This is a genomic window from Oceaniglobus trochenteri, assembly GCF_020529025.1.
Lineage (GTDB): Bacteria > Pseudomonadota > Alphaproteobacteria > Rhodobacterales > Rhodobacteraceae > Oceaniglobus > Oceaniglobus trochenteri.
Genome location: NZ_JACNMM010000002.1, coordinates 558,992 through 614,221 on the forward strand (window position 1 = coordinate 558,992; position 55,230 = coordinate 614,221).

General features: G+C 65.6%; 58 protein-coding genes (2 of these 58 only partly in view). 18 read left to right on the plus strand and 40 right to left on the minus strand.

The window, feature by feature from the left end:
* The 5 genes from H7828_RS02935 to scpA form a co-directional block, all read right to left on the minus strand.
* Positions 1–975 carry the 5' portion of an endonuclease/exonuclease/phosphatase family protein gene (locus H7828_RS02935; protein WP_226779442.1) on the minus strand. The gene continues 30 nt to the left of window position 1, outside the view, so only the first 975 of its 1,005 coding nucleotides appear in the window; its start codon is at positions 973–975; the stop codon falls past the left edge of the window.
* Complete coding sequence (locus H7828_RS02940; protein WP_226779443.1) at positions 972–1,658, minus strand: molecular chaperone DjiA; 687 nt, start codon at positions 1,656–1,658, stop codon at positions 972–974. Before H7828_RS02940 ends, H7828_RS02935 begins: the two co-directional genes overlap by 4 nt.
* A gap of 71 nt (positions 1,659–1,729) precedes the next feature.
* Complete coding sequence (locus H7828_RS02945; protein ID WP_226779444.1) at positions 1,730–2,335, minus strand: VOC family protein; 606 nt, start codon at positions 2,333–2,335, stop codon at positions 1,730–1,732.
* Between the two features lie 9 nt (positions 2,336–2,344).
* The gene (locus H7828_RS02950) at positions 2,345–2,857 is read right to left on the minus strand and encodes an MAPEG family protein (RefSeq protein ID WP_226779445.1); all 513 of its coding nucleotides are present in this window, start codon (positions 2,855–2,857) and stop codon (positions 2,345–2,347) included.
* Positions 2,858–2,933: 76 nt separating this feature from the next.
* On the minus strand, positions 2,934–5,054 hold the full coding sequence (gene scpA, locus H7828_RS02955) for a methylmalonyl-CoA mutase (RefSeq protein WP_226779446.1): 2,121 nt from the start codon (positions 5,052–5,054) through the stop codon (positions 2,934–2,936).
* A 93-nt stretch (positions 5,055–5,147) separates the two neighbouring features.
* Here scpA and H7828_RS02960 point away from each other — a divergent pair, with 93 nt between their 5' ends.
* Positions 5,148–5,624: a DUF4174 domain-containing protein gene (locus tag H7828_RS02960; RefSeq protein ID WP_226779447.1), complete on the plus strand. Its 477-nt coding sequence runs from the start codon at positions 5,148–5,150 to the stop codon at positions 5,622–5,624.
* A gap of 51 nt (positions 5,625–5,675) precedes the next feature.
* On the opposite strand, the gene H7828_RS02965 is transcribed toward H7828_RS02960, so the two are convergent.
* The 7 genes from H7828_RS02965 to H7828_RS02995 all read right to left on the minus strand — a co-directional run bounded on the left by H7828_RS02965 (position 5,676) and on the right by H7828_RS02995 (position 11,405).
* Entirely contained in the window at positions 5,676–7,676 is a 2,001-nt protein-coding gene (locus H7828_RS02965) for an acetyl-CoA carboxylase biotin carboxylase subunit (protein ID WP_226779448.1), read from the minus strand.
* Between the two features lie 132 nt (positions 7,677–7,808).
* Positions 7,809–8,018 carry a hypothetical protein gene (locus tag H7828_RS02970; protein WP_226779449.1) on the minus strand — a complete coding sequence of 70 codons (210 nt, stop codon included), beginning with the start codon at positions 8,016–8,018 and terminating at the stop codon, positions 7,809–7,811.
* Positions 8,019–8,313: 295 nt separating this feature from the next.
* Complete coding sequence (locus H7828_RS02975; protein ID WP_425354931.1) at positions 8,314–8,661, minus strand: hypothetical protein; 348 nt, start codon at positions 8,659–8,661, stop codon at positions 8,314–8,316.
* Positions 8,662–8,745: 84 nt separating this feature from the next.
* Complete coding sequence (locus H7828_RS02980) at positions 8,746–8,886, minus strand: hypothetical protein (RefSeq protein ID WP_226779451.1); 141 nt, start codon at positions 8,884–8,886, stop codon at positions 8,746–8,748.
* Between the two features lie 211 nt (positions 8,887–9,097).
* The gene (locus H7828_RS02985) at positions 9,098–9,430 is read right to left on the minus strand and encodes a DUF6497 family protein (protein WP_425354924.1); all 333 of its coding nucleotides are present in this window, start codon (positions 9,428–9,430) and stop codon (positions 9,098–9,100) included.
* A gap of 47 nt (positions 9,431–9,477) precedes the next feature.
* A complete protein-coding gene (locus H7828_RS02990; RefSeq protein WP_226779750.1) occupies positions 9,478–9,741 on the minus strand; it encodes a DUF7218 family protein in 264 nt (87 codons plus the stop codon).
* A gap of 131 nt (positions 9,742–9,872) precedes the next feature.
* On the minus strand, positions 9,873–11,405 hold the full coding sequence (locus H7828_RS02995) for an acyl-CoA carboxylase subunit beta (protein WP_226779453.1): 1,533 nt from the start codon (positions 11,403–11,405) through the stop codon (positions 9,873–9,875).
* A gap of 177 nt (positions 11,406–11,582) precedes the next feature.
* On the opposite strand from H7828_RS02995, the gene H7828_RS03000 reads away from it, so the two are divergent.
* The 3 genes from H7828_RS03000 (at position 11,583) to H7828_RS03010 (ending at position 14,770) form a co-directional block, all read left to right on the plus strand.
* Positions 11,583–12,800 carry a multidrug effflux MFS transporter gene (locus H7828_RS03000; protein WP_226779454.1) on the plus strand — a complete coding sequence of 406 codons (1,218 nt, stop codon included), beginning with the start codon at positions 11,583–11,585 and terminating at the stop codon, positions 12,798–12,800.
* A gap of 63 nt (positions 12,801–12,863) precedes the next feature.
* Positions 12,864–14,255 carry a helix-turn-helix domain-containing protein gene (locus tag H7828_RS03005; RefSeq protein WP_226779455.1) on the plus strand — a complete coding sequence of 464 codons (1,392 nt, stop codon included), beginning with the start codon at positions 12,864–12,866 and terminating at the stop codon, positions 14,253–14,255.
* 62 nt (positions 14,256–14,317) lie between these two features.
* A complete protein-coding gene (locus tag H7828_RS03010) occupies positions 14,318–14,770 on the plus strand; it encodes an SRPBCC family protein (RefSeq protein WP_226779456.1) in 453 nt (150 codons plus the stop codon).
* Positions 14,771–14,847: 77 nt separating this feature from the next.
* On the opposite strand, the gene betA is transcribed toward H7828_RS03010, so the two are convergent.
* From betA to betI, 4 genes are all read right to left on the minus strand, one after another.
* Positions 14,848–16,506, minus strand: a complete 1,659-nt coding sequence (betA, locus tag H7828_RS03015; protein ID WP_226779457.1) for a choline dehydrogenase — start codon at positions 16,504–16,506, stop codon at positions 14,848–14,850.
* Positions 16,507–16,573: 67 nt separating this feature from the next.
* Positions 16,574–18,031, minus strand: a complete 1,458-nt coding sequence (gene betB / locus H7828_RS03020) for a betaine-aldehyde dehydrogenase (protein WP_226779458.1) — start codon at positions 18,029–18,031, stop codon at positions 16,574–16,576.
* A 32-nt stretch (positions 18,032–18,063) separates the two neighbouring features.
* Positions 18,064–19,581 (minus strand): choline-sulfatase, encoded by a 1,518-nt coding sequence (gene betC / locus H7828_RS03025; RefSeq protein ID WP_226779459.1) that lies wholly within the window; start codon positions 19,579–19,581, stop codon positions 18,064–18,066.
* The gene (betI, locus tag H7828_RS03030; RefSeq protein ID WP_226779460.1) at positions 19,578–20,156 is read right to left on the minus strand and encodes a choline-binding transcriptional repressor BetI; all 579 of its coding nucleotides are present in this window, start codon (positions 20,154–20,156) and stop codon (positions 19,578–19,580) included. Before betI ends, betC begins: the two co-directional genes overlap by 4 nt.
* A 78-nt stretch (positions 20,157–20,234) precedes the next feature.
* Between betI and H7828_RS03035 the strand changes: the two genes are divergently transcribed.
* Positions 20,235–21,161 (plus strand): choline ABC transporter substrate-binding protein, encoded by a 927-nt coding sequence (locus tag H7828_RS03035; RefSeq protein ID WP_226779461.1) that lies wholly within the window; start codon positions 20,235–20,237, stop codon positions 21,159–21,161.
* Between the two features lie 4 nt (positions 21,162–21,165).
* Positions 21,166–21,495 (plus strand): TfoX/Sxy family protein, encoded by a 330-nt coding sequence (locus H7828_RS03040; protein ID WP_226779462.1) that lies wholly within the window; start codon positions 21,166–21,168, stop codon positions 21,493–21,495.
* Positions 21,496–21,532: 37 nt separating this feature from the next.
* On the opposite strand, the gene H7828_RS03045 is transcribed toward H7828_RS03040, so the two are convergent.
* Positions 21,533–22,105, minus strand: coding sequence for a cytochrome P460 family protein (locus tag H7828_RS03045; protein ID WP_226779463.1), 573 nt, complete (start codon positions 22,103–22,105; stop codon positions 21,533–21,535).
* 137 nt (positions 22,106–22,242) lie between these two features.
* On the opposite strand from H7828_RS03045, the gene choW reads away from it, so the two are divergent.
* Positions 22,243–23,076: a choline ABC transporter permease subunit gene (gene choW, locus H7828_RS03050; RefSeq protein ID WP_226779464.1), complete on the plus strand. Its 834-nt coding sequence runs from the start codon at positions 22,243–22,245 to the stop codon at positions 23,074–23,076.
* Positions 23,073–24,089 carry a choline ABC transporter ATP-binding protein gene (choV, locus tag H7828_RS03055; protein ID WP_226779465.1) on the plus strand — a complete coding sequence of 339 codons (1,017 nt, stop codon included), beginning with the start codon at positions 23,073–23,075 and terminating at the stop codon, positions 24,087–24,089. Before choW ends, choV begins: the two co-directional genes overlap by 4 nt.
* Before the next feature lie 3 nt (positions 24,090–24,092).
* Here choV and H7828_RS03060 read toward each other — a convergent pair whose 3' ends face one another.
* From H7828_RS03060 to ruvC, 5 genes are all read right to left on the minus strand, one after another.
* Positions 24,093–25,013 (minus strand): DMT family transporter, encoded by a 921-nt coding sequence (locus tag H7828_RS03060; RefSeq protein WP_226779751.1) that lies wholly within the window; start codon positions 25,011–25,013, stop codon positions 24,093–24,095.
* A gap of 35 nt (positions 25,014–25,048) precedes the next feature.
* Positions 25,049–25,645: a LysE/ArgO family amino acid transporter gene (locus tag H7828_RS03065; RefSeq protein WP_226779466.1), complete on the minus strand. Its 597-nt coding sequence runs from the start codon at positions 25,643–25,645 to the stop codon at positions 25,049–25,051.
* A 156-nt stretch (positions 25,646–25,801) separates the two neighbouring features.
* Positions 25,802–26,830 carry a Holliday junction branch migration DNA helicase RuvB gene (gene ruvB / locus H7828_RS03070; protein WP_226779467.1) on the minus strand — a complete coding sequence of 343 codons (1,029 nt, stop codon included), beginning with the start codon at positions 26,828–26,830 and terminating at the stop codon, positions 25,802–25,804.
* Positions 26,831–26,833: 3 nt separating this feature from the next.
* Entirely contained in the window at positions 26,834–27,508 is a 675-nt protein-coding gene (gene ruvA, locus H7828_RS03075) for a Holliday junction branch migration protein RuvA (protein WP_226779468.1), read from the minus strand.
* Positions 27,505–28,014, minus strand: coding sequence for a crossover junction endodeoxyribonuclease RuvC (gene ruvC / locus H7828_RS03080; RefSeq protein WP_226779469.1), 510 nt, complete (start codon positions 28,012–28,014; stop codon positions 27,505–27,507). Before ruvC ends, ruvA begins: the two co-directional genes overlap by 4 nt.
* 306 nt (positions 28,015–28,320) lie before the next feature.
* On the opposite strand from ruvC, the gene H7828_RS03085 reads away from it, so the two are divergent.
* On the plus strand, positions 28,321–28,503 hold the full coding sequence (locus H7828_RS03085) for a DUF1127 domain-containing protein (protein ID WP_226779470.1): 183 nt from the start codon (positions 28,321–28,323) through the stop codon (positions 28,501–28,503).
* Positions 28,504–28,579: 76 nt separating this feature from the next.
* Here H7828_RS03085 and H7828_RS03090 read toward each other — a convergent pair whose 3' ends face one another.
* From H7828_RS03090 to H7828_RS03100, 3 genes are all read right to left on the minus strand, one after another.
* A complete protein-coding gene (locus H7828_RS03090; RefSeq protein ID WP_226779471.1) occupies positions 28,580–28,930 on the minus strand; it encodes a hypothetical protein in 351 nt (116 codons plus the stop codon).
* Positions 28,931–29,210: 280 nt separating this feature from the next.
* The gene (locus tag H7828_RS03095; protein ID WP_226779472.1) at positions 29,211–29,492 is read right to left on the minus strand and encodes a hypothetical protein; all 282 of its coding nucleotides are present in this window, start codon (positions 29,490–29,492) and stop codon (positions 29,211–29,213) included.
* Positions 29,493–29,614: 122 nt separating this feature from the next.
* Positions 29,615–30,484, minus strand: a complete 870-nt coding sequence (locus tag H7828_RS03100; protein WP_226779473.1) for a 50S ribosomal protein L11 methyltransferase — start codon at positions 30,482–30,484, stop codon at positions 29,615–29,617.
* 235 nt (positions 30,485–30,719) lie between these two features.
* Between H7828_RS03100 and rimO the strand changes: the two genes are divergently transcribed.
* Positions 30,720–32,096, plus strand: a complete 1,377-nt coding sequence (rimO, locus tag H7828_RS03105; protein ID WP_226779474.1) for a 30S ribosomal protein S12 methylthiotransferase RimO — start codon at positions 30,720–30,722, stop codon at positions 32,094–32,096.
* Between the two features lie 48 nt (positions 32,097–32,144).
* Here rimO and H7828_RS03110 read toward each other — a convergent pair whose 3' ends face one another.
* Positions 32,145–32,864 carry a M48 family metallopeptidase gene (locus tag H7828_RS03110; protein ID WP_226779475.1) on the minus strand — a complete coding sequence of 240 codons (720 nt, stop codon included), beginning with the start codon at positions 32,862–32,864 and terminating at the stop codon, positions 32,145–32,147.
* A 176-nt stretch (positions 32,865–33,040) separates the two neighbouring features.
* Between H7828_RS03110 and H7828_RS03115 the strand changes: the two genes are divergently transcribed.
* Entirely contained in the window at positions 33,041–33,274 is a 234-nt protein-coding gene (locus H7828_RS03115) for a hypothetical protein (RefSeq protein ID WP_226779476.1), read from the plus strand.
* Here H7828_RS03115 and H7828_RS03120 read toward each other — a convergent pair.
* Positions 33,265–33,528: a DUF167 domain-containing protein gene (locus tag H7828_RS03120; RefSeq protein WP_226779477.1), complete on the minus strand. Its 264-nt coding sequence runs from the start codon at positions 33,526–33,528 to the stop codon at positions 33,265–33,267. The two genes, H7828_RS03115 and H7828_RS03120, sit on opposite strands and share 10 nt — an antisense overlap.
* Positions 33,529–33,607: 79 nt before the next feature.
* Between H7828_RS03120 and H7828_RS03125 the strand changes: the two genes are divergently transcribed.
* Together H7828_RS03125 and H7828_RS03130 are read left to right on the plus strand one after the other, a co-directional pair.
* On the plus strand, positions 33,608–34,183 hold the full coding sequence (locus tag H7828_RS03125) for a nitroreductase family protein (protein ID WP_226779478.1): 576 nt from the start codon (positions 33,608–33,610) through the stop codon (positions 34,181–34,183).
* Positions 34,180–34,905 (plus strand): EI24 domain-containing protein, encoded by a 726-nt coding sequence (locus tag H7828_RS03130; RefSeq protein WP_226779479.1) that lies wholly within the window; start codon positions 34,180–34,182, stop codon positions 34,903–34,905. Before H7828_RS03125 ends, H7828_RS03130 begins: the two co-directional genes overlap by 4 nt.
* Here H7828_RS03130 and H7828_RS03135 read toward each other — a convergent pair.
* Positions 34,835–35,131 carry a DUF1467 family protein gene (locus tag H7828_RS03135; protein WP_226779480.1) on the minus strand — a complete coding sequence of 99 codons (297 nt, stop codon included), beginning with the start codon at positions 35,129–35,131 and terminating at the stop codon, positions 34,835–34,837. The genes H7828_RS03130 and H7828_RS03135 overlap by 71 nt on opposite strands.
* A gap of 61 nt (positions 35,132–35,192) precedes the next feature.
* Positions 35,193–35,597 (minus strand): methylmalonyl-CoA epimerase, encoded by a 405-nt coding sequence (gene mce, locus H7828_RS03140; protein ID WP_226779481.1) that lies wholly within the window; start codon positions 35,595–35,597, stop codon positions 35,193–35,195.
* Between the two features lie 145 nt (positions 35,598–35,742).
* Here mce and H7828_RS03145 point away from each other — a divergent pair, with 145 nt between their 5' ends.
* On the plus strand, positions 35,743–36,465 hold the full coding sequence (locus H7828_RS03145) for a response regulator (RefSeq protein WP_226779482.1): 723 nt from the start codon (positions 35,743–35,745) through the stop codon (positions 36,463–36,465).
* Here the strand turns inward: H7828_RS03145 and H7828_RS03150 are convergent, their stop codons facing one another.
* Complete coding sequence (locus tag H7828_RS03150) at positions 36,466–37,185, minus strand: GNAT family N-acetyltransferase (protein WP_226779483.1); 720 nt, start codon at positions 37,183–37,185, stop codon at positions 36,466–36,468.
* Between the two features lie 129 nt (positions 37,186–37,314).
* On the opposite strand from H7828_RS03150, the gene H7828_RS03155 reads away from it, so the two are divergent.
* Positions 37,315–37,491: a hypothetical protein gene (locus tag H7828_RS03155; protein WP_226779484.1), complete on the plus strand. Its 177-nt coding sequence runs from the start codon at positions 37,315–37,317 to the stop codon at positions 37,489–37,491.
* A 4-nt stretch (positions 37,492–37,495) separates the two neighbouring features.
* Here the strand turns inward: H7828_RS03155 and H7828_RS03160 are convergent, their stop codons facing one another.
* The 3 genes from H7828_RS03160 to aspS all read right to left on the minus strand — a co-directional run bounded on the left by H7828_RS03160 (position 37,496) and on the right by aspS (position 41,962).
* Positions 37,496–38,692 (minus strand): DUF1501 domain-containing protein, encoded by a 1,197-nt coding sequence (locus H7828_RS03160; RefSeq protein WP_226779485.1) that lies wholly within the window; start codon positions 38,690–38,692, stop codon positions 37,496–37,498.
* A 14-nt stretch (positions 38,693–38,706) separates the two neighbouring features.
* Positions 38,707–40,065 (minus strand): DUF1800 domain-containing protein, encoded by a 1,359-nt coding sequence (locus H7828_RS03165; RefSeq protein ID WP_226779486.1) that lies wholly within the window; start codon positions 40,063–40,065, stop codon positions 38,707–38,709.
* Positions 40,066–40,183: 118 nt separating this feature from the next.
* Positions 40,184–41,962 carry an aspartate--tRNA ligase gene (gene aspS, locus H7828_RS03170; RefSeq protein ID WP_226779487.1) on the minus strand — a complete coding sequence of 593 codons (1,779 nt, stop codon included), beginning with the start codon at positions 41,960–41,962 and terminating at the stop codon, positions 40,184–40,186.
* 171 nt (positions 41,963–42,133) lie between these two features.
* Here aspS and H7828_RS03175 point away from each other — a divergent pair, with 171 nt between their 5' ends.
* From H7828_RS03175 to H7828_RS03185, 3 genes are all read left to right on the plus strand, one after another.
* On the plus strand, positions 42,134–43,330 hold the full coding sequence (locus H7828_RS03175) for an SAM-dependent methyltransferase (protein WP_226779488.1): 1,197 nt from the start codon (positions 42,134–42,136) through the stop codon (positions 43,328–43,330).
* A 272-nt stretch (positions 43,331–43,602) separates the two neighbouring features.
* Positions 43,603–46,932, plus strand: a complete 3,330-nt coding sequence (gene carB, locus H7828_RS03180) for a carbamoyl-phosphate synthase large subunit (RefSeq protein WP_226779489.1) — start codon at positions 43,603–43,605, stop codon at positions 46,930–46,932.
* Positions 46,933–47,033: 101 nt separating this feature from the next.
* Entirely contained in the window at positions 47,034–47,618 is a 585-nt protein-coding gene (locus H7828_RS03185) for a thymidine kinase (protein ID WP_226779490.1), read from the plus strand.
* A gap of 4 nt (positions 47,619–47,622) precedes the next feature.
* Here the strand turns inward: H7828_RS03185 and H7828_RS03190 are convergent, their stop codons facing one another.
* The 7 genes from H7828_RS03190 to H7828_RS03220 all read right to left on the minus strand — a co-directional run.
* Complete coding sequence (locus H7828_RS03190) at positions 47,623–48,573, minus strand: 2-hydroxyacid dehydrogenase (protein WP_226779491.1); 951 nt, start codon at positions 48,571–48,573, stop codon at positions 47,623–47,625.
* Positions 48,573–48,905 carry a tRNA-binding protein gene (locus tag H7828_RS03195; protein ID WP_226779492.1) on the minus strand — a complete coding sequence of 111 codons (333 nt, stop codon included), beginning with the start codon at positions 48,903–48,905 and terminating at the stop codon, positions 48,573–48,575. The genes H7828_RS03190 and H7828_RS03195 overlap by 1 nt, the downstream gene beginning before the upstream one ends.
* On the minus strand, positions 48,902–49,714 hold the full coding sequence (proC, locus tag H7828_RS03200) for a pyrroline-5-carboxylate reductase (RefSeq protein WP_226779493.1): 813 nt from the start codon (positions 49,712–49,714) through the stop codon (positions 48,902–48,904). The genes H7828_RS03195 and proC overlap by 4 nt, the downstream gene beginning before the upstream one ends.
* 68 nt (positions 49,715–49,782) lie before the next feature.
* The gene (locus tag H7828_RS03205) at positions 49,783–50,172 is read right to left on the minus strand and encodes a hypothetical protein (RefSeq protein ID WP_226779494.1); all 390 of its coding nucleotides are present in this window, start codon (positions 50,170–50,172) and stop codon (positions 49,783–49,785) included.
* Positions 50,173–50,229: 57 nt separating this feature from the next.
* Complete coding sequence (locus H7828_RS03210; protein ID WP_226779495.1) at positions 50,230–50,733, minus strand: type III secretion system chaperone family protein; 504 nt, start codon at positions 50,731–50,733, stop codon at positions 50,230–50,232.
* Positions 50,734–51,046: 313 nt separating this feature from the next.
* Complete coding sequence (locus tag H7828_RS03215) at positions 51,047–51,814, minus strand: hypothetical protein (protein WP_226779497.1); 768 nt, start codon at positions 51,812–51,814, stop codon at positions 51,047–51,049.
* Positions 51,811–55,230 carry the 3' portion of a sialate O-acetylesterase gene (locus tag H7828_RS03220; RefSeq protein WP_226779498.1) on the minus strand. Its footprint extends 420 nt past the window's final position, so 3,420 of the gene's 3,840 nt are visible here — the last part of the coding sequence; its start codon lies off the right edge, out of view; its stop codon occupies positions 51,811–51,813. The genes H7828_RS03215 and H7828_RS03220 overlap by 4 nt, the downstream gene beginning before the upstream one ends.

A 55,230-nucleotide genomic window follows, 5' to 3' on the forward strand; every position in this document is an offset into this window, starting at 1 on the left:
ATGGTCCGACGCATCGTTCAGCGCCGCGGCCAGCACCGGATCGCTGGCCAGCGCCGGGTCGTTCAGGGGGTGCCAGATCCGCCACTGCGGGGCGCGGGCCGCCAGGTCGGGCGATACCATGATGAAATCCAGCAGCGCCTCAAGCCAGCGCTCTTCGTGCTGCTGCCAGAACCGTGCGGTGCTGACACCCGGACGGGTGATATGCGGATCGTGAAGCTGCGCCGCCGTGCCTTCGCCGCGCACGATCTCTACCCCCGATCGCCCGAACAACCGTTCATAGACATCAAGCCCCGGGCCATCGTTGAAATCCCCCATGACCATGACGGAATCGCCCGCGTCCAGGTGGGTCTGCACCCGCTGGCGCAGCCAGATGCATTGCGCCAACTGCTTGCGCCTGTTCTCGATCGCGATGCGCATGGCGTCGGCCTCGGAACTGGCCCCATGCGGTGCCTTCGATTTCGCGTGTACCCCGATCAGCCGCAGATCGTTTCCCGCGCGGGTGCGCAGCGCCACCTCAAGCGGCGGTTTCGACCAGCGCACCGTTTCGGGGGCGGCATCGACATCGAGATCGATATGGAAGGCCTCGTCAAAGCGGGGGTTCTGCCGTGCGCCGGGCTGCCCCAGGGCCAGGCCGCCGGGCGCATGGCGGGCGGTCATGCTGTCGGGGTCATACAGCAGCGCGATCTCCTGCTGGGTGTCGTTGGCAAATCCGATCAGCGCCCGCCTTGCCCGCAGGCCGAAGCGTGCCGCGAAGGTCTCAAGCGCGCGGGTGCCGTCGCGCCCCCGGCTGGTGTCCGGCGCCTCGATCACCATGACCGCATCGGCGTCAAGCGCGCGGAACACCGCCCCCAGCGCGGCCGTCTGTGTGGCGCGGGTGACATTCCAGCGGGCCGACCAGCCGTCATCGTCGATCAGGGCGCCTGCATCGTCGAACAGGCTGTTGAACCATTCAACGTTGTAGCTGGCGAACCTCACGCGCGGCCTGCGCTGATCTCTTCATAGGCGCGGTTGATGGCGATCAGCCGGGTCTCTGCCATGCGCACCGCCTCTTCCGGCACACCGCGGGCGATCATGCGGTCGGGGTGGCCCTCGCGCACCAGGCGGCGCCAGGCGGCGCGCACCGCGTCGGGCGGGGTTCCGGGTTCGACCCCCAGGACCTCCCAGGGGTCGGGGCGGGCGTCGGGCACGAACCGGGCCCGCATGGCGCGGAACTCCCGCGCGCCCAGCCCGAAAATCTCGGCCACACGGCGCAGGAAATCGTCTTCCTTCTCGTGGTAGGCGCCATCGGCCACGGCGATGTGGAACAGGCCTTCGAACAGGTCGCGCAGGGTCATCCGGTCGGAATCGCGGTTGAACATGGCGCGGATGCGGCGGGCGTATTCCTCGTATCCGGCCACGTCCTGGCGGGCCATGTTGAAGACCCGCGCGGCGTTGGCCTCTTCCTCGGGCGGAATGTGGAACACCTGGCGAAAGGCCGTCACCTCGTCGCGGGTGACCTGGCCATCGGCCTTGGCGATCTTGGCCCCCAGGGCGATCACGGCGATGGTGAAGGCCACGCTGCGTTCGGGGGGGGCGCGCAGACGGTCGAACAACGCCGAGAGGCCCTCGCCACTGGCAAGGGCCGAAATCGCGGCAGCAATGCGTGACCAGATCGACATGCCCCGATCCTAACCCGCCCGCCGGATGGTGTCAGCGGCCTTCTTGCACCTGCGGCATTCCACCCCGGGGGCTATCCAAGGGTGACGCGACCGCGCGGCGTGTCGAAGACGGCGGTCAATCCCGACGGATCGACCGAGCTGATGGCCACCGGCCCGTCAAGATCGCCCAAAGCGGCGCGCAGCCCCCCCGCATCGGGAAGCGCAACGGTAAGGGCGCGCAGGCGGCACCCCGCATCGGGCAGGCGCGCGGCGGGATGGGCCGTGCCGTGCCAGCGGATCAGCCCCGGCGCCAGGCCAGCGAAGGGTGTCACGCCATCGTCGGGCACCGCCATCTGCCACGACAGATCACCCCGGCTCAGCTCCATGACGCTGCCCTCCATGGGCAGGTCGGCCAGGGCCTCGTCCATGTCGTCACAGCGCACGACCCAGTTGGTCAGGCGGGGCGGCCCCGAAAGCCTGTCCATGTCGAACCACCGCGCCCGCCCGGGGGCCCTTGCCGCCGGGTCGATCGCGATCACCTCAAGGTATAGCCCCGGCCCCAGCGACAGCAGCCGGTTATGCGTTCCCATGGCCGCATGGGCGCCACCCGGGGCCATGCGTACGCCGAAGCGGTCTTCGACGAAGGCCACACCATCGTCCAGCCTCTCGGCGACGATCACCAGATGATCGAGTTCCACTTTCGCCTCCTATGACACCAGATATCGCAGCCCGGCCCAAAGCAGGGCCGCAACCGTCGCCGAGAAGGTGGCCGCAAAGCCGAAGGCGCGCAAGGGCGGCGCGGCACGATAGCCGATCCAGAATGCCACCCGCGCCAGGGCAAAGGCCACCCCCAGCGCCACCAGAACCCCCGGCCCATCCCCCAGCAACAGGTATCCGCAGGCCGGCCAGACGCACAGCGCCAGCACCAATTGTTCAACGGTATTGGTCAGAACCCGCTGATCGACCCATGGTGCCGATCCCGGCGCAAAGGCCTGCCCGTCGATCAGCCCGTCATCGAAGAACCGCACCGCCGCCAGCCGCGCGATCATCACCAGCAAAACGACCCCCGGCGGAAGGAAGGCAAAGGCCAGCGCGGGCAGCAGGGAAAAGACCGGCAGGTTCACCTGTGTCACCCCCACCCAGACGGTCGCGATTCCCCAGGCCACCGCCGCCGCCATGCCCAGAAGGATCATCCGCCGCTTGCCCATCGCCGCCTCCATCTTTGGTCCTGCAAATATCCTCGGGGGGAGGTCGGCAAGGCCGACCGTGGGGGGCAGACAGCCCCCCTGCCCGCCCTCATCCCCGCGCCGCGCGGATCAGTTTCAGGATATCGCGTGCCGCCTCGGGGATGTTGGTGCCGGGGCCGAAGATCGCCTTCACCCCCGCGTCACGCAGGAAGGCGTAATCCTGCTGCGGAATCACCCCGCCGCAGATCACCAGGATCTCACCCGCGCCCGCCGCCTCCAGCGCCGCGATCAGCTTGGGCGCCAGGGTCTTGTGCCCCGCCGCCTGGCTGGAAATCCCGATGACGTGCACGTCGTTGTCGACCGCGTCCTGCGCCGCCTCTTCGGGGGTCTGGAACAGCGGGCCCACGTCCACGTCGAACCCGATGTCGGCAAAGGCGGTGGCGATCACCTTGGCGCCCCGGTCGTGGCCGTCCTGGCCCATCTTGACCACCAGCATCCGGGGGCGGCGGCCTTCCTCCTCGGCGAAGGCTTCCACGTCCTTCTGGATCGCGGCAAAGCCTTCGTCGCCCTCGTAGGCCGCGCCATAGACCCCGGCCAGCGTCTTCACCTCGGCACGGTGCCGCCCGAATGCCTTTTCCATCGCCATGCTGATCTCTCCCACGGTTGCGCGGGCGCGGGCGGCCTCGACCGCCAGCGCCAGAAGGTTGCCGGTGCCGTCGCGCGCCCCCTGCTCCAGCGCGGCCAGCGCGCCGTCGCAGGCACCCTGGTCGCGGCCGGCGCGGATCTTCTCAAGCCGGGCGATCTGCGATGTGCGCACGCCGGCGTTGTCGATGCTGCGAATATCGAGGTCGTCTTCCTTTTCCAGGCGGAACCGGTTGACCCCGACGATCACCTCGTCGCCCCGGTCGATGGCGGCCTGCCTTTTCGCGGCCGCTTCCTCGATGCGCAGCTTGGGCATGCCGCTGGCGACAGCCTTGGTCATGCCGCCCATCTCGTCCACCTCGGCGATCAGGGCGCGCGCCTGGTCGATCAGATCACCGGTCAGCTTCTCCACGTAATAGGACCCCGCCAGCGGATCGACCACCTTCGTCACCCCGGTTTCATTCTGCAAAATCAACTGGGTGTTGCGCGCGATCCGGGCCGAGAAATCGGTGGGCAGGGCGATGGCTTCGTCAAAGCTGTTGGTGTGCAGCGACTGGGTGCCGCCCAAAACCGCGCTCATCGCCTCGTAAGCCGTGCGCACGATGTTGTTGTAGGGGTCCTGCTCGGCCAGGCTGACACCGCTGGTCTGGCAATGGGTGCGCAGCACGGAACTGCCGGGCTTCTTCGGTGAAAACTCCTGCATGATCTCGTGCCACAGGAACCGCGCGGCGCGCAGCTTGGCGGCCTCCATGAAGAAATTCATCCCGATGGCAAAGAAGAACGAAAGCCGCCCGGCGAAGGCATCCACGTCCATCCCCCGCGCCACGGCGGTTTTCACGTATTCCTTGCCATCCGCCAGGGTAAAGGCAAGCTCCTGCACCAGGTTCGCCCCCGCCTCCTGCATGTGATAGCCGCTGATGGAGATCGAGTTGAAGCGCGGCATCTCGCGGGCGGTGTAATCTATGATGTCGGCGACGATCCGCATGCTGGGTTCGGGCGGATAGATATAGGTGTTGCGCACCATGAACTCTTTCAGGATGTCGTTCTGGATGGTCCCTGAAAGCTGCGCCCGCTCCACGCCCTGTTCCTCACCCGCCACAATGAAGCTGGCCAGCACGGGGATCACCGCGCCGTTCATCGTCATGGAAACGCTGATCTGGTCCAGCGGGATGCCGTCGAACAGGATCTTCATGTCCTCGACCGAATCGATGGCGACGCCGGCCTTGCCCACATCGCCCTCGACGCGTTCATGGTCACTGTCATACCCGCGATGGGTGGCCAGGTCGAAGGCCACCGAAACCCCCTGCTGCCCCGCCGCAAGGCCCCGGCGGTAAAAGGCGTTGCTTTCCTCGGCGGTGGAGAACCCGGCGTATTGGCGGATGGTCCAGGGCCGCCCGGCATACATCGTCGCCTTCGGCCCCCGGGTATAGGGCGGCAGGCCGGGCATCCCGCCCAGGTGCGGCAGGCCCTGCGCATCCCCCGCGTCATGCACCGGTTTCACCGCGATTCCCTCGGCGGTGTGCCAGGTCAGATCCTCCAGCGGACGGCCCCGCAATTCCCGCTCGGCGGTCTTTTTCCAGTCGCTCATCGCACATCCCCCTTGCCGGAGCACACGCCGTGGCGATTGCCCCCTGTGAATTCTGCCGCGCGCGCCCTACATTTGACAGGAACAGGAGAACCCATGCGCACGCTTCTTGCCCTTGCCGTTTCTGCAACCCTTGCCCTGGCCGGATTGTCGGCCGCTGCCCAGTCGGCCGAAACGCCCTCGGCCCTCGAACGCTGGCAGGCCGATCCCACGACGGTGTTCAAGGGCGCCGAAATCTCGCTGGCCGATTTCCAGTGGATCGCGCGGCCCGTCGTCGTCTTCGCCAATACCGAGGCCGATCCGTCCTTCCAGGACCAGATCCGCCTTTTCGCCGCCCGCCCCGGCGCGCTGGCCGAACGCGACGTGGTGCTGATCACCGATACCGATCCGGCGGGCAGATCCGAGATACGGCTGAAGCTGCGGCCACGCGGTTTCATGCTGGCGCTGCTGGGCAAGGACGGGCAGGTCAAGCTGCGCAAGCCCCTGCCCTGGGACGTGCGCGAACTGACCCGCGTGATCGACAAGATGCCCATGCGCCAGCGCGAGATGAACGAAAGCGCCCTGGGCAACTGAGCGGGCCTGACCCGCAGGCATACCATGGGCGTCGGGGCCTGGGGCATCGGATCACTCGAACTCCATGATCACGTCATCCACCGCCAGGTTGTCGCCCGCCGAAGCGTTCACCTTGGCCACCACCCCGCGCCGTTCGGCCCGCAGGATGTTCTCCATCTTCATCGCCTCGACGGTGCACAGCGCCTGGCCCTCCTGCACCTCGTCACCCTCGGCCACGTTGACTGCAACGATCAACCCGGGCATCGGGCACAGCAGCATCTTGCTGGTGTCGGGGGGCAGTTTTTTCGGCATCAGCGCCGCCAGCTCCGCCTGGCGCGGAGAATAGAGCCGCACGGCAATGTCGGCCCCCCGGGTGCGCAACCGGAAACCGTTGGTGATCTTTCCCACCTTCAGGACCAGCGGCGCGCCATCCACCTTCAGCCGCGCCAGGGCGTCGCCCGGCGTCCAATCGGATTCGATCCGCATTGCAGGCGCGTCGGGAAAGTTCACCGTCGCGCCCGCCTTGTCGGCATCGATCGACACATCGTAATGTTGCCCGGCCAGATCGACCACCCAGTCGGTGCCGATCTTGCGTTCGTGGTTGTCCATCCGCCCCGAAACGCGGGTGCGGCGAATCTCGGTCACGCGGTACATGGCGGCGGCTGCGGCGGCCACGCGGCGCAGCTCGGCCTCGGGCAGTGTCGCCCCTTCGAACCCCTCGGGGTATTCCTCGGCGATGAAGGCCGTGGTGATCTTGCCGCTGACGAATTTCGGATGATCCATGACCGCCGACAGGAAGGGCAGGTTGTGCCCGATGCCTTCCACCTCGAAGCTGTCCAGCGCCACGCGCATTCCTTCGATGGCGGCGGCCCGGTCACGCCCCCAGGTGCACAGCTTGGCGATCATCGGGTCGTAATACATGGAAATCTCGCCGCCCTCGAAGACGCCGGTATCGTTGCGCACGGCATGGGTGGCGGTTGCCACCTCGGCGGGCGGACGATAGCGGGTCAGCCGCCCGATACTGGGCAGGAAGCCGCGATAGGGGTCTTCGGCGTAAAGACGACACTCCATCGCCCAGCCGTTCAGCGCGATATCCTCCTGGCGCAGGTTCAGCGCCTCGCCATGGGCGACGCGGATCATCTGTTCCACAAGGTCGATGCCGGTGATCAGTTCCGTCACCGGATGTTCGACCTGAAGGCGCGTGTTCATCTCGAGGAAATAGAAGTTCCGGTCGCCGTCGACGATGAATTCGACCGTGCCGGCGCTGGTGTATCCGACGGCAGCGGCCAGGGCGCAGGCCTGTTCGCCCATCGCCTTGCGGGTCTCGGCATCGAGAAAGGGCGACGGCGCCTCTTCGATCACCTTCTGGTTCCGCCGCTGGATGCTGCATTCGCGTTCGTGCAGGTACAGGGTGTTGCCATGGCTGTCGGCCAGCACCTGAATTTCGATGTGGCGTGGCTGGGTGACGAACTTCTCGATGAAGATCCGGTCGTCGCCAAAGCTGGCCGCCGCCTCGTTCTTCGAGCTCTGAAACCCCTCGCGCACCTCGCTTTCATCCCAGGCGATGCGCATGCCCTTGCCCCCGCCCCCGGCACTGGCCTTGATCATCACCGGATAGCCGATCTCGCCCGAGATCTTCACCGCCTCGTCGCCATCCGCGATCAGGCCCATATAACCGGGCACGGTCGAAACGCCGGCCTCGGCAGCAATTTTCTTGCTGGTGATCTTGTCGCCCATCTTTTCGATGGCGCCGGCGGGCGGGCCGATGAAGGCCACGCCGATTTCGGCCAGGGCATCGGCAAACCTGCTGTTTTCCGACAGGAAGCCATAGCCGGGATGCACCGCCTCGGCGCCCGTCGCCTTCACCGCCTCGATGATCTTGTCGATCACGATATAGGACTGGTTGGCCGGGGCCGGGCCGATATGCACCGCCTCATCGGCCATGCGCACATGCAAAGCCCCCCTGTCGGCATCGGAATAGACCGCCACCGTGGCAATACCCATGCGTTGCGCCGTCTTGATCACCCGACAGGCGATTTCACCGCGATTGGCGATCAGGATCTTCTTGAACATGCAGCCATCCTTTCGGGCGCGCCGCCGGGATGTGGCGCGTGCAGGGTCTGAAAACGAAAAACGCCACCCCGGCGCGCGGCCGGGATGGCGTTGGAAACAGCAAGAGGGCGCGTCAGCCGGGCCGGGGCACGCTCAACGCGGGCAAAGCTCGGGCACGACGTCGTCGCACAGCGCGCCACCCGCCGCACCCAGCGCAACCGCGGTGCCCACATCGTTGTTGGTAAGGGCCGCGGCAACGCCCAGACCGGCCCCGCCAACCGCCGCCCGGTTGAGATCGGCGTTGTTGGTGCAGGCCCCCAGGGCCAGTGTCGCCGCGATGCCCGCGATCCAGATCTTTTCCATGTGTGACTGCCTCCGTCATGGTTCTTTTCATTCAACTCTGCACTTTTCAGCGGGTTCCCATCGCCGCCGCAAGCCCCCCCGCCATCGAAAAAACGTGGCCCGGTCCGCAAGGGACCGAACCACGAAAGGGAAGGGTAACGGTTTTGACAAACCAGAGCGCCCGCCGTGCTGTGAACGGACCCTCCAACAGTATCAATGCCCCGTCGCGGGCCGGTTGCAATCGGCATCTGCGCGGCCCGCGCCGGTTGCGCCGGTTTCCGCCGAAATCCCTGGGGCGAAGGCCGGAACATGCCGATCAGTCCAGGAAGATGTCGGGAAAAGACGCCCGGGCGCGGGCGAAATCCACCCGCAGCAGGGCCTCGTAACTTGCCGGATCGAAAGGATCTTCCGCCGGCAGCACCTCGCGCCCGAACAGCCAGGCGAGGCGGCCGGCATCCAGGTTGCCCCTCTCGAAGGGCTCTTCTCCGAAGTGCTGGCAAAGGGCCAGCAGAAAACCCTCGTCGGCCCGCTTGTCGGCGGGTCGCCGGTCTGGGTAACGCGTGCGCGCAACCAGGGGGGTGGCCCCCTTTGGATTGGCACGACGCAGGGTGAACTGGAAATCGGTGCCGGGCAAACGGCCCGGAAAGCCGCGATGCTTGACCATCGGCTCTCTCATGACGCACCCCCGATCAGGCGCGGCGCATGGGGTGTCGGGGCGGGCACCACGGCCCACCCCGCCGGGCAAGTCTTACTTGTACTTGCCGGTATAGGTCGGCTCGACCGAGATCGGCGCCGGGTCTGCGTAGACAACTTCTTCCGACTTCTTTGCGCAGGCGGAAACACCGGCCACAAGGCCCAGTGCCAGAACGAGAGTGATGCTCTTGGACATCGTATGCTCCTAGATAGGTTCAGGGCCAAACGGATAGTTTCACCCGCCCGCCCCTTTTGCGAAGTACAGGCCTCCTCGGGGAAACCTTGCCGGACCATACCGCAAGGCAATTTCGATTGATATGGGGCCAACAGCAACAAAACCGCCTGTGGCAAGCCTGCATCACGCGTGACAAAAAAATCTTCGCATCTCTCAAGTATTTGTATTTGCATCAGAATCCCTCCCAGATGCAGATGCCTTCACCGGGGCGGTAGGCTTCGAAGAACTGAACCGCCTCAGGCGACATTTCGCCGAAGGCCACGGGGCGGTCAGCAAGGGTGATGACGATCTGATTGGGAACCGGGCCGATCCCGCTCAGCCGCTTCAGGGCATGAGAATCACAAAGATGCTGCATGTCCGCCACGTCGCGGTCATACTCCGCCCCCGCCCCGATATGCGGCGCGAGATAGCGGAACCGATAGGTCAGCCCGACGCCCGGAACATTGGTGATCACATCCAGCAGAACCACCGGCTGTTGCGAGGGGACGGAAACAGGCACCTCCACCCGCGCCGCGACAGGTGCAGCCAGACCAAGCGCAAGCGCCAGCCCGATCAGTGGTTGCGCAAGGCGTCGATAAGCTCGTCCTTGGTCATGTCCGAACGCCCCTCGATCTCCAGTTCTTGCGCCCGCTCGTACAGGTCGTCCTTGGTCCACTCCTCGTAAGGCGGTGCCTTTCCGCCCTTCTTCGACGGATGCTGGTCGGGCGCGGCCCTGGCATTGGCGATCCGCGCCGCCTTCTCCTTGCTCGCCCCGTCGTCGCGCAGGGCCTGATAGGTCTCGTCGTCCTTGATGGTCGGTCCGTGATCCTTGGTAATGGCAGCCTCCTTTCACGGAAAACCCGCCGGCGCCCATGACGGTTCCCCCGCCCCCATCTTTGGTCCTCAAATATCCCGGGGAGCGCGAGGGGCTGGCCCCTCGCACGCCCGCCGGGGACGCGCCGGTGCGGTCACAGCGGAATGTTGTCATGCTTCTTCCATGGATTGCTCAAAGCCTTGCCGCGCAGCGAGGCAAAGGCGCGACAGACCCGCTTGCGGGTCGAATGGGGCAGGATCACCTCGTCGATGAACCCGCGTTCGGCCGCCTTGAAGGGGTTGGCGAAACTGGTTTCGTATTCGGCCGTACGCGCGGCGATCTTTTCGGGGTCGCCCAATTCCCCGCGATACAGGATCTCGGTCGCGCCCTTGGCGCCCATCACCGCGATTTCCGCCGTGGGCCAGGCATAGTTCAGATCGCCCCGCAGGTGTTTGGACGCCATCACGTCATAGGCGCCGCCATAGGCCTTACGGGTGATCACCGTTACCTTGGGCACCGTCGCCTCGCCATAGGCAAAGAGCAGCTTCGCCCCGTGCTTGATGACCCCGCCGAACTCCTGCCCCGTGCCGGGCAGGAAGCCGGGCACATCCACCAGAGTCAGGATCGGGATTTCGAAGGCATCGCAAAAGCGCACGAAACGCGCGGCCTTGCGGGAACTGTCGATATCAAGGCACCCGGCCAGGACCATCGGCTGGTTGGCCACCACGCCGACGGTCGATCCCTCCAGCCGGATGAAACCGGTCAGGATGTTGCGGGCGAATTCTTCCTGGATCTCGTAGAAATCGCCTTCGTCCGCCAGTTTGACGATCAGTTCCTTCATGTCATAGGGCGTGTTCGCATTCGCCGGAATCAGGGTATCCAGGCTGTGGTCCAGCCGCCTCGGATCGTCGAAGAAGGGGCGCACCGGCGGTTTCGAGCGGTTGTTGAGCGGCAGGAAATCCACCAGACGACGGATTTCGGTCAGCGCGATCACGTCGTTTTCGAAGGCGCCGTCGGCCACGCTGGACTTGCGTGTATGGGTCGCGGCGCCGCCCAGTTCCTCGGCCGTCACCACCTCGTTCGTGACGGTCTTCACCACGTCGGGGCCGGTGACGAACATGTAGCTGGAATCGCGCACCATGAAGATGAAATCGGTCATCGCGGGCGAATAGACCGCCCCGCCCGCACAGGGGCCCATGATGACGCTGATCTGCGGCACCACCCCACTGGCCAGCACGTTCTTCTGGAACACCTCGGCATAGCCGGCAAGGCTGGCGACACCTTCCTGGATGCGCGCGCCCCCCGAATCGTTCAGCCCGATCACCGGCGCCCCGTTGCGCATCGCCATGTCCATGATCTTGCAGATCTTTCCGGCGTGGGTTTCACTCAGCGATCCGCCCAGCACGGTGAAATCCTGGGAATAGACATAGACCTGCCGCCCGTTGATCGTGCCCCAGCCGGTGATCACGCCATCGCCCGGCACCTTGGCCCCCGCCATGCCGAAATCGGTACAGCGGTGGGTGACGAACATGTCGAATTCCTCGAAACTGTCGTCGTCCAGCAAAAGCTCGATCCGTTCACGCGCGGTCAGCTTGCCCTTGGCGTGCTGGGCGTCGATGCGGGCCTGCCCGCCGCCCATGCGCGCATCGGCCCGGCGCTGTTCCAGTTGTTGCAGGATGTCGGCCATCGCGCCCCCCGTTTTCATTTCGAACAGTCTTACGCCTTCGCCCCCATCGGGAAAAGCGGCAACGCGCAAATTTGCAAATTCTGCCTCAGACAGCGCCAATTAATCGCGAAACTGCAAATCAACCCCGGCGCGATATCCCTCTGGACGCCACCCCGGGCAAGCCATAGGTTGCCTGCGATGTCCAATACCGTGAAGGTGCGCTTTCTTGATCGCACCACTCCCCCGCATCTCGTCACCCTGATCCTGCTGGCCGGGATTTCGGCCCTGGCGATGAACATGTTCCTGCCCTCGCTGCCGGGAATGACCGCGTATTTCGAAACCGATTACGCGACGATGCAACTGTCGGTGGCCTTTTACCTGGTCGGCAACGCGGTGTTGCAGCTGTTCATCGGCCCCATTTCCGACCGTTATGGCCGTCGCCCTGTCATCCTGTTCGGGGGCGGGGTGTTCATTGTCGCCACGCTGGCCTGCATCTATGCGCCGACGATCGAGATCTTCCTTGCCCTGCGCGTCGTCCAGGCCATCGTGATCTCGGGTCTCGTGCTCAGCCGCGCCGTGATCCGCGACATGGTTCCCCAGGCACAGGCGGCCTCGATGATCGGCTATGTCACCATGGGCATGGCAGTGGCGCCGATGCTGGCCCCGGCCATCGGCGGGGCGCTGGATTCGGCCTTCGGCTGGAAGGCCAGCTTCTGGGTGCTGGTGGCCATGGGCGTTTTCGTTCAGTGGCTTGTCTGGAAAGACCTGGGCGAAACCGCCGCGGTCAGCACCACATCGCTGCGCGAACAGATGCGCGAATATCCCGAACTGCTCGGCTCGCGCCGCTTCTGGGGCTATTGCCTGACGGCGGCCTTCACCTCGGGCGCCTTCTTTGCCTACCTGGGCGGGGCGCCCTATGTCGGCACCAATGTCTTCGGAATGGACCCGGCGACGCTGGGCCTGTTCTTCGGGGCGCCGGCCATCGGCTATATGGTGGGCAATTTCATCACCGGGCGCTATGCCGTGCGCCACGGGATCAACGCCATGATCCTGGCCGGCGCGATCCTGGCCGCTGGCGGATTGTTCGCCGCACTGGTGCTGTTCCTGCTGGGGCTTGGCGGGCCGCTTGTCTTCTTCGGTTTCATGATCTCGGTCGGGCTGGGCAATGGCATGGTCCTGCCCAACGCCACCTCGGGGATGCTGTCGGTACGCCCGCATCTTGCCGGAACGGCCTCGGGGCTGGGCGGATCGATCATGATCGGCGGCGGCGCGGCACTATCCGTTCTGGCGGGCATCGCGCTTGAGACGGGCCATGGCGCCCTGCCGCTGATGTGGATCATGGCGGGCACGGCGGCGCTTTCGCTGGCCTTCGCGCTTTACACCGTGCGCCGCGACAGGGCGATGACCGGCAGCTGACCCTTGCCAGCCGCGCTTTGCAACGGCAAAACAGGCTTTGCAAAGCTCTGCGAAAGGCGCGCCATGGCCACCCAGAAACTTTATGCCGGTGTGAAACTGCGCGACATCCGCACGCGCCTGGGCCTGACGCAAAAGGCCTTTGCCGAAAGGCTGGGCGTTTCGCTCCCCTACCTGAACCAGATGGAGAACAACCACCGTCCCGTCTCAACCGGCGTGGTGCTGGGCCTGGCGGGCGAATTCGGCTTCGACGTGACCGAACTGACCAGCGGCGAGGCCGAGCGCGTGGTGGCTGACATGCGCGAAGCCCTGGCCGACCCGGTTTTCGCCGACGACCCGCCCCCGCTGGCCGACCTGCGCCTGGCCGCATCGAACGCACCGGCCCTGGCGCGGGCCTTCCTGCACCTGCACCGCAGTTACCGCGAGACCCATGAAAGGCTTGCCTCGCTGGATGAGGCCCTGGGCCGCGACGGGCGCGCCGTCCAGCAGAGCCCATGGGAAGAGGTACGCGACTTCTTTCACTATTGCGGCAATTACATCGACGCGGTCGACCGCGCAGCCGAGAGATTTGCACAAAACGGGGATTCGGCCCATCGCGCGGTCGAAGCGCTGAAGGCCCGGGGCATCGAGACGGTGATCGCCGATACCGAGCTGCTGCGCCGCTTCGACGGCCCGGCCGGGCGCCTTACCCTGTCGGCCCGCGCCGCGCCCGCCACCCGGGCCTTCCAGCTTTTGCACCAATTGGCCCTGCTGACCCAGGACGACCTGATCGAGGCAACGCTCGATCTCGCGCGGTTCCGCTCTTCCGAGGCGCGGGACATCGCCAAGCTGGGGCTTGCCAACTACTTTGCCGGCGCCGCCCTTCTGCCCTATGGGGCCTTTCTGGCCGCGGCGCAGGAAACCCGCCACGACTTGGAGCGGCTATCGGACCGTTTCGGCGCCAGCATCGAACAGGTGGCCCATCGCCTTTCAACCCTGCAACGCCCCGGGGCGAAGGGCATTCCGTTCTTCTTCGTGCGGGTCGATCAGGCCGGCACGATCACCAAGCGGCATTCGGCCACGCAGTTGCAGTTCGCGCGTTTCGGCGGCGCCTGCCCGCTGTGGAACGTCCACCGGGCCTTCGAGACGCCGGGGCGGTTCTTGCGCCAACTGGCGCAGACGCCGGACGGGTTGCGCTATCTCTGCCTGGCCCGCGACGTCAGCAAGTCGGGCGGCAGCTTCACCGCCCCCACCCGACGCTTCGCCATCGGTCTGGGGTGCGAGGTGAAACATGCGCCGGCGCTGGTCTATGCCGATACGCTGGACCTGTCGCCGGGCGCCGTCTTTGAACCCATCGGCGTGTCCTGCCGGATCTGCGAACGCGAGGATTGCCACCAACGCTCGGTCCCGCCGCTGGAGCGGCGCCTTACCATCGACCCGGACCGCCGCGCCACCCTGCCCTACCGCGTGGGCGGATAGGCGGTTGAGCCTTTACGCCCCGCCCACCGCTCTGTAACCCTTAGTCAAACAGGGAGGATTCCATGGAACTCACCGGCAGCCGCATCATCGACGCCGACCGCGCCACCGTCTGGGCGCATCTGAACGACCCCGAAACCCTGCGCGCCTGCATCCCCGGCTGCGAGGAACTGACAGGCAGCCCCGAAGAAGGGTTCGAGGCCGTGGTGAAACAGAAAATCGGCCCGGTGAAGGCCACCTTCAAGGGCAAAGTCACCCTGTCGGACGTGAACCCGCCCGAAAGCTATCGCATCTCGGGCGAGGGCAAGGGCGGCGTGGCCGGCTTTGCCAAGGGCGGCGCCAACGTGGTTCTGGCCGAGGTCGAAGAAGGCACCGAGCTGTCCTATGTGGCGGATGTCGCCATCGGCGGCAAGCTGGCGCAACTGGGCAGCCGGTTGATCGACGGCGTATCGCGCAAGCTGTCGGACGAATTCTTCACCCGCTTCAAGGACCACGTCGAGGGCGGCGCCGAGGAGTGAGGCCGAAGGGGGGCCTTCTGCCCCCCGCGTCGCTGCGCGACGCCCCCCCCGAGGATATTTCAAGACCAAAGATGGACCTATCGTTGTGACGTGCGCCAGGTCGGGTTGATCCAGGCCTCGGCGTTTTCGGCCGGAAGAGGGCCGCGCCCCAGGATATGATCGGCGGCCTTTTCGCCCACCATGATCGACGGCGCGTTCAGGTTGCCGTTGGTGATCTGGGGAAAGACCGAACTGTCGGCCAGGCGCAGCCTGTCGACGCCGATCACCCGGCATTCGGGATCGACCACCGCCCAGGGGTCATCCGCCGCGCCCATGCGGGCGGTGCCGCAGGGGTGATAGGCGCTTTCGACGTGATCGCGGATCACGGCGTTGAGATCCTCGTCACTTTGCACCGCCTTGCCCGGCTGAATCTCGTGCCCCGCGAAGGGGGCGAAGGCCGGTTGCGCGAAAATCTCGCGGGTCAGGCGGATGCAGGTGCGGAATTCTTCCCAATCCTGTTCCTGTGACATGTAGTTGAACCGGATCACCGGCGCGGCCCTGGGATCGTCGCTGCGCAGGGTGACGGTTCCGCGCGAGGCGCTGCGCATGGGGCCGACATGGGCCTGAAAGCCGTGGCCCTCGGCGGCTGCCCGCCCGTCATAGCGCACGGCGATGGGCAGGAAATGGTACTGGATGTCCGGGTATTCGATGCCCGCGCGGCTGCGGATGAAGGCCGCACTTTCGAACTGGTTGCTGGCGCCGGGTCCGGTGCCGGTGAACAGCCAGCGCGCCCCGACATAGGCCTTGCCCAAAAGGTTCCAGTAGCGGAACAGCGAGATCGGCTGGGTCGCGGCCATCTGGACGTAGAGTTCAAGGTGGTCCTGGAGGTTTTCCCCCACGCCGGGACGATCCACCAGAGGCGTGATGCCATGTTCGGCCAGATGCGCCGCCGGACCGATGCCCGAGAGCATCAGCAACTTGGGCGAGTTGATGGACGAGGCGGCGAGGATCACCTCGCGCCGGGCGCGGACGATCCGGCGCTGGCCGCCCCGTTCGATCTCGACCCCGACGGCGCGGCCCTCTTCGATTACCACGCGACAGGCCAGGGCACGCAGCAGATGGCAGTTCGGGCGCTTCAGGGCGGGTTTCAGATAGGCATTGGCGGCCGACCAGCGGCGACCGTTGAAGATGGTCGCCTCCATCGGGCCAAAGCCTTCCTGCTGGCGGCCGTTGTAATCGTCGGTCGCGGGGTATCCGGCCTGCACCCCGGCCTCGACGAAGGCGCGCACCAGAGGATTGTCGCGGCGCCCGCGCGAGACGTGCAGCGGGCCGTCGCTGCCCCGCCAGCCGGGATCGCCGCCGTGGCCGCCATGGTGCCACTGCTCCATGCGCTTGAAGTAGGGCAGGACATCGGCAAAGCCCCAGCCCCTGGCGCCCATCTCGGCCCAGGTGTCGAAGTCGCGGGCATGGCCGCGGACATAGACCATGCCGTTGATGCTGCTGGAGCCGCCGATGACCTTGCCGCGCGGGGTGGCCATGCGGCGCCCGCCGAGGTTGGGTTCGGGTTCGCTGGAATAGCCCCAGTCATAGCGGGGCATGTTCATGGGAAAGGACAGCGCGCCCGGCATCTGGATGAAGGGGCCCGCGTCGCTGCCGCCGTGTTCGACGACAAGGACCGAGGCGCCGCTCTCGCTCAGCCGACAGGCCATGGCGCAGCCGGCGCTGCCCGCGCCGACGATGACGAAATCGGCTTCCATCAGCCTGCTCCTCGGTCCTTCGGTTCCTCATCGCGAAAAGCGACCGAAAGGGAGCGATGAGCGCCGTTCAAAACGGTGCCTCGACATCGCCCATGGCCACATAAACCGAGCGGACCTGGCTGTAGTGGTTGATCGCTTCCTTCGAGTTCTCGCGCCCCACGCCGCTGGCCTTCACGCCGCCGAAGGGCGCCTCGACCGGGGCCAGGTTGTAGGTGTTGATATAGCATGTGCCCGCCTGAAACCCCTGCGCCACGCGATGGGCGCGGGTCAGATCGCGGGTGAAGACCCCGGCCGCCAGCCCGAATTCGGTGGCATTGGCGCGGGCCATCACCTCGTCCTCGGTGTCGAAATCCAGCACCGACAGGACGGGGCCGAAAATCTCGTCGCGGGCGATTGTCATCTCGTCGGTCACGTCGGTAAAGACCGTGGGTTCCAGGAAAAACCCCTCGCGTTCGGCCCGCCCGCCGCCATGGGCCAGGGTCGCGCCCTCGGCCTGGCCCTTCTCGATGAAGCCCTGCACGATTTGCATCTGCCGTTCACTGACCATGGGGCCGAAATTCACCGCGGGGTCCAGCGGATCGCCCATCACCACCCCCTTCAGCCTTTCGCACAGCCGCGCCACGAAAGCGTCACGCAGTCCGCGCTGCACGAAGACCCGGGTGCCGTTCGAGCAGACCTGACCGGAGGAATAGAAATTGCCCAGGATCGCGCCCGAAACCGCCTTTTCCAGGTCGGCATCCTCGAAGATCACCATGGGGGATTTGCCGCCCAGCTCCATCGTGACGTGTTTCATGCCCTCGGCGGCTGCCGCATAGACGCGCCGGCCCGTGGGGACGGAACCGGTAAGCGATACCTTGGCCACCCTGTCATCGGTGACAAGCGCGGCGCCGACCGCGCCCATGCCCTGCACCACGTTGAAGACACCCGGCGGCGCGCCTGCCTCGATCAGGATCTCGGCCACCTTCAGGGCGCAGAGCGGCGTGGTTTCGCTGGGCTTGAACACCATGGTGTTGCCGCAGGCCAGCGCCGGGGCGGCCTTCCAGCAGGCGATCTGGGTGGGATAGTTCCAGGCCCCGATCCCGACGCAGACGCCCAGCGGTTCGCGCACGGTATAGACCCAGTCTTCGCCCAGGCGGATATGTTCGCCGGTCAGGCTGCCGGCAAGGCCGCCGAAATACTCCAGCGCATCGGCACCGCTGGTGGCATCGGCCACGCTGGTTTCCTGATAGGGTTTGCCGGTGTCCAGCGTTTCAAGCACCGACAGATCGTGGTTGCGGTCGCGCATGATGTCGGCGGCGCGGCGCAGGATGCGGCCACGCTCGGTTCCGGTCATCGCGGACCATTGCGCGCCGGCCCGTTCGGCGGCGGCGAGGGATTGTTCGATTATTGCAGGCGTAGCCGCGTGCAGACGGGCGATTTGCGCACCGGTTGCGGGATAAATGCAATCGATCGGATCGCCGCTTTCGTCCTCGACATACTGTCCGTCGATGAAATGGCTGGCAGTGGGCTGGGCATCATGGGGCATGGTTTGGGTATTTTCATCAGCAAAAGGCAGGGTCATTCGCCCCGGGGAAAGCGGGCAGTCTCTTCGACGGTGTTCAGGTCCATGTGGTTGCGCATGAAACGGTTCGCGGCGTCCTGCCGCGGCTGGAAATCCCATGGGGCATAGCTGCCCTGGCGCAGGGCATCGTAGACCACCCAGCGGCGGGCCTGGCTGGCGCGCACCTCGGCGTCGAACTGCTCCAGGTCCCAGCGGGCGGCAGCGGCCCGGCGGAAGTTCTCGAGCGTCTTCGCATGGGCCGGATCGTCCAGCAGGTTGGTCAGTTCGTCGGGGTCGGATTCAAGATCGAAAAGCTGTTCGGGATCGAGCGCGCAGTTGATGTATTTCCACCGCCCCTGACGCAGAGCGACCAGCGGCGAATAGGAGGCCTCGGCGGCATATTCCATCATCACCGGTTCATGGCGGACCGTGCCGCGGGCCAGCGGCATCAGGCTTTGCCCGTCGGTGAAGGGCATGACCTGGGCCAGATCCAGCCCCGCGAGATCGCAGAGCGTGGGGCAGATATCCAGCGTGCTGACCGGCGTGTCGAACCGGCCCACGGGCACGCCCGGCCCGCTGATCATCAGCGGCACCCGCGACGAGCCTTCGAGGAAATTCATCTTGAACCACAGGCCCCGTTCACCCAGCATATCGCCGTGATCCGAAACCAGCACGATCACCGCCTCTTGCCGGGTGCCTTCCAGCGCCGTCAGAACCTCGCCGATCTTGTCGTCGAGATAGGAGATATTGGCGAAATAGGCCCGGCGCGAGCGTTGCACGTCCGTCTCGGAGATGTCGAAATCGCGCCAGTTGTTGGCGTCGAAGATGCGTTGCGAATGCGGGTCATGGTCGTCATAGGTCATGGCCGGAACCCGGGGCGACAGGTGTTCGCAATCCTCGTAGAGATCCCAGTATTTCTTCCGCGCGACATAGGGGTCGTGGGGATGGGTGAAGCTGACGGTCAGGCACCAGGGGCGGTCATCCTTGCCGCGCGCCAGGTCATAGACCTTGCGGGTGGCGTGATGGGCCACCTCGTCGTCGTACTCCATCTGGTTGGTGATCTCGGCCACGCCCGCGCCGGTGACGCTGCCCATGTTGTGATACCACCAGTCGATCCTTTCGCCCGGTTTGCGGTAATCCGGGGTCCAGCCGAAATCGGCCGGGTAAATATCTGTGGTCAGGCGTTCTTCGAAGCCGTGCAGCTGGTCGGCGCCGACAAAGTGCATCTTGCCCGAAAGGCAGGTCTGGTAACCGCCGCGCCGCAGGTGGTGGGCGAAGGTCGGCATGTCCGAGGGGAAGGCCGCCGCGTTGTCGTAGACGCCCGTCTTGCTGGGCAGAAGCCCGGTCATGAACGACGCGCGGCTGGGCCCGCAGAGCGGCGAGGCGCAATAGGCGTTGGAAAACCGGGCCGAGCGCGCCGCCAGCCGTTTCAGGTTGGGCGCGTGCAGCCAGTCTGCGGGGCCATCCTCAAACAGCGTGCCGGTCAGTTGGTCCACCATGAAGACCAGGATGTTGGGAGAGGGTTTCGTGTTCATGTCCGCTTCTCGATCAGGCGGTCGGCCACGTCCATGACGCTGGCGGCCGCGGTTTCACCTTCCATCCCCTCGCCCAGGGCCGCCCGCAAGTACAACCCGTCGATCAGCGCGCCCAGAAGCCGCGCCACGTCTTCGGCCCGCCCACCGCAAAGCGGGCGCAATTCATGCAGCAGGTTCGAACGCAGGCGCCGTTGATAGACCGACAGGAGCCGCCCCGGTTCGGGAAGGGTATGGGCCTGGACATAGAAGGTCAGCCAGGCCGCGATGACATCGTGGCGAAAGTTGCCCGGTTCGAAATTGGCCCGCACGATCCGTTCCAGCCGGTCGCGCGGGTCGGTCGCACCGATCAGCGCACCGCGCACCGAGGCGCCGTAGATCGTCAGGATATGGCGCATCGCGGCCAGGAATATCTGATCCTTGCCGCCGAAATAATGATGTGCCAGCGCGGTCGACATGCCGGCGCGGCGGGCGATCTGGCCCACCGTCACGTCCAGAGATCCGGCCTGCCCGATCTCTTGTATCGTCGCTTGGACCAATGCGTTGCGCCTGATAGGCTCCATCCCAACCTTGGGCATTTCTCTCTCCGGGTGTTGCCAGACAAGGCTAAATGTATTTTAACTGACCCGTCAATCAATAAAACCAGGGAGCTTCCCATGATGCTGAAATCCGCCCTTTCCGCCCTTGCGCTGACCGCCACGGCGGGTGTCGCGCTGGCCGATTGCGAAACCATCACCTTCGCCGATGTCGGCTGGACCGACATCACCGCCACCACCGCCGCCACCACCGTCGTGCTGGACGCGCTGGGGTATGACACCGACATCAAGGTTCTTTCGGTGCCGGTGACCTATACCTCAATGGCCGATGGCGACATCGACGTCTTCCTGGGCAACTGGATGCCCACCATGGAAGCCGACATCGCCCCCTACCGCGAGGCCGGCACCGTCGACACCGTGCGCGCCAACCTTGAAGGCGCCAAGTACACGCTGGCCGTGAACAAGGCCGCCGCCGACATGGGCATCAAGTCATTCGGTGACATCGCCGCGCACAAGGATGCGCTTGAGGGCAAGATCTACGGGATCGAGCCGGGCAATGACGGCAACCGCCTGATCATCGACATGATCGAGGGCGGCGCTTTCGACCTGGCCGGCTTCGAGGTGGTGGAATCCAGCGAACAGGGGATGCTGGCGCAGGTCGCCCGCGCCAACCGCCGGGACGAACCCGTCGTCTTCCTGGGGTGGGAGCCGCACCCGATGAACGCCGCCTTCGACATGGAATACCTGACCGGTGGCGATGATTTCTTCGGCCCGAACCTGGGGGGCGCGACGGTCTATACCAACACCACCGCCGGGTTCACCGAGGAGTGCAAGAACGTCGGCACCCTGCTCAAGAACCTCGCCTTCTCGCTTGAGATGGAGAACGAGATCATGGGCGCGATCCTGAACGACGGCAAGGCGCCCCGCGCCGCCGCCACAGAGTGGCTGACCGCCCATCCCGGCGTTCTGACCGGCTGGCTTGACGGTGTCGCCACGGTCGATGGCAAGCCGGGCGAAGCCGCCGTGCGTGCCGACCTGGGGTTGTAAACCCGTGGCATCGCAACAGGGCACTGTCGATTTCATCGTCGGACAGATGGCAGGCGCCGGCACGGTCAGCGCCCGCCCGATGTTCGGGGAATACGGTGTCTATTGCGAAGGCAAGTTCATCGGCGTCATCTGCAACGACCGGCTGTTCGTGAAACCCACGGCAGCCGGTCGCGCCCATGGCGTCGATCTTCCCGAAAAGCCCGCCTACGAAGGGGCCAAGCCCAGCCTGGCCGTGCCCGAAGACCGGGTCGAGGATGCCGATTGGCTGGCCGGGCTGATCCGCGCCACCTGGGGCGATCTGCCTGCCCCCCGGGCGAAAAAGAAGAAGGCCTGACAGGGTGGAACGTGCCCTCCCCGTCAGGCCGATCGCATTATTCAGCGCCCAGGCGCACCTCTTCCAGCGGATAGGCCAGGCTGTCGCGGTAATCCCAGTTCAGATGGCATCCGGCGCAAAAGCCCTGGCTGATGCCCATGGCCTTGCCGTTGGGCTGAAGCGCGTCATAGCGCCAATCGCCCGCCTCGGGCGCGCCGCCCTTCTCAAGCTTGGTCATGATGAACAGCGGCCCGACCCGCGCCTTGCCATCCTTGAGCGAAAAGCTCTCTTTCGCCAGGACCGCACCGACCGGCATGGCGTCGAACTCCTCGGCGAACTTCAGGTATTGTTCGGCCGCGATGTCATTGGCGAAGGTCTGCAGGAACCGCTCACCATGGGGGCCGGCCACCGCGGGGCGGGTCGAGGTGACCTGCCATTCGCGATACTGCGTTCCCACGCTGTCGCCCTCGGCGGCATATTGCGCCGCCATCGTTCCTTCGATGCAATCGTAAAGCGCCGCGACCGCCGCAGCATCAAGATCAAAGGCGTCTCCCTCGGCGGTGCAGTCCTGCGCAAGGGCGCCTGTCGTGGTCGCGATGGTCAAGGTGGTGGCAAGCAGCAGTGGTTTCATCCGGAACATTCCCTGTTTTTATGGTTTGTCGCGCCCGAGGCTGGCAGAGCCCGCGACATTTTGCACCAAACGCCGTTGCACGTTCGCGTGACGCCCCTGCAACAATTCACCCCCTTTCCAAAGGATGCCCGCCCCACATGAACTGGATCACCGAAGCGAAAATTCCCGTCGGACAGGGCGCGCGCGCCGTCTTCGACTGGCTTCAGGACAACGGCGCATGGTTCTTCGATGCGCTGGCCGATTTCATGGACGACGTGATCGACGGCATCCTGTGGCTGTTCCTGGCGCCCCCGCCCCTTGTCATCATTGCGGCCTTCGTCGCACTGACCTGGGCCTTGCAGCGCAACTGGAAGGTCTGCCTTCTGGTCCTGCTGGGGTTCCTGTTCATCCTGAACCAGGGCTACTGGGAGGCGACGATGGAAAGCCTCACCCTGGTTCTGTCGGCCTGCGTCGTCTGCATGGGGGTGGGCGTGCCCATCGGCATCGCCGCCGCGCACCGCCCCAGGCTTTACCGCGCGATGCAGCCCATTCTCGACCTGATGCAGACGCTGCCCACCTTCGTCTACCTTATCCCGACGGTGATCTTCTTCGGCATCGGCACCTTCGCGGGCCTTGTGGCTACCATCGTTTTTGTGCTGCCCGCCCCGATCCGGCTGACGCAACTGGGGGTGGCGCAGACACCGCTGCCGCTGCTTGAGGCGGCGCAGGCCTTTGGCGCCACGAAACGCCAGATCCTCTGGAAGGTCGAACTGCCCTCGGCCTTTCCCCAGATCATGGCCGGGCTGAACCAAACGATCATGCTGTCGCTGTCGATGGTGGTGATCGCCGGACTGGTGGGGGCCGACGGCCTGGGCATCCCGGTGGTGCGGGCGCTCAACACGGTGAACGCCGCGCTGGGGTTTGAATCGGGCTTCGTCATCGTCGTCGTCGCCATCATGCTGGACCGTATGCTGAGGGTGAACCGCAAATGACCGAGGCCGTGATTTTCGACAATGTCAGCATCGTCTTCGGCGAAACCCCCGAAACCGCCCTGCCCCTGATGGACGCAGGCCAGGAGCGGGCGCAGATCCAGGCCGAAACGGGCCAGGTGCTGGGGGTGCACGATTGTTCGCTGACCGTGCAGACCGGTGAGATCCTGGTGCTCATGGGCCTCTCCGGGTCGGGCAAATCCACCCTACTGCGGGCGGTCAACGGGCTGAACCCGGTGGTGCGCGGGTCGGTCACGATCAACGATGGCGACTGGACCTGCGATGTGACCCACGCCAGCAATGCCGACCTGCGCCGGGTCAGGCGCGAATGCGTGTCCATGGTGTTTCAGCAGTTCGGCCTGCTGCCCTGGCGCAGCGTGCGTGAAAACGTCGGCCTGGGGCTGGAGCTGGCCGGGATGCCCAAGGATCAGCGCCACGCCAAGGTCGAAGAGCAACTGGCGCTGGTGGGTCTGGCGGAATGGGCCGACAGGCGGGTGGGCGATCTGTCGGGCGGCATGCAGCAGCGCGTGGGCCTGGCCCGCGCCTTTGCCACCGATGCGCCGATCCTTCTGATGGACGAACCGTTCAGCGCGCTTGACCCGCTGATCCGGGCGCGGCTTCAGGATGAATTGCTGGACCTGCAAAAGAAGCTGAACCGCACCATCGTGTTCGTTTCCCACGACCTGGACGAGGCCTTCAAGATCGGCAACCGCATCGCCATCATGGAGGGCGGGCGGATCGTGCAGCACGGCACCCCGCGCGACATCTTCCAGGCCCCGGCCAACGAATACGTCGCCGAATTCGTGGCGCACATGAACCCGCTTGGCGTTCTGACAGCGCGCGACGTCATGGATGCCGCCACCGCCGAAACCCGGCGCAGCACGCCCGCCGACACACCCATCGCGGATATCCTGCCGCTGTTCGAAACCGACCCCGAACCGATATCGGTCCGCGAGGACGGAAAGGAGCTGGGCCAGATCACGCCCACCTCGGTAATGAACCGGCTTGCGCCCTGAGGGCTAGTGGTGGTCGGCGGCCAGCCGGGTGGCGCGCCGTTTCATCATCGCCTCGCGCCAGGTGATGAAACTGACCGATCCCAGGATGATCACGCCGCCCAGGATCACCCAGCCGTCCAGCCCCTCGTCGAACACCGCCCAGCCCAGGGCCGAGGCCCAGACAAGCTGCAGGAAGGTCACCGGCTGCGTCACCGTCACGGGGGCGGCGCGGAAGGCCAGGGTCATCGTCAGGTGCGCGCAGGTGGCCAGCACCGCCACCAGCATCAGCCAGGCCAGTTCGATCAGCGTGGGCGTCACCCAGTTCAGCGCCGCCAGGGGCGCCAGACCGATGGTCACCGTGATCGACAGCATGGCCACCACCACCGTAGGGTTCTGGCGGTCTGCCATCACCTTGGCCACCAGGTAGGACATGGCAAAGAACACCGCCGTGCCCAGCATGGCAATATGCCCCGGGTCCAGCGCCCGCACTCCCGGCCGCAACACGATCAGCGCGCCGATCAGTGCGCAGACCACCGCGATGATCCGCCGCGCCGCCAGCCTTTCGCCCAGAAACAGCGCCGCCCCAAGGGTCACGTAGACCGGTGAGAGATAGTTCATCGCCGTCACCTCGGCGATGGGAATGCGCGTCATGGCAAAGAACCACAGCACAACCCCCAGCGTATGCGCCGCCCCCCGCAGCGAAAACAGCCCGATCGCGCGCCGGTCAAGGCGCGCCGCCCGCAACGCCGGCAGCATCGGCAACAGGAACAACAGCCCGAGGGCGTAGCGCAGAAATGCCGCCTCGGCCGCCGGAATCCGCCCGCCCAGGTGCTTGACCACCGCCGTCACCCCAACGAACAGGATGCCGGTGATGACCATCCACAGCACGCCGACAACCGGCCCCGCCCCCTCCGCCGGGGGTGGGGCGGACCGGGGCTGCGCCATGGCGACCGGTTCCGTCTGCCGTTGAAAATCATCGCTCATGTCATCACCAATCCCGCCGCCAGCGCCCACATCACGCATCCGATTCCCGCATCCAGTACCCGCCAGGCGCCCGGGCGGGCAAAGACCGGGCGCAGCAGCCCCGCCCCATATCCCAGCGCGAAGAAGAAGACGAAAGAGGCACAGACCGCCCCAAGGCCAAAGGCCCAGCGGTGCCACTGCGCCGCAACCGACCCCAGAAGAACCACCGTGTCGAGATAGACATGGGGGTTCAGCCAGGTCAGCGCGAGGCAGGTCGCAAGGGCCGAACCCAGGCTGCCGACCGGCGCCTGCGCCGCCTCGAGTTGCCCACCGCCCCGCCATGCGGCACGAAAGGCCAGGGCGCCATAGACGAACAGGAAGGCCGCACCGGCCCAGCGCATCAGCGGCCCGATCCAGGGCGCCGCCTCGATCAGCCAACCGAACCCCGCCACCCCCGCGACGATCAGAACCGCATCGCTCAGCGCGCAGGTCAGGCAGATGGCAAAGACATGCGCTCCGCGCAACCCGGCCCGCAGCACGAATGCATTCTGGGCGCCAATCGCCAGGATCAAGGAAAGCCCCAGGCCAAACCCGGCGACAGCAGACTGTATCATGCCCGAAGGGTTAGGCCCGCGGGCAGGAAAGGTCCAGCCTCCAGGGCAATGCACCGCCCTGCCCATCTTTGGTCCGAAAAAATCCTCGGGGGGAGTCGCCGCAGGCGACGGGGGGCAGAAGGCCCCCCGCTGCACCCGCCGTGACGCGCCAATCCCTCATCCCTCGAACAGATCGCTTTGTCCCGTCGCGCGCGGCATGGGCAGGCCCAGGTGCGCCCAGGCCTTCTGGGCCAGCATCCGGCCACGCGGGGTGCGCTGGATCAGGCCCTGTTGCAACAGGAACGGCTCGATCACCTCTTCCAGCGCATCGCGGCTTTCCGACAGCGCGGCCGAAAGCGTCTCCACCCCCACCGGGCCACCCTGATAGCTTTCGGCGATCAGGGACAGGTAGCGCCGGTCCGCGCCGTCCAGCCCCAGGTGATCGACCCCCAGCCGCCGCAGGGCCGAATCCGCGATCTCGCGCGTCAGGGTGCCGTCGCCCTCGACCAGGGCGAAATCCACCACCCGGCGCAACAGCCGCCCGGCGATCCGGGGCGTCCCCCGCGCCCGGCGGGCGATCTCGCGGGCGCCGTCGTCCTGGGCGCGAATGCCCAGCAACCGGGCCCCGCGGGTGACGATCTGGTGCAACTCGTCCACCGTGTAGAACTGAAGCCGGACAGGGATGCCGAACCGGTCGCGCAGCGGCGTGGTCAGCAGGCCCAGCCGCGTGGTGGCCCCGACCAGGGTAAAGGGCTGCAATTCGATGCGCACGGTGCGCGCGGCCGGCCCTTCACCGATCACCAGGTCCAGTTCGAAATCCTCAAGCGCTGGGTAAAGCACCTCTTCCACCACCGGGTTCAGGCGGTGGATCTCGTCGATGAACAGAACGTCCCGCGCCTCGAGGTTGGTCAGGATCGCCGCCAGGTCACCGGGCCGGGCCAGGACGGGGCCGCTGGTCATGCGGAAATTGACCCCCAGTTCGCGCGCCATGATCTGCGCCAGGGTCGTCTTGCCCAGCCCAGGAGGCCCGTGAAACAGGGCGTGGTCCATGGCCTGTTCGCGCATCTTCGCGCTTTCGATGAAGACGCGCAGGTTGGCGCGCGCCTCGGCCTGGCCGATGAATTCGTCCAGCGCCTGTGGGCGCAGGGCACGGTCGGCATCCTCGGGAAGCCGGTCGGGCCGCAGTGCCGGATCAGGGGTTTCCATGGCTTATCCCTTCGGCGCCAGAAGGCGCAGCGCGGCGCGGATCAGTGCCGGGGTCGTCGCCTCGGGATCGTCGCCCGCCGCCTCGGCCACGGCGCCGGCGGCCTCTCCGGGGGCATAGCCGAGGTTGGTCAGCGCCGACAGCGCCTCGGCCTGGGCCGCGCCCGAGGTGCTTCTTGCCGGGGCCGGACGGGCGCGGGCGGGCGCCTTGGCCGGCGCCTCGACACCCTCGTCGTCCAGCACTGGCGCAGCATCGCTTCCCCCGCCCATGGCCATGACGGCGGGTGCCTTGTCCTTCAACTCGTTCACCACGCGCTGCGCGATCTTCGGGCCGACCCCCTGTGCCGCCTTCACGGCGTTCCAGTCACCCAGGGCGATCGCCCGGCCCACACCCTCGGGGCCAAGGGCGCTGAGAATTGCCATCGCGGCCTTCGCGCCGATCCCCTGCACCGAGATCAGCAGGCGATACCATTCCTTCTCGATCAGGGTCGGGAAACCGAAAAGCTGCAACAGATCCTCGCGCACCAGAAGATCGGTATAAAGCGCCGTCGCCTCGCCCACTCCGGGCAGCGCCATCAACGTCCGCTCCGAGACATGCACGATATAGCCGACACCGCGCACATCGATCAGGACGTGGTCGGCCCCGCGATGGTCGATGCGCCCTGCAATCCGCCCGATCATCGCACAGCCCCGGCCACGGCGCGGGCCATCTTGTCGCCCGTCTGGCGGTGAAAGGCGTGACAGATGGCAATCGCCAGCGCATCGGCCGCGTCCGGCCCCGCAATCACCACGCCCGGCAGCTGCATCCGCACCATGTGATCGACCTGCGCCTTTGCGGCATGGCCCACCCCCACCACGGTTTTCTTCACCTTGTTGGGGGCATATTCGCCCACGTCCAGCCCCGCCTGGGCGGGCACCAAAAGGGCAATGCCCCGCGCCTGGCCCAGCTTCAGGGTCGCGACGGCGTCCTTGTTCACGAAGGTCTGTTCCACGGCGGCGGTGTTGGGGGCGTATCTGGCCAGAACGGCGCTCAGCTGGGAATGGAGGGACAGAAGGCGCATGGCCAGATCCTCGCGCGGGGAGGATGTGCAATGGCCGTTGGCCACATGGCGCAGGCGTGGACCGTCCACGTCGATCACCCCCCAGCCCAGGGTTCTCAGCCCCGGGTCGATTCCCAAAACGCGCATCGCTGTACCTGCTCTTGTTGCTTTTGCGCCACCCCTAGCACGAAAGGCGAACATCCGCCAAGGGTTTCGGTTTTCACCCTCCTGCGTTCATGCCCGATCAGCAGTCCGGATGCGGCATTTCAAAGGCCGGAAGCGACACGCCCGGCGCGGAAATAAATTGAATATCATCAAAAACTTATACCGCATCCAGACATGCAGGCAGCGCATGGATGACATGCAGAAATGCGGCTTGCCCAAAATTCCGGCCATCCCTAACTGCGCCCTCAGAACAGCAGCCCCGACACCCCTTGCCCGAAAGCCATTGCCATGACCACCCTCGACACCACCCGCACCGCAGGTTCCGGCCGTACCTGGAAATTCCTCTCCGCTCTCGTTTCCTCGCTCATCACCTGGAACGACCAGCGCGTCACCCGCAAGGCGCTGTCGCGCCTCACCAACCGCGAACTTGACGATATCGGCCTGGTGCGCGGCGACATCGATTCCATCTGACCGCGATGATCCCCACAACGAACGAAAGGCCGCACGGGCACCCCTGTAGCGGCCTTTTTCATGTGCGCGGGCAGGACTATTTCAGATAGGGGCGCAGTTGATCGGCCATGGCGCTGGTCACCGGATCGGCCTGCATGATCCAGCCGCCCGCACGTTCAACCAGGCTGCCCTCAGCCAGGCGCGCGACCCGCTCGCCATAGGCTGTCGGGCCGTCCTGGGCCAGCATCAAGGCCTTGGCCCCCAGAACCAGCGCGAGAATCACCAACAGCCCGCGAAACGGAAGGCCACTGCCGCCCCGTCGCCGACGCACGGTCAGAAGACCATCGGGGCCGATCTGCATGGTCCCGCCATGGCGGGCGATGGCACGATGCTCGCGCACGATCTGACGGCTACGTTTTTCAAACGAAGGAGATGACGTGAAAGACATGGCAGTGTCTCGATCCTGACTATCGGCCCCCACCGACATGGTCATTAGACGCCACAAATAAGGCCGCAATATGGCAATTGCGCTGAATTATGGCCGAATTTATCACGTCTTCACCGAACTCGCGCAATTGGCACAGCCTTCCCGCAAAACAAAAGGCCGCCCCGGGACAATGGGACGGCCTTGCGTGAAACCGGAACGGTATTTGCGACGGACAACCGCAAATAGAATCTACACCGCTCAAGTTAACTTAACATTGCGCCCGGCGCAGGTGTAGCCCCATTCAACGAAAAATTGCACCGGCCAGGCGATCGAAAACCGAACCCTCCTGCATCGCCGACAGCGCGACATCAAAGGCCTGGGGGCCGATGGCCGACAGAACCAGCGCCTTGCCGACGAAAAGAAGAACAAGAAGGAAAAGGACGCAGGCGACAAATGCCAATGCGGGGCGGGGCGTGCGGGCGGCAACCATGCCGTCGCCGGTCAATTTCATTCCGGCGCAGCGGGCCACAACCTGATTATGACGAATTACAATACGGTTCGTTTCAAATGTGATGGCAGACATGGCAGTGTCTTCTTTCGGTATCGGCCCCCACCGACAAAGGCAGAATACAGCCTCAATTGTGGCATAAGTTGGGCAGAAACCACCAATTGAGGCCAAATTCGTGAGAAATGCGTCGCTTCGGCCTATTCGCGTCGCATTGTGAGGGTTGACCAGTCAACAATATCCTCGCGATGGGCAAGACTGTATCCCGCGGCGGAATAAACGGCGATAACCTCTTCGGCCTGTTCCACCAGAAGGCCCGAGAGAATCACATGCCCCCCCTTCGCCGTCGATTCGGCCATCGAGGGCGCCAGGTCGATCAGCGGCCCCTTGAGGATATTGGCGAAGACCAGATCGAAAGGCGCCGCCGCCGCCAGGGTCGGATGGTCAAAGCCCGCCGCCTCGACACAGATCACCTTCTCCGACAGCCCGTTCACCGCCGCATTGGCCTCTGCCACCTCGACGGCAACCGGGTCGATGTCGCTGGCCAGCACGGGGCGCGGCCAGACATGGGCCGCCGCCATGGCCAGAACCGCGGTGCCACAGCCGATGTCGGCCACGTTGCGCGCCTCGATCCCCGCGTTCATCAACCTGTCCAGCGCCCTCAGGCACCCCAGGGTCGTGCCGTGGTGCCCGGTGCCAAAGGCCATCGCCGCCTCGATCAGAAGCGGCACGCAATCCTCGGGCACCTTGTCGGCGTCATGGCTGCCATAGACAAAGAACCGCCCGGCCTGCACCGGCACCAGCTCCCGGCGCACCTTGGCCACCCAATCGGTGTCGGGCAGCTCGCTCACGGCAAAGGGCCGGGCACCATAGGCCGCCGCCAAGAGGCTCAGCGCCACCTCGTCGGGGGCCTCGGTGAAATAGCCGCCAACCTCCCAGAGACCCGAGCCATCCTCCATCTCGAAGACGCCCACACCATCGGGCGTGGGGTCCATTTCTTCCATGCTCTCGGCCAGAGCGCGCGCCTTTTCGCCATCGGCAAGGGTCGTGAGGGCAGTAAACGTGGGCATGTCGGGCCTCCGGGGTTGTGACAGGTCCGCTTACCCACCCCCCCGGGTTCCGTCAATCACCCCATCTTTGGTCGGAAAATATCCTCGGGGGGAGTCGCGCAGCGACGGGGGGCAGACAGCCCCCCTGCCCCCTTTCCAGAAAGGCGCCTCCGGCGGGAGTTTTTCAGGCAAGAAAGAGCCACGTCCCCCTCATGGGGCGTTCCGTTCGTCTGCGCGGCGGTGTATGGGGGCGTCCATGGCTCAGAACCCACCCAACCTCCGCCCCGACCTGGCCCCCAAGGGCCGCTTTGGCGAAACACCCCGCAGCGGCCAGCCGACCATCGGCATGGTCTCGCTCGGCTGTCCCAAGGCGCTGGTCGACAGCGAACGCATCCTCACCCGGCTGCGGGCCGAGGGCTATGGCATCTCCCCCGACTATGCCGGCGCCGACGCGGTGATCGTCAACACCTGCGGCTTTCTCGATTCGGCCAAGGCCGAAAGCCTGGATGCGATTGGCGAGGCGCTGGCCGAAAATGGCAGGGTGATCGTGACAGGCTGCCTCGGGGCCGAGCCTGACTATATCCGCGAACATCACCCCCGCATTCTGGCCGTGACCGGGCCGCATCAATACGAACAGGTGCTGGATGCCGTGCACGGCGCCGTGCCGCCCAGCCCCGACCCCTTCATCGACCTGCTGCCCGCCAGCGGTGTCTCCCTCACACCGCGCCATTTCAGCTATCTGAAGATTTCGGAAGGCTGCAATCACAAGTGCAGGTTCTGCATCATCCCCGACATGCGCGGCCGCCTTGCCTCGCGCCCGGCCCATGCCGTGGTGCGCGAGGCGGAAAAGCTGGTTCAGGCCGGGGTGAAGGAACTGCTGGTGATCTCGCAAGATACCAGCGCCTATGGCGTCGACATCAAGCACGCGGAAGATCGCGGCCACCGCGCCCATATCACCGACCTGGCCCGCGATCTGGGCGCGCTTGGCGCCTGGGTGCGGCTGCATTACGTCTATCCCTATCCCCATGTGCGCGACCTGATCCCGCTGATGGCCGATCCGGCCAATGGCGTGCTGCCCTATCTCGACATTCCGTTCCAGCACGCCCACCCCGACGTCCTGAGACGCATGGCCCGCCCTGCGGCGGCGGCGAAGACGCTGGACGAAATCACCGCCTGGCGCGACATCTGCCCCGACATCACACTGCGTTCGACCTTCATCGTCGGCTATCCCGGCGAAACCGAGGCCGAGTTCCAGACCCTGCTGGACTGGCTGGACGAGGCGCAGCTGGATCGCGTCGGCTGTTTCCAGTACGAGAACGTGGCCGGCGCCCGCTCGAACGCCCTGCCCGATCATGTGGCGCCCGAGGTCAAGCAGGACCGCTGGGATCGCTTCATGGAAAAGGCCCAGGCCATCTCCGAGGCCAAGCTGACCGCCAAGGTGGGCAAGCGCCTTGACGTGATCGTGGACGAGATCGACGAAGAAGCCGCCACCTGCCGCACCTGGGCCGATGCGCCCGAGATCGACGGCAACCTCTTCATCGACGAAGGTTTCGCCACGCTGAATGTCGGCGACATCGTGACCGTCGAAGTGGACGAAGCCGGCGAATACGATCTGTGGGGGCGGCTGGTCTGACCCGACCCCGGCAAGCCACCTGTCACATGCGCAGTCCGCGGCGCAGGGTCATAACCCCGCCGCCACCCGGCGTACCGTGGCGATGCGATCGGCGTTGGGGGGGTGGGTGCCCAGGAAGCGGTTGCCCGGATCGGGTGAGCGGGTGAAATACTGGGCTCCGTGCACCGGATCGTACCCGGCCCGCGCGGCGATGACGGTGCCCAGGGCGTCGGCCTCAAGCTCGAACGACTTCGAAAATTGCCGCGCCCCAAGGGTTGCGCCGATGTTCTGCGCCTCGCGCACCCCGGCGGCATTGGCCCCGCCGACACTGGCCAGCACCCCGGCAAGGATTGCACCCCCCATGGCCGATTGGCGCGCCCGCGCAATATGCCCCGAGATGTGGTGCGCCGTCTCGTGGCCCAGGATGAAGGCCAGTTCGTCGGTATTGCGCGCCTCGGCGATCAGCGACAGGGTGAACCCGACGATGGGGCGGCCCGATTCATCCTGCGTCTGGAAGGCATTGGGCGGCATCTCCCGCCGGTCGTCGACAACGATCACGAAATCGCAGTTCACGCCGCTGGTGCGTGCACGGCATTCGCGTTCGGCCACAGGCTCGACCGTTTCGATCACCGAGATGAAGTTGCGCGCCGCCATCTCGCCGCTTTGACGCGGCGGAACGGGTGCCGGGGCCGGCTGGGTGCCCGGCGCCTGCGGCGGTGGCAGCGAAACCGACGGTGCGGCACAGCCCGCAACGGCCAGAAGCATGCCCAGCACCAGACCCGTTCGCATGACACCCACTCCTGTTCTGCGCGCCGTCCTGGACGCCCCCTTGTCACCCACCAAGCATAGCCGACCCGCCGACAACAGCCAGTGGGCCGCGCGATTTTTTCCGCCGCCCTGCCCGGCCTCGCGCAGATGTCATCACCGCGCTGGACCCTGCCGGGCCGCGGGCCTAGGGTGGCGGCATGTTTACCATCGAACACGATTTCGACGCCACTGTCGTCACCCTGATCGACGATCCCGCGCCCCACCGGCAGGGCGATATCACCATCAATGCCTTCGAGGATTGCGTCACCGTCGAACAGCACGATCCCGAAACCGACACCCTGCGCAAGATCACCCTGTCGCTGGGTCAGGTGCGCGACCTGGCGGCGGCGCTGAACCTGCCCGAAGGCGCCTATCGACTGCGTCAGCCCTGATCCAGGCGAAACACCTTCTGGCGCGACGTGGTGCCGCGCTCCAGCACCAGCCGGGTTTTCGCCACGCCCATGGCGGCGGCCAGCAGATCGCGGGCCGCGGTCGTGGCGCGCCCGGCCTCGGGGCGGGCGGTGACGTAAAGGCGCAGCGGATCGCCCGCCACCACCCGGTTGCGGGACGCGCCCGGCGTCACATGCACCGCGATGCGCGCCCCCGGCTGTGCCAGCCCGCTCAGATCGATACTGTCGCGCCCCATGATCCCGCCCCCATCACAGGCGCGACTTGACCCCGCGCGCCCCGGCGCCGACATATCGCCAAACAGACCGGAGATCAAAATGCCCCAAGCCAACCCCGCCGCGCTTGAATTCCTGCTGACCCGAAGATCGCGCCCCGCCCGCACGCTGGGCCTGCCCATCCCGGGCGAGGACGATCTGCGCACCATCCTGACCGCCGCCGCCCGCACCCCCGACCACGGCAAGCTGGAGCCCTGGCGCTTTATCGTGCTGGACCGTGTTGCGCTTCTGGCCATGGCCGAAAAGGTGGCGCAGCGTGGTGCGGCCCTGAACCTCGACCCCGACAAGCAGGCCAAGGCGCGCGACGAATATGCCAATGCCCACCTTGCGGTGGCCGTCGTGGCCGCCCCGCGCGATTCTGACAAGATTCCGCGCAGCGAACAGGTTTATTCCGCAGGCGCCACCTGCCTTGCGCTGCTGAACGCCGCGCTGGCCGCCGGCTGGGGTGCGAACTGGCTGTCGGGCTGGCCCTCGCGCGATCCCGAGATCACCGCCTGGCTGGGGCTGGCCGCCCACGAGGACATCGCGGGCTTCATCCATCTGGGCACCGAAAGCGCCGCCCCGCCCGATCGCCCCCGCCCCGACATCGATGCGATCACCACGCGGTTCGTGCCATGATCTTCGCAAGCTTCTGGCGTGCCGTGAAACAGCTGGGCGATCCGCGCTTCCGGCGCGTGCTGTTTCTGGGCCTGGGGCTGACCGTCGCGCTGCTGTTCGGGGTCTATGCGGTGTTTCTGGGGCTGATCAACTGGCTGGTCCCGGACGAGGCGACGATCCCGGGGGTGGGCACGGTCACCTGGATCGACGACCTGCTGTCGGGGGCGTCGATCCTGTTCATGATGGTGCTGTCGGTGTTCCTGATGGTGCCGGTCGCCTCGGCCTTCACCTCGCTGTTTCTCGATGACGTGGCCGACGCGGTGGAAGACCGCCACTATCCGCAGCTGCCCCGGGCCCGGCCCCTGGGGTTCTATGCGGGGCTGCGCGATTCGGTGAACTTCATGGGCGTGCTGATCCTGGCCAATATCCTGGCCTTCGTCGCCTATGCCTTCCTGGCGCCGGCAGCCCCGGTGATCTTCATCCTGCTGAACGGTTATCTGCTGGGGCGCGAGTATTTTCAGCTTGTCGCCATGCGGCGCCTGTCACGCGACGAGGCGCGCGCCCTGCGGCGGAACAACGCCGGAAAGATCTGGCTGGCCGGCGCCCTGATGGCCCTGCCGCTGACCGTGCCGCTGGTGAACCTGCTGGTGCCGGTGCTGGGTGCGGCGACCTTTACCCACCTGTTCCACCGGCTGGACCGTTCGGCTCCATCCGGTGGAACCAGTCCAAATCGGAGACGCTGATCCAGCCGGACATGATGATCCCGGCAATGACGCACCAAAGCACCACCGTGATGGCCGTCACCCAGAGGAACTTGCGTTTCAGGTTCAGGCGCGCCGGGCTGCCCGCCGAGGTGCCCGGCACGACCTCGCCCTCGTCGCCCTGGGTGCGCAACCCGATGGGCAGGGCGATGAACAGCACCATGAACCAGATCACGGCAAAGAGGACGAGAGCGGAGGTGATGTTCATGAAACAGATGTCCTTTCCGGGGGGAAGCGTCGGAATTTGAGTATTTTAAGCAAGAAAGAGATCAGGCCTGTTCAAGCTCGATCAGGCAACCGTTGAAATCCTTGGGGTGAAGGAACAGCACCGGTTTGCCATGGGCGCCGATCTTCGGGTCGCCGTCGCCCAGCACGCGGGCGCCATCGGCCAGAAGCCGGTCGCGTGCCGCGATGATATCGTCGACCTCATAACAGATGTGGTGGATGCCGCCTGCCGGGTTTTTCGCCAGGAAGGCCGCGATGGGGCTGCCGTCGCCCAGGGGGTGCAGCAGTTCGATCTTGGTATTGGGCAGGTCGATGAACACGACCCTCACGCCATGGTCCGGTTCGTCCTGCGGCGCGCCCACCTCCGCGCCAAGTGTGGTGCGATACTGTTCGGCGGCGCGGGCCAGGTCGGGCACCGCGATGGCGACATGGTTCAGGCGTCCGATCATCAGCTTTCTCCGCGCGGTTCGGCCCCGTTATGACGGCCTGTCGGTAGCGCGGCAAGGGACGGAAGGCCGCAGGCGGTTAACCCGCTGTTAGCCTTCATCCCGCAGGGTGAAGCGAGGCGATTCCATACCACGGAGGAAGATTGCGATGCCTGACATGCATGATGAATTCCTTTTTCCGTTCAAGCCGACGGCCGACCGCCCGCTTCTGGGGCAGACCGTCCTTATCGTCGAGGACAGCCGTTTCGCGAGCGAGGCGGTGCGCCTGATGTGCCTGCGCTGTGGGGCGCGCATCCGCCGGGCCGATACCCTGGCCGCCGCGGCGCGCCACCTGCGGGTCTATCGCCCCTCGGTCGCGGTGATCGACCTGGGGCTGCCCGATGGATCGGGGCGCGAATTGATCGGCGATCTGGCCCAGACCCGCCCGCGCCTGCCTGTCCTGCTGGCAATGTCGGGTGAACCGGGCGCCGAAACCGCCGCCCTGGCGGCCGGGGCCGATGCCTTTCTGGAAAAGCCGCTGGTCTCGCTGTCGCTGTTCCTTGAAACGATCCTGTCGCACCTGCCACGCGAGAGCCGCCCCAAGGGCCCGCGCCCGGTGCTTGAAGGGCAGGTGCGCCCCGACCGGCTGGCCCTGCAGGACGATCTGACCCATGTCTGCGACCTGCTTGGCACGGCCGATACCGCGCACCGGCTGCGCTATGTCAGCGGGTTCCTGAGCGGCCTGGGCCGCAGCATCGGGGATGACGACCTGACCGGTGCCGCCCGCAGGCTGGCCGACCTTGCGGGCGCGGGCGAACCCACCGCCCGGCAGAAGACGATCCTTTCCGCCATGGTGCAGGCCCGGCTGGCGGACCGGCCCATCGCCATCTGATCAGCCCCGCAGCGCCGGATCGCCCGTAACCCGCACCAGCGCCGTCAGATCGCCCAGGCGTTCGCGCTGCTGACCCGTCTCATCGAAATTCGAAGGCGACAGCCAGGCGTCGAAGGCGGCCTGCAACGCCGGCCACTCGGCGTCGATGGCGGCGAACCAGGCCGTGTCGCGGTTGCGCCCCTTGACCACGCCCGCCTGGCGGAACACCCCCTCGTAGCTGAAGCCGAGGCGTTGCGCCGCGCGCCGCGAGGCCAGGTTCAGCGCGTTGCATTTCCATTCAAACCGCCGATAGCCGGCCTCGAAGGCCCAGCCCATCATCAGATAGATCGCCTCGGTCGCCACGACCGTGCGCTGCATTTCGGGCGACAGCGCGATATGGCCCACCTCGATGCTGCCCGATTCGGGCGCGATGCGCAGGAAACTGGCCACACCGCCCAGCCGCCCGGTGGCGCGGTTCTCGATCGCGTAGAAGGCCGGATCGTCGCCCGTGGCCTGTTCGCGCACCCAGCGGTGATAGGCCGCGGCCGAGGTGAAGGGACCATAGGGCAGGAAATCCCACATCCGGTCGTCGGCGGAATTGGCGCGGTGCAGGGCCGCGGCGTGATCGTCGGCGCTGAGCCGGTGCAGGCGGGCGTGGCGCCCCTCGATCAAACCCGGGCCGGGGCGGGGCGGCGCCCGCCAGTCCGGCACCGGTCGGCCCAGCCTCTGATCGTCATCCATGCCGCAATCCTTTCCCGCGTCCGACACGAGGATGTGCCGTTTCGATCTTATTCCTGACCGATTCTTTAATCATTCTGGGGTCAAGGTCAAAGGACCAGGGGCGATGCCCCGTCAAGGAAGGGAACGACGATGGAAAAGCTGGTTGAAACCGTCATGCGCCACGAACGCCAGGGTGATCTGCTGGATCGTGTGGTTCTGGCCGTCGGCATCCTGTCGCTGTGCCTTGCCCTTGCCGGCACCTTCATGGCCGGGTCTGACGACCTGGCGCAAGACGCCGCACCCGTCGCCGCCATCTCGACCGTCTGATCCCCTAGCGCAACAGGCCGGGATTGGCGCCCATGTCGAGCCCCGGGAAGATGTCACGCTCCAGCAGCGCCGTTTCGGTGCCGAACAATCCGCGCATCGCCCAAGCCGCATAGGCCCGCACATCGCCCGTCGGCATCAGGTCGCGCCTTTCGTAAAGGTCGGCTTCGTCAAGGCCCGGCCAGCGGCCCAGAACCTGCCCCCCGCGCACCGCGCCCCCGGCCAGCAGCATGGCGCCCCCGGTGCCGTGATCGGTGCCGCGCGTTCCGTTTTCGCGCACGGTGCGGCCAAATTCCGTCATCGCCAGAACCGTGGTCTTGCCCCAGACCGGGCCAAGGCCCGTCTTCAGGGTCAGGATCGCATCGGCCAGTTCGCCCAGGCTTTGGCCGATTCCCTGGTCCTGGCGGCGGTGGGTGTCCCATCCGCCCAGCGAGAAGGCCGCGATGCGGGTGTCGTTGTACAACCGTTCGGCCGCGAAACCGGCCAGCTTGCGCACCGAATTGCGCCCGCCCTGTGCAACCATTCCCGCCAACGCCGCACCTCGGCGGCTGACGGTATCGGGGGCCGCCAGTTCGGCCAGGTCCATCGCCTCTTGCGCGGCATCGCGGAACAGTGGGTCGGCGTGGTAAAGCTCATCCAGCAGCAGGCGCGATTGCCCGGTGACCGTCAGCGCCGCCTCGGGCGACCAGTTCAGCACCGGCGCAGGCCCGGCCAGCACCTTCATCTCGTCCCGGCCGATGGCAAAGGCGGTTTCGCTGGACAGCCCCGGTGCGGTCTGCAACAGGCGGTTCAGCCAGCCATCGCGCCGCGCCTCGTCCGCCATGTCCAGCCCGGTTCCGGCCTCAAGGATATCCTGACCGTCGAAATGGCTGCGCTTGCCGCGATAGGGGGTTGAAACCGCATGGGCAAAGCCCAGTTCGCCCGCGTCCCAAAGCGGCTTCAGCGGCGCCAGGGCCGGGTGCATCGCGTAAAACCCAAGGGGAATGCCCGGTTCACCCAGAAGCCCGGGACGCGCCGCCGCGAAGGCCGGGTCACCCACCGGGCGCAGGGCGTCCAGCCCGTCCATCCCGCCGCGCAGGATGATCACCACCAGCCGCGCGTCCCAGGGCCCCGAGGCCAGCGTGACCGTGGTAAGGAACGGATGCGCGGCCAGCGAACAGCCGACCAGCCCGGCACCCCGGCGCAAAAATCCCCGTCGATCCATTCTCGCGTTCCCTGTCATCTGCGGTTGAACTCGGGCGATGCCAGCACAAGGCCGACCCCCTGCACGACGCTGTCGGCCGCCCCGACCGACCACATCAGCCGCGCCGAGGCGGTTTCGCCCAGCGCCACCTGCACGAAATCGCGCGGGTCGGGCAGTTGCGGGCGCAGGCGGGCAGGCATCGTCATGGCCCAGCGGATGCGCGACGACAGGCCCAGGGGCGTGATCCAGGCCTCGGCCTCTTCCGGCCATCCGTCCGGGCCGCCGGGGCGCATGAAGGGCTGCCCCATCACGTCAAGCGCCGTCAGGGTCGCGGGGCGGAAAAGCTGCCCCTTCATGGCCATCACCGCATCACCCCGCACCCCCAGCGTGCGCATGGCGGCGCCGATGAAATCCAGCGGTTGGCGGGCCTTGCCCAACGTGGCATCGCGGGCGGCCGGATGGTCGATCATCGCGGCGTAGGCGGCCATCAGATCACCATCGCTTTGCCGCCAGGCCCCGGCGATGGCCGCCACCAGATCGGGCGCGGGGTCATCCGAGACGAAATGCACGGCCAGCTTGCGGGCGATATGGCGGGCGGTTTCGGGGTGAACCGCCAGATCGTCGAGAAAGGCGTGAATATCCTCAAGCCGGGCGCGTTTCGGGCGGCCATAGGTTTGCCCCAGGATGGTTTCACTTCCCGGTTCGGCGCGGCCGGGCACGAAGCGCGGGCCTTCAACCGCCGAAAAGGTGGCGCCGGTCAGAAGTTCGGCAAACTGGCGCACGTCCTGCTGGGTATAGCTGCCGTCAACGCCGATCGTGTGAAGTTCCAGCACTTCCCGCGCGAGGTTCTCGTTCAGGCCCAGGCCACGGCGCAGGCCGACCCGCGAACGGGGACCGATCGAATTGACCTGGTCGAGAAAGAGCATCATCTGCGGATGCAGCACCGTGGCGCGCAGCATATCGCCAAAGCGGCCGGTCATGTGCGGGCGGATCGCACCGTCGATGAAATCGGCGCTCAGGGGAAGACCACCCAACCCCTTGTGGCGAAGCGAGAAATGATCGAGCCAGAACAGGCAGAGCCGTTCGCGCAGGGGTGTGTCGCTGTCCATGATCCGGGCGAAAAGCGCGCGGGGCATACGCCGCTGAAGGGCGCGGATCTGTTCGACCACCGCTTCGTGCGCGGCTTTTGCACCGGCCTTGTCCTGACGCATCGCCTTGCCGGTTTCGCCATAGGTGCGCACCAGTTCCAGGGCCTCGGGGGTGGTAACCGTGGGAAAGGCGGCGCGCATCCGGTCGGCGCCCCGCAGCGATTCCAGGATCGCATCGCCATCGCGTGGCTGTTCGCCTGCCGGGCCAAACCCGAAGCGGATGGTCAAAAGGGTCGACTGCGTCATCGGCGGCGTCTCCGGGCGGACGAACGGATGTGTCAGCCCGGAATATGTGCTGTGTTGCGCGCCGTTTCCAGCCCCGGCAAATCCGCCGGCCGGTTCTGGCCGACGGACAGAAAGCGGCTCAGCTTTCGGGCGGCAGGACGCGCAGGCGCAATTCGCGCAGCTGTTCGTTCATGGGTTCGCTGGGCGCGCCCATCATCAGGTCTTCGGCGCGCTGGTTCATGGGGAACATGATGACCTCGCGGATGTTCGCCTCATCCGCCAGCAGCATGACCATCCGGTCGATGCCCGCCGCACAGCCGCCGTGGGGCGGAGCGCCGTACTGGAACGCGTTGACCATGCCGCCGAACCGCTTGCGCACTTCCTCTTCGCCATAGCCGGCCAGCTCGAAGGCCTTGAACATGATTTCCGGCTTGTGGTTCCGGATCGCACCCGAGATCAGTTCATAGCCGTTGCAGGCCAGGTCATACTGGAAGCCCAGGACATTCAGCGGATCGCCCTCCAGCGCCTCCATCCCGCCCTGCGGCATCGAGAAGGGGTTGTGGGAAAAGTCGATCTTGCCGGTTTCCTCGTCGGCCTCGTACATCGGGAAATCGACGATCCAGGCGAACTGGAAGCTGTTTTCGTCGGTCAGGCCCAATTCTTCGCCGATCACGACCCGCGCCTTGCCCGCGACCCGTTCAAAGGCCGAAGGCTTGCCCCCCAGGAAGAAGGCCGCATCGCCCACCCCAAGGCCCAGCTGCTGGCGGATCGCCTCGGTCCGCTCGGGGCCGATGTTCTTGGCCAGGGGGCCGGCGGCCTCGATCCCTTCGCCCTGGTCGCGCCAGAAGATATAGCCCATGCCGGGCAGCCCTTCCTTCTGGGCGAAGGCGTTCATGCGGTCGCAGAACTTGCGCGATCCGCCCTTCGGCGCGGGAATGGCGCGGATTTCGGTGCCTTCCTGCTCCAGCAGCTTGGCGAAGATGGCAAAGCCCGATCCGGCAAAATGTTCGCTGACCACCTGCATCTTGATGGGGTTGCGCAGGTCGGGCTTGTCGGTGCCATACCACAGGGCCGCGTCGCGATAGGAAATCTGCGGCCAGTCGGTGTTCACCTTGCGCCCGCCGCCGAAGCGTTCGAAACAGCCCTGGATCACCGGCTGGATGGTGTCGAACACGTCCTGCTGGCTGACAAAGCTCATCTCGAGGTCAAGCTGGTAGAAATCGGTGGGCGAACGGTCGGCGCGGGGGTCTTCGTCGCGGAAGCAGGGCGCGATCTGGAAATACTTGTCAAAGCCGCTGACCATGATCAGCTGCTTGAACTGCTGGGGCGCCTGGGGCAGCGCATAGAACTTGCCCGGATGCAAACGCGAGGGCACCAGGAAATCGCGCGCGCCCTCGGGCGAACTGGCGGTGATGATCGGCGTCTGGAATTCGTTGAAACCCTGGTCCCACATCCGCTGGCGCAGATCGCGCACCACGTCGCTGCGCAGCACGATGTTGTCGTGCAATTCCTGGCGGCGCAGATCCAGGAAGCGATAGCGCAGGCGCGTTTCCTCGGGGTATTCCTGATCGCCGAAGACCTGCAGGGGCAGTTCGCCCGCCGCACCCAGAACCTCCACGTCGCGAACGTAGACCTCGATCTCGCCGGTCGGAATCTTGGTGTTCACCAGTTCGGCGTCGCGCGCCTTTACCGTGCCGTCGATGCGGATGCACCATTCCGCCCGCACCTTTTCCAGCGCCTTGAAGGCCGGGCTGTCGCCGTCGCACAGCACCTGAGTCATGCCGTAATGGTCGCGCAGGTCGATGAACAGTACGCCGCCGTGGTCACGGACGCGATGCACCCAGCCCGACAGGCGCACATCGCTGCCCACATCGGATTTGTTCAGATCGGCGCAGGTATGGGAGCGATAGGCATGCATCGGGGGCCTCCGGGGCTTTGGTCATTCGGGCGTCAGGTTGGCGCCGATACACCTGCGGGCGCGCCGAAAGTCAAGGGAACCTTGGGCACAAGCCCGCCTGCCGTTGCATCGCCCCCATTGAACTTGCATCGGAAACCCGCAGGATGGTGGCAAAAAAAGAGGAGATTCTCCATGTGGGACAGTCTGTTCGAAACCTTCCTCAAACGCATGATGCGTCAGGGCGCCATCGTCGTGACACTTCCCTCGGGGCGCGAGGTGGTCGCGGGCGACGGCAGCCCACCCCTGCGCGTCACCCTGACCGACCCGACCCTGGTGCAGCGCATCGTGATGACCCCGGACTTGGGGGTTGGCGAAGGCTACATGGATGGCACCCTGCAGATCGAGAATGACGACCTGCGCCGCTTCCTTTCGCTGGTGATTGCCAATTCCTGGAACGGGTCACGCTCGGCATGGCGCAACCCCCTGCGCCATGCCCGGCGTGCCCTGCGCCGGATCCAGCAATATGCCCCCGCCCCAAAGGCGCAGGCCAATGTCGCCCATCACTATGACCTGTCGGGCGAATTGTACGACCTGTTCCTTGACGCCGACAAACAGTATTCCTGCGCCTATTTCCGCACCCCCGATGTCAGCCTGGAGCAGGCCCAGGCCGACAAGAAGGCCCATATCGCCGCCAAGCTGCTGCTGGAACCGGGGATGCGCGTGCTGGACATCGGTTGTGGCTGGGGCGGCATGGCGCTGACGCTGGCGCGCGATTTCGGCGCGCAGGTGGTGGGTGTCACCCTCAGCCGCGAACAGCACGCCATCGGGCGGCAGCGGGTGGAAGAGGCCGGATTGTCCGAGCAGGTTTCGATCCGCCTGCAGGATTACCGCGAGGTGCGCGGCAGCTTCGACAGGATCGTGTCGGTGGGCATGTTCGAACATGTCGGCGCGCCGCAGTACGAAACCTATTTCCGCACCGTTCACGATCTTCTGGCGCCCGACGGCGTGGCGCTGATCCATACCATCGGGCGTCTGGGTCCGCCGGGCATCACCAGCCCCTGGGTGAACAAGTACATCTTCCCCGGCGGCTACGTCCCCGCCCTCTCCGAGATGAGCGCGGCCATTGAACACCAGAACCTGACCATCACCGATGTCGAGGTCTGGCGGATGCATTACGCCGAAACCTTGCGCCACTGGGAGGAAAGGTTCACCGCCAATATCGACCGGGCCCGCGAACTTTACGACGACAGGTTCTGCCGGATGTGGCGGTTCTACCTGATCGCCAGCGAAATGACCTTCCGCCACGGCCCGCAAGTGGTGTTCCAGGCACAACTGGCCCATTCGAAAACGGCGGTGCCGATCACGCGGGATTATTTGTATCCCCAATGATCCCCGGGCGCCAAGGATTGCCGCGTCAGCCCCCCTTGCCCGGCGCCGTCCGTTGGAGGCTGGCAATGTTACTCTGCGCGACGGGCTCCAACTTGTGCCTGCCGGCTCAATCGCGGTGAAACCGTTTCCGGCCGCCATCATCCGCACCGGGAAATCGCGGACCAAGGACGCGCCGCAGGCACCGCTGCCCGCCTGACGCGGCAATCGCCCCTTGCGCCTCACCGAGCAGAGCCTATAACCCCCAAGATTTTCTCTGCCTTGGGGGTCTGGCCATGCCGAAAAGAACCGATATCAATTCCATCATGATCATCGGCGCGGGGCCAATCATTATCGGCCAGGCGTGCGAATTCGACTATTCCGGCGCCCAGGCCTGCAAGGCGCTGCGCGAGGAAGGGTATCGGGTGATTCTCGTCAACTCGAACCCGGCCACCATCATGACCGACCCGGAACTGGCCGATGCCACCTATATCGAGCCGATCACCCCGGAGATCGTCGCCCGCATCATCGAGAAGGAACGCCCCGACGCGCTTCTGCCCACCATGGGCGGACAGACCGGGCTGAACACCGCCCTTGCGGTCGAGGAAATGGGTGTTCTCAAGAAATTCGGCGTCGAGATGATCGGCGCCACCCGCGAAGCCATCGAAATGGCCGAAGACCGCAAGCTGTTCCGCGAGGCGATGGACCGTCTGGGCATCGAGAACCCCAAGGCCACCATCGTCACGGCACCCGTCAAGAACGGCAAGAAGGACCTGGCCGCCGGTGTCGGCCTGGCCATCGACGCGCTGGAGGAGATCGGCCTGCCCGCCATCATCCGCCCGGCCTTCACCATGGGCGGCACCGGCGGCGGCGTGGCCTACAACCGCGAGGAATACGAATATTACTGCCGCTCGGGCATGGATGCCTCGCCCGTCGGGCAGATCCTTGTCGATGAATCGCTGCTGGGCTGGAAGGAATACGAGATGGAGGTGGTGCGCGACCGCGCCGACAACGCCATCATCGTCTGCTCCATCGAAAACGTCGATCCCATGGGTGTGCATACCGGCGATTCGATCACCGTTGCCCCCGCGCTGACCCTGACCGACAAGGAATATCAGGCCATGCGCTCGGCCTCGATTGCGGTTCTGCGCGAAATCGGCGTGGAAACCGGCGGATCGAACGTGCAGTGGGCCGTGAACCCCGCCGATGGCCGCATGGTGGTGATCGAGATGAACCCCCGGGTGTCGCGTTCATCCGCGCTGGCGTCCAAGGCCACCGGTTTCCCGATTGCCAAGATCGCCGCGAAACTCGCCGTCGGCTATACGCTGGACGAGCTGGACAACGACATCACCAAGGTGACGCCCGCCAGTTTCGAACCGACCATCGATTATGTCGTCACCAAGATCCCGCGCTTTGCCTTCGAGAAATTCCCGGGCTCCGAGCCGCTTCTTTCGACCGCGATGAAATCGGTGGGCGAGGCGATGGCGATCGGCCGCACGATCCACGAATCGCTGCAAAAGGCGCTGGCCTCGCTTGAAACCGGCCTGACCGGGTTTGACGAGATCGAGATCCCCGGCGCCCCCGACGTGGCCAGCATCACCGCCGCCCTGTCGCGCCAGACACCCGACCGGATGCGCACCATCGCCCAGGCCATGCGCCACGGGCTGAGCAACGACGAGTTGCACTCGATCACCAAGTTCGACCCCTGGTTCCTGGACCGCATCCGCGAAATCGTGGACACCGAAGAGCGGCTGCGTCGCGACGGCCTGCCCGTGACCGAAGAAGGTTTGCGCGCGATCAAGATGATGGGCTTCACCGATGCCCGCCTGGCCACCCTGACGGGCCGCGACGAAGACCAGGTGCGCCGCGCGCGCCACAACCTGAACGTCAAGGCCGTGTTCAAGCGGATCGACACCTGCGCCGCCGAGTTCGAGGCCCAGACGCCCTACATGTATTCCACCTACGAATCGCCGGTCATGGGCGAAGTGGAATGCGAGGCGCGCCCAAGCGACCGCAAGAAGGTGGTGATCCTGGGCGGCGGGCCCAACCGGATCGGCCAGGGGATCGAGTTCGACTATTGCTGTTGTCATGCCTGCTATGCCCTGTCGGCGACGGGCTATGAAACCATCATGATCAACTGCAACCCCGAAACGGTCAGCACCGATTACGACACGTCAGACCGGCTCTATTTCGAGCCGCTGACCATGGAACACGTGATGGAGGTTCTGCGGGTCGAGCAGGAGAAGGGCACCCTGCATGGCGTAATCGTACAATTTGGCGGCCAGACTCCCCTGAAACTGGCCAATGCCTTGCAGGATGCAGGCATTCCCATTCTCGGGACGACCCCCGACGCCATCGACCTGGCCGAGGACCGCGAGAGGTTCCAGGCCATGCTGAACGAGCTGGGCCTGAAGCAGCCGGTCAACGGCATTGCCCGTTCCGACGCCGAGGCGATGGAGATCGCCAAGGCGGTCGGCTATCCGCTGGTGATCCGCCCCTCCTACGTTCTGGGCGGCCGCGCCATGGAGATCGTGCGCGACGATGCGCACCTGGCCCGCTACATCCGCGATGCCGTGGTGGTCAGCGGCGATACGCCTGTTCTGCTCGACAGCTACCTGGCCGGCGCGGTCGAGGTGGACGTGGATTGCCTCTGTGATGGCAAAAACGTGCATGTGGCCGGGGTGATGCAGCACATCGAAGAGGCCGGCGTGCACTCGGGCGACAGCGCATGTTCCCTGCCGCCCTACACCCTGTCCGACGAACTGATTGCAGAAATGGAACAACAGACGGCGGCGATGGCCCTGAAACTGGGCGTTGTCGGGTTGATGAATGTTCAATTCGCGATAAAGGACGGCACGATCTATGTGCTTGAGGTGAACCCCCGCGCGTCGCGCACCGTGCCCTTCGTGGCCAAGGCCACCGACAGCGCCATCGCCAGCATCGCCGCCCGCCTGATGGCCGGCGAACCGCTGTCCAACTTCCCCCTGCGCGCGCCCTACCCCGATGGCACCGGCCCCGACGACACGCTGCCCTATGCCGACCCCATGACGCTGGCCGATCCGGCCATGCCCTGGTATTCGGTGAAAGAGGCGGTGCTGCCCTTCGCGCGCTTCCCCGGTGTCGATACCCTGCTTGGGCCCGAGATGCGCTCGACCGGCGAGGTGATGGGCTGGGATCGTTCCTTCCCGCGCGCCTTCCTCAAGGCGCAGATGGGCGCGGGCGTGGTGCTGCCCTCCTCGGGTATAGCCTTCCTGTCAATCAAGGACGCCGACAAGACCGATCAGTTCGTCGAAACCGCCCGCATCCTTCTGGACTGCGGCATGACGCTGACCGCCACCAAGGGCACCGCCAGGTTCCTGCGCGACAACGGCATCGAAACCGGCGAGGTGAACAAGGTCTATGAAGGCGGGCGCACCGTGGTCGACATCATGAAGGACGGTGAAATCGCCCTGGTGATGAACACCACCGAAGGCGCGCGCGCCGTCGATGACAGCCGCGCCATGCGCAACGTCGCGCTGATGGACAAGATCCCCTATTTCACCACCCTCGCTGCCTCCCACGCCGTGGCCCTGGCCATGCAGGCCCGCGAAGAGGGCGAGCTGGGGGTCAGGGCCCTGCAGGGCTAAGCGACCGACAAGCAAGCAGGATGGCGCAACGCAGCGCGCCATCCTGACAACAGGTGGCAGACAATCTTGCCCCCTCTGCGCCGCTGGGCTAAGCCGCGCGGATGGCAAAGCTGTATTTCAATTTCTCGACGATGAACGCGGGTAAATCCACCCTGCTGCTTCAGGCCGCCCACAACTATCGCGAACGCGGCATGGTGCCCTATCTGCTGACTGCGCAGCTTGACACGCGCGCCGGCGAGGGGCGGATTTCATCGCGCATCGGGATAGGCGAAACCGCCGATACCTTTGCCGAGACCGACGATCTTTTCGCCAGGCTCAAAACGCGCCAGGCGGGCGGACCCGTGGCCTGCACCTTCGTGGACGAGGCGCAGTTCCTCACGCCGGCCCAGGTCTGGCAACTGGCCCGCGCGGCCGACGATCTGCGGATTCCGGTGATGTGCTATGGCCTGCGCGTCGATTTCCAGGGGCAGCTTTTCCCCGGGTCCGCCACGCTGATGGCGATCGCCGACCAGATCCGCGAGGTGCGCACCATCTGCCATTGCGGGCGCAAGGCCACCATGGTCATCCGCCAGGACGAGGCCGGCCGCCCCCTGAAAGAAGGCGCACAGGTGCAGATCGGCGGCAACGAAACCTATGTCTCGCTTTGCCGCCGCCACTGGCGCGATGCCATGGGCGATCCTTACTGACCCGTCACACCGGGTTGGGCAGGTCGCGCCCGTCGAAGAAGGCCACCAGGTTGTCGACGGCCATCATCCCCATGGCGGTGCGCACCTCTTCGGTGGCGGTGCCGAGGTGGGGCAGCAGGGTGACGTTCTCCATGGCTGTCAGCGCCTCGGGCACCTCTGGTTCAAACTCGTAAACATCCAGCCCGGCCCCCGCGATGGCACCCGCCTTCAGCGCCGCGATCAGCGCCGCCTCGTCCACGATATCGCCCCGCGCGATGTTGACGAAAACCGCCGTGGGCTTCATCGCCGCGAAGACGTCGGCATTGATCATGTGCCAGGTTTCCGGCGTGGCGGGAAGCGCCGCGATCAGGACATCGGCTTGCCCCGCAACTTCGGCCGGGGTGGCAAGCTGACGTGCCGGAACCCCGGCATCCTGCACCTGCGAGCGGTTGTGGAACACCACATCCATTCCAAAGCCGAAATGGCAACGCCGCGCGATGGCCTTGCCGATCCGCCCCATGCCCAGAATACCCACCGTCTTGCCGCTGACGTGCTGACCCAGAAGCTGGGTGGGGTGCCAGCCGCCCCAGTGGCCCGCGCGCAGCATCCGCTCGCCCTCGCCCGCACGGCGGCAGGTCATCAGCATCAGCGTCATGGCGATATCGGCGGTGGCATCGGTGACGGCACCGGGGGTGTTGGACACGGCAATGCCCGCCGCCTTTGCCGCCGCCACGTCGATATGGTTGTAGCCGACACCGAAATTCGCCAGCAGGCGGCACCGTATTTCACCCCGGAAAGCGTCTTCGCTCAGTCGATCGCCCAGCGTGGGCAGGATGGCGTCATACTGCGTCATCGCCTCGGCGAGTTCATCGGCGGACATGGGGGTGGTGTCATCGCGCAGGGTCACATCGAACCGGGCGCGGGCGGCCTTCAGCACCGGGTCAGGCAGGCGGCGGGTGATCAGAAGCCGCGGCATCAGAACAGCCTCCCGCCGACGGGCACGTCCTGATCGGGGCGCAGCAGCACCACCTCGCCTTCCTCGTCGGGAACGCCCAGCACCAGAACTTCGGACATCACCTTGCCGATCTGGCGGGGCGGGAAATTCACCACCGCCATCACCTGCCGCCCGATCAGCGCCTCGGGGGTGTAGTGTTTCGTGATCTGGGCCGAGCTTTTCTTTTCCCCCAACTCGTCACCGAAATCGACCCAAAGCTTGATCGCGGGCTTGCGCGCCTCGGGGTAGGGTTCGGCGCGGGTGATGACGCCAACCCGGATATCGACCTTCAGAAAATCGTCAAAGCCGATCATTTGCCCAGTTCCCGCGACCGGTCGGCCGCCGCCTTCACGGCCCGGGTCAGCAGCGCCGGAAAGCCTCTGTCGGCGTCCATCAGCACCTCAAGCGCGGCGGCGGTCGTCCCCTGGGGCGAGGTGACGTTCACACGCAACTGGCCCGGGTCTTCGTCAGACTCCTCGGCCAGGGCGCCGGCCCCGGCGACCGTTGCCTTGGCCAGTTGCATCGCCAGGTCTTCGGGCAGGCCCTGCGCAACACCGGCGGCGACCAGGGTTTCGATCAGGTGGAACACATAGGCCGGGCCCGATCCGGAAACCCCGGTCACCGCGTCCATCTGCGCTTCGCTTTCCAGGCGCACAACCTGCCCCACCGCCGACAGCAGCGATTCCGCGAGGTCCATGCCCGGGGCCCCCGCGCCGTTGGGCACGATTGCCGTGATCCCCCGGCCCACGGCGGCCGGGGTGTTGGGCATGGCGCGGATCACCGGGGTCTGCCCGCCCAGAACGCTTTCGTAATAGGCGATCGAGGTGCCCGCCGCGACCGACAGGAACAGGGTTTCGCCATTGCCCATCGCGGCAAGGCTGGGCAGGGCATCCGCCATCATCTGCGGCTTGACCGCCACCAGTACGATGGCCGGTGCGGCGGGCAGGTCGGCGTTCAGGTTCAGCCCCTCGATCCCGCGCAGCCAGTCCGACGGCTTGGGGTCGATCACCCATACCGACCCGGCGGGCAAACCACCCTTCAGCCAGCCCTGCAACATCGCCGATCCCATCTTGCCACAGCCCAGAAGAACCAGCCCGCGGTCGCGTACGTCGTTCATATCCATCACAACACTCCTTGGTCGCGGCGCAGCCTAATGCGCCACGCCCCAAGGTAAAGCGGGATTTCGGCGGGTCACGACCCCGATTGCAGGGGCGGGCGGTCGCGCATCCAGGATGTCATGCGCAACCGGATCAGCGCATCAAGGTGATAACTGCGGTATTCCACCCCCACCATCTGGGCCGCGGTGCGGATGCGCAGTTCGTATTGCCCTTCGCGCCCGTCGGTGTCGATCATGGCGATGATCGGTGTCTTCCCGGTCAGGGAAGCGGCAAAAAGCGCCTGTTGCAGCGAATCCAGGGAAGACCGCTTGTCCATCCCCACCTCGACCACCTGGGTCGCGGTTTCGCAATCCACGCGGATGCGGTGCAGGTCATAGCCCACCGAATAGCCATGGCTCACCTCGGTTTCGCCCCCAAGGACGAAGGAGCACAGGATCGCGGCGATTTCGGTTTCATAGGGCATCCCTTCGGATAGCCCAAAAAACGAGACCTGTTAACCTTTTGTTAACTTTTCGGTTAATCAGGCCCGACCATAGGCCTCGGCGATGGCGACCTGCATGGCATCCTCGGGCGTGCGATCCCCCCAGGCCACCAGTTGGAACGCCGGATAGAACCGTTCAGCCGCCAGAACCGCCGCCTTGATCAGGGTGTCGATCTGCTCGGGGCCGGCCATCTGCCCCCCGGCCAGCACCAGACCATAGCGGTAGACCATCAGCTTCTGCGCCTGCCAGAAGGTGAAGGCCCCCGCCCAGCAATGATCGTTGGTGGCGTTCAACACCTCGTAAAGCTGGGGCAGCCGGTCGTCGGGCGGCTCCATCTCGAAGGTGCAGATCAGGCGCAGGGTTTCGTCATAGCCCGACCAGGCCAGCGTGATCGAATAGGTCCGCCACTGCCCTTCGACCGCCATCGCGATCTGGTCGTCGCCGACGCGGTCAAACTCCCAGGCGTGATGTTCAGCGAGGGTTTCGACGATATCGATAGGATGAAGATCCTCGGATTCGAAGTACTGCTCTGCTAGCGACATTTGAGCCTCGTGTTTTGTTATCGCCATGTGCGGGGGATTGCCCCACCACAGCTTGCTGTTTTGCCTAAGTCCGGCGGTGCCTGTATGCCGAGCTTACCAGATATGGTGTGGCCAAGGGAATCACCTGTAAAGGCTTTTGTTGGGGATAAGGCGCCGCAACCGTGGATAAATGCCGCAGAATTGTAGCGCGACAGCAGGTTTTGCAGTGTGAGACAGCAGATTTTGCAGTATTTCAACTTTTCTGACTGCCACCGGAACGCCGGGGCTTTCAAACCCTCTTCAAGCGAGGAGCCTTAAAGAGGGTTTGAACGGTCTAGGCCAGTCCGTACTTGAACAGCAATTTGTCGTTGACTGCGGCGAGGGATGCTTCGTTTCCAGGCGCGGAAAGATCAGCGCTGAACAGCAACTGATCGCCGATGTAGCCGCCGAAGGTGCCGAAGAGACCCACCGACGTCTGACCCATCGCCCCGAACGCGGCAGCATTGGCGACGCGGACACCGTTCCGCCAGAGGCTGTACCCCATGGCCAAGCTGAAGGTAGCCATCACCACCACGATCTGGTCGGAATACTGACTGGCATCGCCATGGGTAACGACCTCGGTTTCGAGGCGCCCTTTCCAGATCTTGAAAGTCCCGCTCGGATTCCATCCGATGTTGGGAGCCAGCAGGTCGGGCGTACCGGACGGCACTGCTGGGCGCGGGGCAACGATTTGCTGGGGTTCGGCTCGGGCGTCCATGTAGTGGGCCGAGACAAAGGTCCAGGCTTCGGCGGTGAACCCCGGCGCGAAGGTGTGGTCCGAGATCGTGCCCGCCGCCGGGCATCGAATTGATGGGATCGAAGTTCCCGGCATGGCTGCAATCGTGGGGAAAACACTTGCGCCTGGCACTGGCGAGGTGTCGTTGTCCGGATCGGCACGGTTCACGATCCCCCCATTGCTCTTGAGATAGGCCAATCCGCCCGAGAGATACATCGTCAGGCTGGGAATGCGGGCGACGCGGGCAGAGCGCCGGTCGTTTTCCACCCTGGGCAATCCGACGGCCTTGTCCAGCCTAAGCCCCTTCATCGTCATGCAGTTGATCATGTGGTTACCTCTATACGTTGATGGACCGCCCAGTTGTCCAGGCGGCGGTGGTCGTAGCGCGATTTGCGCAAGTCGCCCGCGCTGTCGCGAATGTTGCCGCGCGGGATCGCGTCGGCGATGCGCGGGCTTGTCTGCCCCGACAGGGCAAAATCCACCCTTTCGGAGCCAGAAGGGGGCACACTGGCCAGCGTCAGTTCGACCTGACCTGTGCCGTCCAGTCCGGTGTCGGTGATGGTAACTGCAGTCACGCCAATCTCGGTTTCCGTTCCATCGTCGGAGAAATATCGAAACCCCTTGTTGGAGTTGCGGTCGGGCACTTGAACCGTATCGATCGCCAAGGGGCCGACGGGCACGTGATAGTCGATCGTAACCGTGGTGCCGCTGCGAACGGCACCCGTTGCCTTCAGGGGGGTGAAGGACCCGCCACCCCACTTCACAGAGGCGATTGCCTCTGCAAGGTGCTCTCCAACCAAGTGATAGCCGGGGCCATCAAGATGGAGGAAATCACCACTGAACGGCGCCGGGTAGCTCGGGGCGACCAGATGAATGTGATCGTTCAACGCAGCTACGCGGACCATTTCGGTAACACTGCGCACGTTTGCACCGCCGCCGATGTGACTGGAGGGCTGGGTGATCAAAAACGGTACATCCGCCACCTGCCCCGTCACTTCCTTGGCATCGGTGTTCAGGTGACTTTGCAACGTGACAAGATCGTCGCCGTAGGTCCCATTGGCCGCGTCTGCCTCACCGTGAATAAACAGGATGGCATCGAGAACTACCCGCCACCCCTGCGCCTCTGCGAGAGACTTGATCCGGGCCATAGCCGCCAGAAGGTTGGCATATGGCACCGAACCGCGCCCCAGCCCTGAAATCGGCGTGCTGCCGACGCCCGCCGCAAACCACATCGATCGCCAGACCATCTCGTGATCGATCCGGGCAATACGCGTCAGGCTGCGCGCGGCCGCTTCGGCCACGGTCTCCCCGGCCACTCCCGCGCCTTGACCCAACTTGGCCAGCAATGGCTGAAATCCGGTAATGGTGGCCGGGTCCAGCGCGGCCGTTTCAACGAAGAGCGTCGGCAGCCCCATGCGAATGTCCATATTCGCTGCCCCGCCGGGCATCAGTGCGTCCTCGGGCCAGGCTGCAAAATCTGAGATCAACGGCGTACCGTTGCGTCCCGCTGAACCTGATTGACCATAGACACCAACGACGTGGAGCGTGTTGAAATCGCTCGGGATCAGATGGCCACTTCCGCGTGCACCGATCGCCGCCGTGTTGGCGTAGAGACCTGCCCGCCCACCGATTTGGACACTATAGGTGGTCAGCGATCGCGGTGCGCTGGCTTGCAATGTCTCGCCGGCGCGCAGCCGCGCGGTTTCTGCGCCATCCTCGCCCAGGCGCAGTGTGACACCATCTCCATCGAGCCAGGGCATCGGGTGGCGTGCATTGCCCGGCCAGACCTTTCCTCCTGTCCGTTCGACCAATTCCACGGCGCGGCCGTCTTCGTCGCTTTCGAGCGAAGCGAAGTGCGCCGCAGTGCCTGTCAGCATCGTTTCGCCAGTATGGCGGGAACGCGCCACCATCTCGCCGTCCGCCTCGAAACCCAGCACCAGGTTGCCAACCTCATCGGCCAATCCCCCACGCAGGTCCGTATCGACAGCCGCCAGCGGCTCACCCAGATGTCGGGACTGGGCAATCAGTTCGGCGTCCTCTTCAAACCCCAGAACGACTGCGCCGTTTTCGTCGGCAAGACCGCCCCGCAAGCGGGCGTCCACACCGGCAAGCCGTTCACCCATGTGGCGGGACTGGGCGAAAAGTTCTCCGTCCTCACCGAAGCCCAGCGCGACGGCGCCATCCCCGGCGGCCAAGGCGGCGTGAATGCCCTCAGGGTTGGCTCCGTCGATGGCGACCTTCCCTTGATCCGGCGCAGCTTCTTCGGATTCGAAAAGTCGGGCAGCGACCCCGTGTATCGCTAGTGGGCCGATCACGACACCCGCATCATTGGCCAGGAGCAGTACGATAGCGCCGGTTACCGCCTGGGCCCGCACAGTGGCCAGCGCCATCTCGCTCACAGTCCAGTTGGCCCCCGGACCCTGTGCGGTATCAATGACCAAGGCGCGTCCGGGCGCCAGATCGCCCAGAGGCCGGTCGGCGACCGGCCGTTCCCCGGCCCCGCCGTCCAGCAGACCCAAACTGCTCCACCCCACGACGTAACGGGCTCCGGCCCCTGTGCCCCGCCGTGCGACGATCACACTCGGTGCGCCTTCGTCGCGTGCACCTGGTGCCGCCAGATCCCAACGCGCCAGACGCACTTGTTCGTCGGCACTATCCAATCGAGCACCGAGGGAATTGTCGGCGCTCATGCGATCGACCACTTCGTCGGTGAGGTCATCACGCAGATCCACCAGGTCGGCGCCCCCGAGTACCCTGTCGGTGATGTCTTCCCAGACAATCTCGGCAACACCGGTCACGCCACCCGAGCCGTATGTCTGCACGAAGGGCGTACAATAGACCGCAGTGGCCGGAACCACATACTCCACCCCCGGCGCATCGGCATCACGGGAAACAATGATGGAGACGCTGAGGCCACCATCGGCCACTTTCGGGTCGGCCCAGGTCTTTCGGGTTACGGTGCTGACAGTGGCAAAATTGCCGTTCAGAGACCGCAATTTAACCAGCACCGCGTCGCCGGTCACGTCGTCAGTATCGGCGAGCCGCCGAATGGTCACACGCAGGCGGTACACCCGGCCGGCGAGCACCTTGAATGGTCGGCGCGGGGCCACAATCCCCGATCCCGCCACTTGCCATATCCGACCAAGTTCGCTGTCCACGACTGCCTGGCCGTTGTCCAGCGGGGGGCGATCCTCGGCGGGACCGGTCAACGTCGCTGAAAAAAGCTCGGGGGCATCGCCGGGATATGACCCTTCCGGAAGGGCGATCCGATCCAATCGTCGGGTCAAAGCACCGTCCCCTGCAGCCCGTGCTGCCGCTTCGGTGGCATCGGCAGCTGCCAACGTCTGCTCAGTCATCTGCGCGCGGTTCGTCTCATCCAGAATATCCTGGGCAAGCGCCGTATCGGCCGCCGCCCGATCAGCCGCTTCGGTAGCATTAGCCGCCGCCAGCCCCTGTTCGGCAGATGTCGCCCGGCTCGATTCATTCGCGAGGTCCTGCGCCAAGGCCGCATCAGCCGCCACGCGTGCCGTCGCCTCTGTGGCCAGATCCGCTGTCAGGGCCTGTTCCGCAGCGGTGGCCCGACTTGCTTCATTCGCGACGTCCTGCGCCAGGGCTGCATTCTCCGCCGCGCGCACCGTCGCCTCCGTAGCCAGATCGGCCGTCAGGACCTGTTCAGCAGCGGTGGCCCGACTCGTTTCGTTCGCCACGTCCTGCGCCAGGGCCGAATCGCCGGCCGCACGCGC

Excerpts from the sequence above, each read along its gene's own strand:
- H7828_RS02940 (WP_226779443.1), bottom strand. The coding sequence starts at position 1,658 with ATGTCGATCTGGTCACGCATTGCTGCCGCGATTTCGGCCCTTGCCAGT.
- H7828_RS02950 (WP_226779445.1), bottom strand. The coding sequence starts at position 2,857 with ATGGAGGCGGCGATGGGCAAGCGGCGGATGATCCTTCTGGGCATGGCG.
- scpA (WP_226779446.1), bottom strand. The coding sequence starts at position 5,054 with ATGAGCGACTGGAAAAAGACCGCCGAGCGGGAATTGCGGGGCCGTCCG.
- H7828_RS02960 (WP_226779447.1), top strand. The coding sequence starts at position 5,148 with ATGCGCACGCTTCTTGCCCTTGCCGTTTCTGCAACCCTTGCCCTGGCC.
- H7828_RS02965 (WP_226779448.1), bottom strand. The coding sequence starts at position 7,676 with ATGTTCAAGAAGATCCTGATCGCCAATCGCGGTGAAATCGCCTGTCGG.
- H7828_RS02970 (WP_226779449.1), bottom strand. The coding sequence starts at position 8,018 with ATGGAAAAGATCTGGATCGCGGGCATCGCGGCGACACTGGCCCTGGGG.
- H7828_RS02975 (WP_425354931.1), bottom strand. The coding sequence starts at position 8,661 with ATGGTCAAGCATCGCGGCTTTCCGGGCCGTTTGCCCGGCACCGATTTC.
- H7828_RS02980 (WP_226779451.1), bottom strand. The coding sequence starts at position 8,886 with ATGTCCAAGAGCATCACTCTCGTTCTGGCACTGGGCCTTGTGGCCGGT.
- H7828_RS02995 (WP_226779453.1), bottom strand. The coding sequence starts at position 11,405 with ATGGCCGACATCCTGCAACAACTGGAACAGCGCCGGGCCGATGCGCGC.
- H7828_RS03000 (WP_226779454.1), top strand. The coding sequence starts at position 11,583 with ATGTCCAATACCGTGAAGGTGCGCTTTCTTGATCGCACCACTCCCCCG.
- H7828_RS03005 (WP_226779455.1), top strand. The coding sequence starts at position 12,864 with ATGGCCACCCAGAAACTTTATGCCGGTGTGAAACTGCGCGACATCCGC.
- H7828_RS03010 (WP_226779456.1), top strand. The coding sequence starts at position 14,318 with ATGGAACTCACCGGCAGCCGCATCATCGACGCCGACCGCGCCACCGTC.
- betA (WP_226779457.1), bottom strand. The coding sequence starts at position 16,506 with ATGGAAGCCGATTTCGTCATCGTCGGCGCGGGCAGCGCCGGCTGCGCC.
- betB (WP_226779458.1), bottom strand. The coding sequence starts at position 18,031 with ATGCCCCATGATGCCCAGCCCACTGCCAGCCATTTCATCGACGGACAG.
- betC (WP_226779459.1), bottom strand. The coding sequence starts at position 19,581 with ATGAACACGAAACCCTCTCCCAACATCCTGGTCTTCATGGTGGACCAA.
- betI (WP_226779460.1), bottom strand. The coding sequence starts at position 20,156 with ATGCCCAAGGTTGGGATGGAGCCTATCAGGCGCAACGCATTGGTCCAA.
- H7828_RS03035 (WP_226779461.1), top strand. The coding sequence starts at position 20,235 with ATGATGCTGAAATCCGCCCTTTCCGCCCTTGCGCTGACCGCCACGGCG.
- H7828_RS03045 (WP_226779463.1), bottom strand. The coding sequence starts at position 22,105 with ATGAAACCACTGCTGCTTGCCACCACCTTGACCATCGCGACCACGACA.
- choW (WP_226779464.1), top strand. The coding sequence starts at position 22,243 with ATGAACTGGATCACCGAAGCGAAAATTCCCGTCGGACAGGGCGCGCGC.
- choV (WP_226779465.1), top strand. The coding sequence starts at position 23,073 with ATGACCGAGGCCGTGATTTTCGACAATGTCAGCATCGTCTTCGGCGAA.
- H7828_RS03060 (WP_226779751.1), bottom strand. The coding sequence starts at position 25,013 with ATGGCGCAGCCCCGGTCCGCCCCACCCCCGGCGGAGGGGGCGGGGCCG.
- H7828_RS03065 (WP_226779466.1), bottom strand. The coding sequence starts at position 25,645 with ATGATACAGTCTGCTGTCGCCGGGTTTGGCCTGGGGCTTTCCTTGATC.
- ruvB (WP_226779467.1), bottom strand. The coding sequence starts at position 26,830 with ATGGAAACCCCTGATCCGGCACTGCGGCCCGACCGGCTTCCCGAGGAT.
- ruvA (WP_226779468.1), bottom strand. The coding sequence starts at position 27,508 with ATGATCGGGCGGATTGCAGGGCGCATCGACCATCGCGGGGCCGACCAC.
- ruvC (WP_226779469.1), bottom strand. The coding sequence starts at position 28,014 with ATGCGCGTTTTGGGAATCGACCCGGGGCTGAGAACCCTGGGCTGGGGG.
- H7828_RS03085 (WP_226779470.1), top strand. The coding sequence starts at position 28,321 with ATGACCACCCTCGACACCACCCGCACCGCAGGTTCCGGCCGTACCTGG.
- H7828_RS03090 (WP_226779471.1), bottom strand. The coding sequence starts at position 28,930 with ATGTCTTTCACGTCATCTCCTTCGTTTGAAAAACGTAGCCGTCAGATC.
- H7828_RS03095 (WP_226779472.1), bottom strand. The coding sequence starts at position 29,492 with ATGTCTGCCATCACATTTGAAACGAACCGTATTGTAATTCGTCATAAT.
- H7828_RS03100 (WP_226779473.1), bottom strand. The coding sequence starts at position 30,484 with ATGCCCACGTTTACTGCCCTCACGACCCTTGCCGATGGCGAAAAGGCG.
- rimO (WP_226779474.1), top strand. The coding sequence starts at position 30,720 with ATGGCTCAGAACCCACCCAACCTCCGCCCCGACCTGGCCCCCAAGGGC.
- H7828_RS03110 (WP_226779475.1), bottom strand. The coding sequence starts at position 32,864 with ATGCGAACGGGTCTGGTGCTGGGCATGCTTCTGGCCGTTGCGGGCTGT.
- H7828_RS03115 (WP_226779476.1), top strand. The coding sequence starts at position 33,041 with ATGTTTACCATCGAACACGATTTCGACGCCACTGTCGTCACCCTGATC.
- H7828_RS03120 (WP_226779477.1), bottom strand. The coding sequence starts at position 33,528 with ATGGGGCGCGACAGTATCGATCTGAGCGGGCTGGCACAGCCGGGGGCG.
- H7828_RS03125 (WP_226779478.1), top strand. The coding sequence starts at position 33,608 with ATGCCCCAAGCCAACCCCGCCGCGCTTGAATTCCTGCTGACCCGAAGA.
- H7828_RS03130 (WP_226779479.1), top strand. The coding sequence starts at position 34,180 with ATGATCTTCGCAAGCTTCTGGCGTGCCGTGAAACAGCTGGGCGATCCG.
- H7828_RS03135 (WP_226779480.1), bottom strand. The coding sequence starts at position 35,131 with ATGAACATCACCTCCGCTCTCGTCCTCTTTGCCGTGATCTGGTTCATG.
- mce (WP_226779481.1), bottom strand. The coding sequence starts at position 35,597 with ATGATCGGACGCCTGAACCATGTCGCCATCGCGGTGCCCGACCTGGCC.
- H7828_RS03145 (WP_226779482.1), top strand. The coding sequence starts at position 35,743 with ATGCCTGACATGCATGATGAATTCCTTTTTCCGTTCAAGCCGACGGCC.
- H7828_RS03150 (WP_226779483.1), bottom strand. The coding sequence starts at position 37,185 with ATGGATGACGATCAGAGGCTGGGCCGACCGGTGCCGGACTGGCGGGCG.
- H7828_RS03155 (WP_226779484.1), top strand. The coding sequence starts at position 37,315 with ATGGAAAAGCTGGTTGAAACCGTCATGCGCCACGAACGCCAGGGTGAT.
- H7828_RS03160 (WP_226779485.1), bottom strand. The coding sequence starts at position 38,692 with ATGGATCGACGGGGATTTTTGCGCCGGGGTGCCGGGCTGGTCGGCTGT.
- H7828_RS03165 (WP_226779486.1), bottom strand. The coding sequence starts at position 40,065 with ATGACGCAGTCGACCCTTTTGACCATCCGCTTCGGGTTTGGCCCGGCA.
- aspS (WP_226779487.1), bottom strand. The coding sequence starts at position 41,962 with ATGCATGCCTATCGCTCCCATACCTGCGCCGATCTGAACAAATCCGAT.
- H7828_RS03175 (WP_226779488.1), top strand. The coding sequence starts at position 42,134 with ATGTGGGACAGTCTGTTCGAAACCTTCCTCAAACGCATGATGCGTCAG.
- carB (WP_226779489.1), top strand. The coding sequence starts at position 43,603 with ATGCCGAAAAGAACCGATATCAATTCCATCATGATCATCGGCGCGGGG.
- H7828_RS03185 (WP_226779490.1), top strand. The coding sequence starts at position 47,034 with ATGGCAAAGCTGTATTTCAATTTCTCGACGATGAACGCGGGTAAATCC.
- H7828_RS03190 (WP_226779491.1), bottom strand. The coding sequence starts at position 48,573 with ATGCCGCGGCTTCTGATCACCCGCCGCCTGCCTGACCCGGTGCTGAAG.
- H7828_RS03195 (WP_226779492.1), bottom strand. The coding sequence starts at position 48,905 with ATGATCGGCTTTGACGATTTTCTGAAGGTCGATATCCGGGTTGGCGTC.
- proC (WP_226779493.1), bottom strand. The coding sequence starts at position 49,714 with ATGGATATGAACGACGTACGCGACCGCGGGCTGGTTCTTCTGGGCTGT.
- H7828_RS03205 (WP_226779494.1), bottom strand. The coding sequence starts at position 50,172 with ATGCCCTATGAAACCGAAATCGCCGCGATCCTGTGCTCCTTCGTCCTT.
- H7828_RS03210 (WP_226779495.1), bottom strand. The coding sequence starts at position 50,733 with ATGTCGCTAGCAGAGCAGTACTTCGAATCCGAGGATCTTCATCCTATC.
- H7828_RS03215 (WP_226779497.1), bottom strand. The coding sequence starts at position 51,814 with ATGATCAACTGCATGACGATGAAGGGGCTTAGGCTGGACAAGGCCGTC.